Raw genomic sequence first — 56,796 nt, 5'->3', positions numbered from 1 at the left:
GGCGCTGGTGCTGTCCATCCCGGGCGCCATCCTGGCGCTGTTCGTGACCGGCACCGACCTGTCCATGCCGGCCATGATCGGCATGATCATGCTGATGGGCATCGCGACGAAGAACTCCATCCTGCTGGTGGAGTACGCCATCGTCGCGCAGCGCGAGCAGGGCCTGTCGAGGCTGGACGCGCTGCTGGACGCCTGCCACAAGCGCGCGCGGCCCATCGTCATGACGACGCTGGCCATGGGCGCGGGCATGCTGCCCATCGCCTTGGGCTTCGGCACCGACCCGAGCTTCCGCGCGCCGATGGCCATCGTCGTCATCGGCGGGCTGATCACCAGCACCTTCCTGAGCCTGCTGGTGATCCCGGTGCTCTACGAGGTGGTGGACGACACGATCCAGCGCTTCACGCGCAGCAAGGCGAAGGCGCACGACGCAACGGCGTCCGCCTGACGCCCCCCCAGGCACCGCCGCCGGGGCCCGGGCCTTGAACTGCCGTCCTGCGCGACGGCAGTTCTGTTTGCGGACCGCGCGAACCCGCCGCTCAGCCGAGCCGGAACACCGCCACCGACCGCGTCAGCTCATCCGCCTGCTGCTGCAGGCTGGCCGCGGCCGCGGCGGATTCCTCCACCAGCGCGGCATTCTGCTGGGTCATCTGGTCCAGGCCCGCGATGGCCTGGCTGATCTGGCCGATGCCGGTGCTCTGCTCGCCGGTGGCATGGCTGATCTCGGACACGATGCTGCCCACGCGCGCGATGGCGTCGATGATCTCGTGCATCGTCTGCCCGGCGCGCGTGACGAGGGCGGCGCCGTTGTCGACGTTCTCGCCGCTCTGCGTGATGAGTGCCTTGATCTCGCGTGCCGCCTCGGCCGAGCGCTGCGCCAGCGTGCGCACCTCGCCGGCCACCACCGCGAAGCCGCGGCCCTGCTCACCCGCCCGCGCCGCCTCCACGGCCGCGTTCAGCGCCAGGATGTTGGTCTGGAAGGCGATGCCGTCGATGACCGAGATGATGTCGGCGATCTTGGCCGACGAGGCGCTGATGCGGCCCATGGTTTCGACCACCTCGTCCACGACGCTGCCGCCGCGGCGCGCCACGGCGGTCGCGTCGCTGGCCAGTTGCTGGGCCTGGCGCGCCGACTCGGCGTTGTGCGTGACGCTGGCCGTCAGCTGCTCCATCGCCGAAGCCGTCTCCTGCAGGTTGGACGCCGCCTGCTCGGTACGGTTGCTGAGGTCCTGGCTGCCGGTGGCCACCTCGCGCGACGCATTGGCGATGTTGTCGGTGCTCTGGCGTACGCCGTTGACGACCTCGGCGAGCGAGTCCTGCATGCCCTGCACGCCGCGCATCAACGCCGCCGTCTCGTCACTGCCGACGACGCGCACCGGCTGGCTCAGGTCGTGCCCGGCGATGCGTTCGGCCGTCTGCACGGCGGCCGCCAGCGGCGCGAGGATGGACTTGATGTTGACCGCCGTGTAGGCCGCCAGCAGCAGCACCGCCACGATGACCACCGCGATCAGGTTGCGCCGGATGCCGCGCTCATGCTCGTCCAGCCGCGCCACCTGGCTGGCCGAGTGCTTGTCGATGCGCTCGGTCATCTCGGCCAGCGTCTTGTCCATCGCCCGCACGGGCCCCTTGACGGGCTCCATGGCCTGGTTGGCCGCGGCCGTGTCGGCGAACTCGCCCTTGGCCACCCGCTCCAGGATGCTGCCAAAGCCGCTGCGGTAGTCCTGCAGGGACTTCTGCAACTCCCCGGGCATGCGCCGCACATCGTCCGGGACGTCCAGCTTGCCGATGCGCTCCAGGCTGGTCGAGACCTTGTCGAAGGTCTCGTTCCACTCCTTGCGGTAGCGCTCCACGGCCTTGGGATCGGCCAGGTTGATGAGCAGGTCCTTCTCGTAGCGCCGCAGGTTGCCGACGCCAGCGCGGATGCCGGCCAGCTGTGTCAGTGACTCGACGTCGTTGTCCACGTAGTGCACGAACTCCGCCTTGGACTGCGCGAGGCTGCGCAGTCCCTGCAGGCCGACGATCAGCAGGCCCAGCACCGCCAGCGCGGCGAGTGCGAGCAGCCTCGCCTTGATCGTGAAATCGCTCAGCTGCATCGCCACTCCCTCCGCAGAAGATCGTGGCGCGAGACTAGCCGCTGGACGCCTCCGCGCCAAGCCACAAATCCCGCATGGCTTGCTGGAAGGCGTCGCCGACGCGCTGCGGCGCCCGCCACGGCCGCGCCCGCCCGGCCACCCAGACGGACTGCCACGGCGAGCCGTTGCTGCCGAAGACGACGGCGTCGAGCAGGTGCTCGTCCGGCACGCCACACAGCCCATCGGCCTCGCGATTGAGCACCAGTGCGTCGGCGCGGGCGCCGGGCGTCAGACCCCAGGCGGTGAAGCCCGCCGCGCGGGCGCCCCCCTGCACGGCCGCCTCGAACAGCCGCGCCGCGCTGGACGGCTGGCTGCCCGGCAGCGCCGCGATGTTGCGCTGCCGGTACAGCAGCCGCTGGCCGTACTCCAGCCAGCGCAGTTCCTCCACCCAGCCACGCGTGACCTGGCTGTCCGACCCCACCGTCAATGCCACGTTGTGATGCAGCCAGCGAGGCAGGTCCGCGAAGCCGTCGCCCAGATTGGCCTCGGTGCCCGGGCAGATGACGATGCCCGCACCGCTTGCCGCCACGGCCTCGATCTCGGAGCCTTCCGCGTGCGTCGCATGCACCAGCTGCCAGCGCGGGTCCAGGCGGCCATGCTCGGCCAGCCACTGCAGCGGCCGCAGGCCGGTCGTCGTCACGCAGTCCACCACCTCGGCCGTCTGCTCGGCGACGTGGATGTGGATGGGCAGGTCGGCGCCGCCGACGAGGCTCAGCAGCCGCGAGATGTCGGCCGGCGATGCGCCGCGCAGCGAGTGCAGCGCCACGCCGGCGTTCACGCGCGGCAGGCCGGCGGCGTTGACACGCTGGCAGGCGCGCCAGGCCCAGTCGGCATCGGCGGCGAAACGATGCTGGTCGGGGCGCAGGCCCGCCGCGTCGAAGCCGCTGCGCGTGTAGACGACGGGCAGCAGCGTCAGGCCGATGCCGGTGTCCTCGGCCGCGGCGGCCAGCGCCCAGGCCATGTCCAGCTCGTCGTCGAAGTCCTGCCCCTGCGCCGGGTGGTGCAGGTAGTGGAACTCGCAGACCTGCGTGTAGCCGCCACGCAGCAGCTCGGCATAGAGCTGGCTGGCCACGGCGCGCAACTGGTGCGGCGAGATGCGCAGCGCCAGCGCGTACATGCGATCGCGCCAGCTCCAGAAGTCGTCCTCGCCGGCCTCGCGGCGCTCGGCCAGACCCACGAACGCGCGCTGGAAGGCATGGCTGTGCGCATTGACCAGGCTGGGGATGACCGGACCGGCCAGCGACTCGGCCTCCGGCGGCGCGGCGGTGTTAACGCTGATCTCGGACCAGTGCCCCGTCGCGTCCACCGTCAGCAGCACGTCGCGCTGCCAACCGCCATTCACCCAGGCGAGCGGGGCGTGCAGCTTCTTCAGGCCGGGCATGCCAGCATCTCCGTGAGCATCTGTTCGATCAGCGGCGCGACCCGGGCAGCGGCGGCCTCGTCATAGGCCTCCCGCGGGTCCCGCGCCTCGTCCATGTAGCAGCGCTGGCACATCTCCAGTTGCACGGCGTGCACGCCCTCGCCCGGCCGGCCGTAGTGGCGCGTGATGTAGCCGCCCTTGAAGCGGCCGTTGACGACATGGCTGTAACGAGCCTGGCTGGCCAGCAGCGCGCCGAGACGCTGGGTGATGGCCGGCGCGCACGACGCGCCGTCGGCCGTGCCGAGGTTGAGCGCCGGCAGCTGGCCGTCGAACAGCCAGGGCAGCTCGGAGCGGATGCTGTGGCCGTCGAACAGCAGCGCGCGGCCGTGCTCGGCGTGCAGGCGCTGCAGCTCGGCGGCCAGCGCGTCGTGGTACGGCCGCCAGCAGGCCTCGCGGCGCGCGGCGATCTCCAGCGCATCGGGCTCGGCGCCGTCGCGGTACAGCGGCTCGCTGGTGAAGAAATGCGTGGGCACCAGGCCGGTGCCTCCGGACGCGCCGGGGTACAGCGGTTGATCGTCGGGCGGGCGGTTCAGGTCGATGACGTAGCGGCTGTAGCGCGGCACGATGAGGCTGGCGCCCAGCGCCTCGGCAACGGGGCGGTAGAGCCGCTCCAGGTGCCAGTCGGTGTCCTCGCTGGCGAGCGCGCGCGGCACCAGGCGGCCGGCCAGCTCGGGCGGGATGTCGGTGCCCACGTGCGGCAGGCTGATCAGCAGCGGCACGCGGCCGCGCTGCAGATGGAAGACGCTCATGAAACTCCCTGGAACACCCGCTCTGTCAGCGGGTTATGCCCGAAGCATGCGGCCAGCTCGCGCGGGTGTCCAGCATCCCAGACGCAGAAGTCGGCACGCTGCCCGGCCACCAGCTGGCCGCGGTCACGCAGGCCCAGCGCGCGGGCACCGTTCACGGTGAGGCCACGCAGCGCCTCCTCGGGCGTCAGCCGGAACAGCACGCAGGCCATGTTCAGCATCAGCAGCGGCGACAGCGTCGGCGAGCTGCCGGGGTTGTGGTCGGTGGCGAGGGCGATGCGCACGCCGGCCTCGCGCAGCGCCGCGATGGGCGGCAGCTGCGTCTCGCGCAGCGCGTAGAACGCGCCGGGCAGCAGCACGGCCACCGTGCCGGCCTCGGCCATGGCCTGCACGCCGGCGGGGCTGACGAACTCGAGGTGATCGCAGCTCAGCGCGCGGTAGCCGGCGGCGAGCTGCGCACCGCCCTGGTCGCTCAACTGCTCGGCGTGCAGCTTGACGGGCAGACCCAGCGCCTTCGCCGCATCGAACACACGCCGCACCTGCGCCGGGCTGAAGGCGATGTGCTCGCAGAAGGCGTCCACCGCGTCCACCAGGCCTTGCGCGTGCAGCGCGGGCAGCCAGTCGCAGACGGCGGCGATGTAGGCGTCGGCATCGGCGAACTCGGGTGGCAGCGCGTGCGCGGCGAGGTAGGTGGTGCGCACGTCCACGCCGGTCAGCTGGCGCGCGACGCGCAGCATGCGCGCCTCGGTGGCCGCATCCAGCCCGTAACCGGACTTCACCTCCAGCGTCGTCACGCCCTCGCGCGCCAAGGCCAGCGCGCGCTTCGCGGCGCCGGTCAGCAGCTCGGCCTCGGTGGCGGCACGCGTGGCGGCCACCGTCGAGCGGATGCCGCCGCCGGCCTTGGCGATGTCGGCGTAGCTCGCGCCGTGCAGGCGCTGCTCGAACTCGTTCGCGCGGTTGCCGCCGTAGACGAGATGCGTGTGACAGTCCACCAGGCCCGGCGTGACGAGCGCGCCGTGCAGCTCGACAACCTCGTCGGCCGGCGGCGCCTCGGCACTGGGGCCGACCCAGCGCAGTTGGCCGCCGTCCACCAGCAGCGCGCCGTCGTCGATGAGGCCCCAGCCGCTATCGCCGGCCAGCGTGGCCAGCCGCCCCCCTCGCCACAACTTCATTCACCGCTCCAAGTCAGCCACCACGCATGGCTGCCCGTCGCGTCGGGCCCGGTGAACACGCAGCTCTGCGCGGCCGGCGCCTCGCACCAGGCCAGCGTCAGCGGCGCCAGCGGCATCGCGCGGTGGCCGTGCTCCAGCAGCCCCCCCTCCACGGTGAACAGGCCCACCCACGGCGTGCGCGGCAGCAGCACATGGCTGGCCGGCTCCACCTCCAGGTTGCCGCGGCGCTCCATGACGTTGAAGACGTCCGTCTCGCCGCGGATCAGCGCCGCCTCGGGCGCCAGGCCGCCGTCGAAACGCAACGGCTCGTCGCCGATGCTCTGCGGCCAGTCGAACAGCCGCAGCCCTGCGCCGCCAATGACCGCCAGCCAGCGATGCACGCCGGGGAAGGCGGAAAACGGCCCGTCACGGCTCACGCGGGCCACGCTGATGCGCAGCGCCCAGTCGTGCGCGTGCGGCCAGGCGAGCAGCTCGCGCGTCGTGCCGCCCTGGTTCTTCCAGGCCTGCGGCTGCACATCCGCCGCGCTGACCTTGCTCCAACTCATGTTCTCACCCTTGCAATGGGGCTGCGGTGCCACCACCGCCGCCCTTGGCCCTGCTCTGCAGGGAACTGCGCATTCTCCGCAGCTCCCGGCGGCAAAGCTCATGCCGAGAAGCTCCCTTGCAATTGGTAACGTGCCCCGGGGTGGGTCAGTTTCACGGAGGTTACCGCCACGCCGCGGCTGTAGGTGATGCGCTTGACGACCAGGCAGGGGTCGCGCCGGCCGATGCCCAGCAGCTTGGCCTCCACCTCGCCAGGCAGCGCCGCCTCGATCATGTAACGCGCCTCGGACAGCGGCGCCACGTCCAGCAGGTAGTGCGTGGGCGTGACGCGCGTGAAGTCCTGCTGCAGGTAGTCCGGCGCGCAGGCCGGGTTGACGGCGCGCTCCTCGCACTGAATGGGGTGGCCGTTCTCCAGGTGCACGATGAGGCTGAGGAACACCGGCGCGCCGCGCTTCAGGCCCAGCTCGGCGGCCTGCTGCGGCGAGGCCTTGCCGCGCAGCAGCGCGTGCACGCGCGCCTCGTGCTGGCCGCCGCGCTCCAGGATCTCCTCATGCACATCGCGCACGTTCAGCGTGCTGGAGATGCGGTGCAGCTGCGCGACGAAGCTGCCCACGCCCTGCACGCGCTCGATCAGCCCCTCCTGCACCAGCTCGCGCAGCGCGCGGTTCACGGTCATGCGGCTGACCTCGAACTGCGCCACCAGTGCGCCCTCGCTGGGCAGCAGGTCGCCGGCCACCCAGTGGCCGCTGGCGATGCCTTCGCGCAGATGGTTCTTGACCTTGAGGTACTGGGGTTCGGGGCTGGATGCGGTTCTGGGCATGGACCGCATGCTAGTTGACTTGACTTGTATAGACAACTAGAGTCCGCTCCGCTTTCAAGGAGTCCAGATGAACGCCCTGCCCCGCCCCGTCAAGGCCCCCACCGGCACGCAACTCAGCTGCAAGAGCTGGCTGACCGAGGCGGCCTACCGCATGCTGCAGAACAACCTCGACCCCGCCGTGGCCGAGAACCCGGACGCGCTGGTCGTCTACGGCGGCATCGGCAAGGCGGCGCGCAACTGGGACGCGTTCGACGCCATCCTCAAGTCGCTGCGCGAGCTGGGCGACGACGAGACGCTGCTCATCCAGTCCGGCAAGCCGGTCGGTGTGTTCCGCACGCATCCCGATGCGCCGCGCGTCCTGCTGGCGAACTCCAACCTGGTTCCGGCCTGGGCCACGTGGGAGCACTTCCACGAGCTGGACCGCAAGGGCCTGATGATGTACGGCCAGATGACGGCCGGCAGCTGGATCTACATCGGCAGCCAGGGCATCGTGCAGGGCACCTACGAGACCTTCGCGGAGGCCGCGCGCCAGCACTACGGCGGCGTGGCCAAGGGCCGCTGGATCCTGACGGCCGGCCTGGGCGGCATGGGTGGCGCGCAGCCGCTGGCCGCCACGTTCGCGGGCTTCTGCTCGCTGAACATCGAGTGCCAGCAGAGCCGCATCGACTTCCGCCTCAAGACCCGCTATGTCGACGAGCAGGCCACCGACCTGGACGACGCGCTGGCCCGCATCGCGAAGTACACGGCCGCCGGCGAGGCCAAGTCCATCGCGCTGCTGGGCAACGCGGCGGAGGTGCTGCCGGAGCTGGTGAAGCGTGGCGTGAAACCCGACCTGGTGACCGACCAGACCAGCGCCCACGACCTCATCCACGGCTACTGCCCGCCGGGCTGGAGCGTCGAGCAGTGGAAGGCCGCGGCCAGCGACCCGGCCCGCCACGCCGAACTGAAGGCCGCCGCCGCCGCCGGCTGCGCCACTCACGTGACGGCCATGCTGGCCTTCAAGGCGCAAGGCATCCCGACGGTGGACTACGGCAACAACATCCGCCAGGTCGCCAAGGACCAGGGCGTCACCAACGCGTTCGACTTCCCCGGTTTCGTGCCGGCCTATGTGCGGCCGCTGTTCTGCGAGGGCAAGGGGCCGTTCCGCTGGGTGGCGCTGTCGGGCGACCCCGAGGACATCCGCAAGACGGACGCCAAGCTGAAGGAACTGTTCCCCAAGGCGCCGCAGGGCCGCCCCCAAGGCGCCGGCACCCCCTCGGGGGGGCTGGCGCGAAGCGACAGCTCAGGGGGCACAAAGGACTACGCGGCGCTGCACCGCTGGCTGGACATGGCCGCCGAGCGCATCGCCTTCCAGGGCCTGCCGGCGCGCATCTGCTGGCTGGGCCTGGGTGAGCGCCACCTCGCCGGCCTGGCCTTCAACGAGATGGTCAGGACCGGCGAGCTGAAGGCGCCCATCGTCATCGGCCGCGACCACCTGGACAGCGGCTCCGTCGCCAGCCCCAACCGCGAGACCGAGGGCATGCAGGACGGCTCGGACGCCGTGTCCGACTGGCCGCTGCTGAACGCACTGCTGAACACCGCCGGCGGCGCGACGTGGGTGAGCCTGCACCACGGCGGCGGCGTGGGCATGGGCTACTCGCAGCACTCGGGCGTCGTCATCGTGGCCGACGGCAGCGACGCCGCCGCGCAGCGCCTGTCGCGCGTGCTGTGGAACGACCCGGCCACTGGCGTCATGCGCCATGCCGACGCCGGCTACCCGTCCGCCGCGGACTGCGCCCGCAAGAACGAACTGAACCTCCCTTCGCTATGAAACTCATCCCCGGACACCTGACCCTCGCCCAGCTCGCCGACATCGCCGCCGGCCGCGCCGAGCTGCAGCTCGACGACTGGACGGCCGTCGACCAGAGCGCCGCGCTCGTCGCCGCGGCGGCCGCGGGCGATGCGCCGGTCTACGGCGTCAACACGGGCTTCGGCAAGCTGGCCAGCACGCGCATCGCCAAGGACCAGCTCGCCGCGCTGCAGCTCAACCTCATCCGCAGTCACGCGGTCGGCGTCGGCGCGCCGATGAGCCCCGAGGTCGTGCGGCTGATGCTGGCCACCAAGGCCGGCAGCCTGGCGCGCGGCTTCTCGGGCGTGCGCCGCGTCGTCGTGCAGTCGCTGCTGGACGCGTTCAACGCCGGCTTCATCCCGTACGTGCCCGAGAAGGGCTCGGTCGGCGCCAGCGGCGACCTGGCCCCGCTGGCCCACCTGACGCTGGCACTGATGGGCGAAGGCGAGGCGCTGGTGAAGGGCCAGCGCGTGTCGGCCCGCGACGAGCTGGCCCGCCTGGGCCTCGCGCCGCTGACGCTGGCCGCCAAGGAAGGCCTGGCCCTCATCAACGGCACGCAGGCCAGCACCGCGCTGGCGCTGCATGCACTGATCCGTTTCGAGGACCTGTTCGCGACGGCGCTGGCCAGCGGCGCGATGACGCTGGACGCCGCCCGCGGCAGCGACGGCCCGTTCGACGCGCGCATCCACGCGGTGCGCGGCCAGCCCGGGCAGATGGAGGTTGCGGCGGTGTACCGCGCGCTGGCCGCCGGCAGCGCCATCCGCGCCAGCCACCGCGAGGGCGACGAGCGCGTGCAGGACCCGTACTGCCTGCGCTGCCAGCCGCAGGTCATGGGCGCCTGCCTGGACCAGGCCCGCCACGCGGCGCAGGTGCTGGTGCGCGAAGCCAATGCGGTGACCGACAACCCGCTGGTGTTCGACGACAGCATGATCAGCGGCGGCAACTTCCACGCCGAGCCGGTGGCCTTCGCGGCGGACAACCTGGCGCTGGCCATCGCCGAGGTGGGCGCCATCGCCGAGCGCCGCATCGCGATGCTGATCGACCCCGGCATCTCGCGCCTGCCGCCGTTCCTGACGGCCGACGCCGGCCTGCACAGCGGCTTCATGATCGCCCACGTGACGGCCGCGGCACTGGCCAGCGAGAACAAGAGCCTGGCCCACCCGGCCAGCGTCGACAGCCTGCCCACCAGCGCCAACCAGGAAGACCACGTCTCCATGGCCACGTTCGCCGCGCGCCGCCTGCACGCGATGCTGGACAACACGGCCCACATCGTCGCCATCGAGATGCTGGCGGCCGCGCAGGGCATCGACTTCCTGCGCCCGCTGCGCAGCTCGGCGCCAGTGGAGGCGCTGCACCAGCGCCTGCGCGCCGACTGCGCCAGCATGCCGGCCGACCATTACCTCGCGCCCGACATCGAGCGCGCGACGGCGCTGGTGCAGGCCGGCGCGCTGGCCGCCCCCGGCGCACCGGCATTCGGCGGCTGAGAGCGGCGGCCGGCCGGCCCATCGCCGGCCTCACCATCAGCGTGGCCGCCGGCGCGCGAGCTGCTGCGGCGCCGCGCGCCCGACGCAGGCGCGCTGGAGCCGCCAATGCCGCCAGGCACGCCGGCGCCGCCCCATGACGGATGGCAGGCCACGCCGCGTCGCCTACGCTCGCGCGATGCGCTCACTCGCCTCTGCCCTGCTCTTGGCCGCCCTCGGCAGCGGTGCCGTAGCCGACACCACGCTGGTGTTCGACGTGGACCTCCGCGACGAGATCGCCGCCGGCCGCTTCGACCCGGCCCGTGACCGCCTGGGCCTGCGTGGCGCCGCGGCGCCGCTGTCATGGGACCGGCCGCTGCTGGCCTCGCCGGGCCCGGTGCCGGGCCGCTACGCGCTGCGGCTGACGCTGCCGGACGACGCCACGGGTGGTCAGCCGCTGGCCTACAAGTTCCGCATCGAGCGCGGGCCCGGTCAGCCCAACGATGCCGGCTGGGAGCCGGGCCGCAACCACGCGCTGCTGCTGACCGGCGGCGAGCTGCGCGTGGCCCGCGCCTTCGGCGCCGCGCCGGCGGACGTGCCGCCATCGCGCACGGGCCGCATCGAGCGGCTGGGCGTCGTCGCCTCGGCCCACGTGCAGCCGCGCGACGTGCAGGTCTGGCTGCCGCCGGGCTATGAACGCGACACCAACACCCGCTACCCGGTGCTGTACCTGCATGACGGCCAGAACGTCTTCGACGCACAGGCCGCCGGCGCCGAGTGGCAGGTGGACGAAGCCGCACAGCGCGGCATCGGCGAGGGCCGGTTGCGGCCCTTCATCGTTGTCGCCGTGGCCAGCACCGCGTCGCGCACGCTGGACTACACACCATCGGCCATGCAGGTGCCCGCCGAGCGGCTGGGCCGCGCCGCGGGCGAGCGCCAGGGCGGCGGCCTGCCGGCCTACGCGCGCTTCCTCGTCGAGGAACTCAAGCCGGCCATCGACGCGCGTTTCCGCACCCGCCCCGGCGCGGTGGACACGGCCGTGGGCGGGTCGTCCTTCGGCGGGCTGGCGTCGCTGTGGCTGGCGCTGCACCATGCCGACACCTTCGGCGCCGCGCTGGTCGTCTCGCCATCCGTCTGGTGGGACGACCGCTTCGTGCTGCGCGACGCGGCGGCTGCCGCACCGCCCAGCCGGCCGCGGCTGTGGGTGGACATGGGCGGCCAGGAGGGCGAACAGGCCGTGGTGCTGGCGCGCGAGCTGGCGCAGCGCCTGCGCGAGCGCGGCTGGACGGGCGAGCGGCTGCGCTTCGTCGAAGACCCGCGCGGCAGCCACGACGAAGCCAGCTGGGCGAGGCGCGTGCCGGCGATGCTGGACTTCCTGTACGGCCGCCCTCAGTAGCGGCCGGCGGCGCCGGCGATGCGCAGGAAGACGTAGGCGAACCACACCACCACCGCGCGGTGCAGCATTGCCCGCAGGCCCTTGCCCGCGCGCTCGCCGACACGGCTGGACGCCTGCAGCGCCGCCTCGATCTCGCCCGACAGGCGCGCCGCGAAATCGCTGTCGAGCACCACGACGTTGGCCTCCAGGTTGACCAGCAGCGACAGCGGGTCGATGTTGGAGCTGCCCACCGTGGCCCAGTGCCCGTCGACGACGGCGACCTTGGCATGCAGGAAGGCCGGCGTGTACTCGTAGATCTCGACGCCGTGGCGCAGCAGGTCGGCGTACAGCGCCTCGGCGGCCCAGCCGGCCAGCTGGTAGTCCAGCTTGCCCTGCAGCAGCAGGCGCACGCGCACGCCGCGGTCCGCCGCGCTGCGCAGCGCCTGGCGGATGCGTTGGCCCGGGTAGAAGTAGGGGCAGACGATGTCCACGCTGCGTCGCGCGTTGCGGATCGCGTCGGCGTACGCGTGTTCGATGGTGCGGCGCCGGCGCAGGTTGTCACGCAGCACGAAGGCCGCACACACCGGCGCCAGCCGCGGCACGGCCTCGGGCAGGCGCTGCGGGCCGCGCCACAGCTGCGTCAGCCACAGGCCGAAGCGGCGGCGCAGCGGCACGTAGTCCAGCAGCGCGTCGTCGAAGTCGCGCCCCAGCCAAGCCCGCGACCAGATGGAGCGCACGCTCTGCGCCACCTCGTCCACCAGCCCGCCGCTCACGTGCACCGCGAAGTCCAGCCGCGGCAGGTCGGCGGCGCCATGGCGCAGGTCGATGCGGTCGTCGATGACATTGATGCCGCCGACGAAGGCATGCTCGTTGTCGACGACGCACAGCTTCTGGTGCAGCCGCCGCAGCTGGCCGCGCTGGAACCAGCGCCACCAGCGGTCCATGGGCCGGAACACGGCGAAGGCGACGCCGCTGCCGGCGAAGCGCTGGCGCAGCGAGGCCAGGCTGCCGTTGCTGCCGAAGCCGTCCACCACCAGCCGCACGCGCACGCCGCGGCGGTCGGCGGCCAGCAGCGTGTCGGCCAGCGCCATCGCCGTCGCGTCGTCGTGAAAGATGTAGGTGGCCAGCCAGACCTCGTTGCGCGCCTGGCGGATGGCGGCCTCCATGCGCGGGAACAGCTGGTCGCCGCCGCGCAGCAGCTCCACCTCGTTGCCACCGACGAAGCCGGTGTCGGCAGCCCGCTGCCGGCGCCGCCGCAGCGCGCCCAGCCCCATCATTCGGGGACCAGCTCGACCACCAGCGGCAGGTGGTCCGACATGCGGGCCCAGCTCGGGCCGCGCGGCACCTGCACGCCCGTGCAGCGCAGCCCGCGCGTGTAGACCCGGTCCAGCGCGAACACCGGCAGCCGGGACGGGAAGGTCGCCGCACGCGCGCGGCCCGTGGGCGTGGCCGCGCGGCGCAGGCCGTGCGCGCGCATGGCCGTGTCCAGCCGCTCGCCCCAGTCGTTGAAGTCGCCGGCCACCAGCACCGGCGCGCCTTCGGGCACATGGTCGCGCACGAACACGGCCAGCCGCTCGACCTGGCGCACGCGGCTGGCATGGATGAGCCCGAAGTGCGCGACGACGACGTGCACGACGCCGCCCTGCCAGTGCACCGGCACATGCAGCAGGCCGCGCTGCTCGAAGGCATGGTCGGACACGTCGTGATGCCCCACGTCGCCGATGGGCCAGCGCGACAGCAGCGCGTTGCCATGCTCGCCGTACTTCGTCGTCGCGTTGGTGCGGTAGGCCACCTCGTAGCCCTCGGGCGCCAGGAACTCGGCCTGGCCCTTCTCCGGCCAGCCGAACCAGGTGCGGTCGAAATAGGCCGCCTCGCGGTGGTGGAACAGCCGCACCTCCTGCAGGCAGACGAGGTCGGCGTCCAGCGCCTCCACGCCCATCTGCAGGTTGTGGATCTCCAGCCGCTTGGCGGGCCCCAGGCCGCGCACGCCCTTGTGGATGTTGTAGGTGGCGACGCGAAGCACGTCGCCCGGGGCATGCGGGGAGAGGCGGGTGGGACTCATGGCGTGGACAGGGCAGCAAAACGCGGGAGCTGCAGCACGGCCTCGGCGTTGGACGGCGAGAAGCAGCGGTCGGCCGCTTCGTGCCACGGCAGCCATTGCCAGGCGAGGTGCTCGCGCGGCGCCAGTGTCGGCGTCAGCGGCGCCGGCAGCTGTAGGCCGAAAACGTGTTCGGTATTGCGCGTGACGCCCGGCGCGTAGCGGTGCCGCCAGTGCGGGTAGATCTCGTAGACGTTGGCCAGCTGCCAGTCGCGCAGCTCGCCTCCCAGCGCGGCGATGTCGAAGCCCGTCTCTTCCATCACTTCGCGCCGCGCGGTCTCGGCCAGCGGTTCGTCGGGTGCGTCCTTGGAGCCGGTGACGCTCTGCCAGTAACCGGGGTGGTCGGCGCGCTCGATGAGCAGCACCTGCAGGTCCGGCGTGTGGATGACGACGAGGACCGATTCGGGAATCTTGAAAGGCTTGGCCGACTGCATGCTTCCAGCATAGCCGCGGCCCGCATCCCTCCGGGCCGAGCGCCGGGCCGCCCCAAGCCGGCCCGTCGGGCGATGTGCTTGCGGCTCGACGCCGCAAGCATCGCCGTCCCCACGGGGGACCGTCCAGGCCCGCCCGCGTTCAGCAGGGCGAGCCTGGACGAGGGGCCAGCTGGTTCAGCCGCCCTGCGCCTTGCGCTTGACCTCGGGCGGCAGCTCCTTGGCCTGCAGCGCACGCACCTGCACGACCAGCTGGTTGTGCGCGTCCAGGAAGGCGGCGGCGATGACCTTGCCCTCGTTGGAATTGCTCCAGCCCGCACCCGCGGCGCCGCCCAGCTTGCCCACCATCGCGCCGCCCACGCCCAGGTCGGCCACCTCCACCGAGCCGGTGGCCGCGGCGATCTGCTCGGTGGTCTCGTTGTCGGTCAGCAGCAGCGCGGCCTGCGCCTGCTTCATCTTGACGTGCTCGGCCGCGCCGACGAGCTTGTTCAGGTAGGGAATGGCCTGCAGGATGCTGCCGACCTGGCGACCGGCGTCCTGCTCGCTGAAGGTGAGGCTGGGCGTCAGGCTGTACTGCGCCTCGTAGCCCTTGCCCTTGGTCACCGTGTTGCCGTCCTTGCGCAGAATGCCGGCGTCCTTCAGCTCCTGCTCGCGCACGGTGGCCTTCAGGCCCGCCGCGCGGTCGACGACGCGGAAGCACCCGCTCTGCTGCGCCAGCAGCCGCACCAGCGGCACGGGGCTGGACGGCAGCTGGTAGCTGCTGGAATAGCTGTAGCCGTTGGGGTTCTCCACCAGCGCCATCGTCGCCACCGGCGCGTCGCACTTGATGAGTTCACGGGCCGCGTTGTGCGCGCCGGCCGCACCGGCCGAACCGGTGATGACCGAGCCGCCCTCGCCCAGCGACGTAGACGACTTGCCGCAGGCGGCCAGCAGCAGGGCGACGACAGGAAGGGCGAGCAGGGGGCGGACGTTCATGTGGCGGTACGTTGCAGGAAACGAGCGGCGAGTCTGCCTGCGTCGGCGCCCCCGCCCGCCCCTAGAACATGTGACGCGCGCCGGCGCCCTCCCCCGTCCGCGGGGCTGCTCACTTGGCGTACAGCACCATCTGCGTGCAGCGGAACAGCGCCATCGTCTTGCCGCTGTCCTTGTGGGTGACGGTGGCGTCCCAGACCTGCGTCGTGCGGCCCAGGTGCACGGCCCGGGCGACGCAGGCCACGGTGCCCTCGCGCGCGGTGCCGAGGTGGTTGGACTTGAGCTCCACGGTCGTGAAGCCCACGGCGCCTTCGGGCAGGTTGGCCAAGCAGCCATAGCCGGCGCAGGTGTCAGCCAGCGTGACGACGCTGCCGGCGTGCAGGAAGCCGTTGGGCGCCATCAGCTCGGTGCGCACCGGCAGCTCGGCGTGCACCTCGGCACCGTCGACGTGGGTGATGACGATGCCGAGATAGCCCGGCAGATGATGGGCGCCGGCCTGGTTGAACTGGGCGCTGTCGGGCATGGGGTCTCCTGTGATGCGCCGGGCATCGTAGTGACAACGAAAAAGGCCGGCATTGCGGCCGGCCTTGTCGGGTGCGGATGCCCGATCAGCTGCGCGTCAGCGTGGCCTTGAGCATGCTGTCCAGCAAGTCCAGCGACTCGGCGTAGTGCGCGCGCGTCTCGACCGACAGGCCCGGTTTGATCGACGCGCTGCGCAGGTCACGCGCCAGCTGCGTGGCGTGCCAGCGGGCCAGCGAGAACGCGTCCGCGTAGACCGTCGCGCCGTTGGTGGAGCGGTTCAGCTGCGCCTGCAGGCGGCGCAGGTATTCGCGCTGAAGGCTGCGGCGCATGCGGTCCACTTCGGCGCCGGTCTTCAGCTCGCTGAAGATGGCGCCCTGCAGCGTGCCGTACACCTCGCTGAGCGACACGGCGCCCTTGCGCTGCGCCTCGGGCAGCAGGCTGCCCTGCTCGATGAGGCGGCGCGCGGTGGCGGCCGACATCAGGCGGTCCAGCACGCGGCCCTGCAGCGCGGCCACGGCGTCGGGGATGGACAGCGGCTGGCCGCGCTCGGCCCACTCGTTGTAGTCCAGCGGCTGCGCGGCGATGAATTCCGGGCTGAACCTGAACGAGTTGCTGGACAGCAGGCCGGCCGAAATGAAGCGCAGCGCCTCGCGCTGCTGGGCGCTGTCCACCGGCTTGAACGCCGCCACCGGCGTGACGCCCGGGACCACGCGCTCGGCCTGCATGCCGCCCACGTACTTGCTGACGTTGTGCGCGGCCATGCCGAGCTGGCGGAAGGCCTCGGCCACCGAGCGGCGGGCGCGGAAGGGCTCTTCGCCGGCCTGCGGCTTGCGGGCCTGCACGCGGTCCCACAGCTCCTGGCTGAGCTTCAGGCGCTTCTTGGCGTAGGCCAGCGGGTCGTCGCCCAGGTCGCGCTGGTTGCTGCGCGGGTCGAAGCCGTCGAACAGGCCGCCGACGCCCTGGTCGAAGTCGTCGCCGTAGGCCAGCTGCGGCTCGGTCGAGCGCGCCGCGATGCGGGCCAGCTCGGCGGCCTCCTGCTCGGCCGGGATCTGCTTGTAGGCGTACTCGATGGCCCAGTAGTCGTAGGCGCCCAGCGTCGTGTTGGTGAGGCTGGCCTTGGGCTCGCCCTTGAGCGGCAGATTGTAGGCGTTGTAGTCCATCACCGAGTTGGAGATGCCGTTGGCCTCGGTGTAGGCCTTGTCCTTGAGCTGCGCCTGCGTGACCGTCGTGGACGAGCGGAAGTTGTGCTTCAGCCCGAGGGTGTGGCCCACCTCGTGCATGACGACGTCCTTCATGACGGCCTGCGCCAGCGCCTCGGCCTCGGGGCCGTCGAGGTCCATGCCGTCGCGCAGCGCCAGCAGGTCCAGCGCGAAGCCGAACTCGCTGGCCTGGTCGGCCATGTAGGTGCAGAACTGGTCGGCCAGCACCTGGCCGCCGCGCGGGCCGGTCCAGCCGGCGTGGTCATGCGCATGGCTGCCGGCGGGCACGTCGTCGGTCGCGAAGCGGCGCGAGCCGCGGCCGAACACGTCGCTCATGCCGATGTCGGCATCCAGGATCTCACCGGTGCGCGGGTCCTTGTGGCTGGGGCCGATGGCGAAGCCCACGTCGGAGCCGGTGAACCAGCGGATGGACGCGTGCGTGGCGTCCATGTTGTCCCAGTCGGCGTCATCAGGCTGCTGCCTGGCCTGAATGGCGTCCTTGAAGCCGATCTTTTCGAAGGCCTTGTTCCACTCCAGGATGCCGGCCTTGACCGCCTCGCGGTACTTGGCCGGGATGTTCTTGTCCATCCAGTAGACGATGGGCTGCACCGGCTCGGACAGCGCGGCCGCCGGGTCCTTCTTCTCCAGGCGCCAGCGGGTCACCATGTGTACGCGCGGGTTGGCCTTCAGGTCGTCGCCGAGGTTGCTGTAGCTCTCCATGAAGTGACCCAGTCGCGGGTCGGCATGGCGGATGGCGGCCGGCTGCTCGGGCAGTGCGCGCAGGTTGTAGACGAAGCTGAAGAACATCGAGCGCGGGTCCGGCGTGGCCTGCGGCGGCGTGGGCACGGCCACCGGTGCGGGCGTCAGCGGCGGTGCCGGGATGCGCGGCGTGGCGAAGTGCACGCGGCTGGTCAGCGTGGAGATCTGCGCGTCGGCGCGGGTGGCCTCGATGTGGGAGTTGGCGCGGTCCGGCGCGAACGGCAGGCGGTAGGCCATCTCCAGCCGCGTGGAGTAGCCGGGGATGTCGCCCAGGAACAGGCCGCTGGCATCCACCAGCACGGACTTGCGGTCGGGGTGCTCGGCGCTGGCCGCGGGGCCCGACGTGATGAGGCTGGGCGAGAACGCCTGCTCCAGTGCCAGCTGGGTGCCGCCCTTGTCGGCGCGGAACTTGGTGTTCAGCGCGATGAGCTGGACGTGGTTGCCGATGCGGCGCCACTCGGCAATCTCCTCGCCGATCATCTGGCTGGCGTACAGGCCGCGCTCGCCGACGGAGTTGGCGACATTGACGCTGAACAGGAAAGGCTTGTTGAAGGCTTCCTTCGGGATCTCGATCCAGACCTTCTCGTCCTTGCGCCAGATGGGGAACAGACCCGGCTGCTCCTTGGCGCCCTTGATGATTTCAGCGAAGGGCTTGGGCGCCGTGGGGTCGACGGGCGGCCGGGCGGGCGCGGCCGTCGCGGGGCCGGAGGCTGCGGTGGCCGCAGGGGCCGGCGGGGTCTGGGCCTGGGCCAGGGCGGCCAGCGCGAGTAGCGCGGCGCTGGCCAGGACGGAACGCGACATCGGGGTCATGAGTTGTGTCCGAAGGAAACGAAAAGCCGGTCACTTTAAGCCCGGCGACACTCGCGTCAATCCGATGCCGTCCCCGTCGCGGGGCTGCAAAAGTTCACGCAAAAACTTCCGTCATGACGCTCACGCATCTGCTTTATTTGCACGGCTTCCGCTCGTCGCCCGGCTCGGCGAAGGCGCTGCGCATGGCGCAGTGGGCCGCCACGCAGCCCGGGCTGACGTTCGCCTGCCCGCAGCTGCCGCCGTCGCCGCTGGCGGCGATGGACCTCGTCGCCCAACTCATCGCCGGCTGGCCCGCACAGGGAGCCGCCGTCATCGGCAGCTCGCTGGGCGGGTTCTATGCCACCTCGCTGGCTGAGCAGCGCGCGCACCGCGGCTGGCGCGTGGCCGTGCTGAACCCGGCCGTGAACCCGGCCCGCGACCTGGCCAAGTACATCGGCGAGCAGACCGCCTGGCACGACCCGACGCTGAAGTTCGATTTCACCGCGCAGCACGTGGCAGAGCTGGCGGCCCTCACGCCACCGGCCCGGCTCACCACGCCCAGCCGCTACTACGCGCTGCTGGCCAAGGGCGACGAGCTGCTGGACTGGCGCGAGATGCTGGCCCGCTACGCGGGCTGTGACGGCGAGGTGCTGGAGGGCAGCGACCACGGCCTGACCGACTTCGAGGCCCATCTGCCCGGTCTGCTGGAGCACCTCACCCGCTGAGGGAGAATCCGCCGCCTATGTTTGCGCTGTTTGATGACGCCGGGAAGTTCCTCGCCGGCCGGGTGATGTCGGAGGCCGATGCCTCGCTGCAGGTCGAGCTGGACTCGGGCAAGCGGGTCAAGGTCAAGTCCGCCAATGTGCTGCTCAAGTTCGACAAGCCGGCCCCCGCCGAGCTGCTGGCCGACGCGCGCGCGCTGGCCGACGACATCGACCTGGACCTGGCCTGGGAATTCGCGCCCGAAGGCGAGTTCGGCTTTGCCGATCTTGCGCGGGACTACTTCGACGCCAAGGCCGGCGTCGTGCAGCAGGCGGCCGCGCTGTTCCGCCTGTTCGAGGCGCCGCACTACTTCCGCCGCGCCGGCAAGGGCCAGTTCAAGAAAGCCCCCGAGGAGACGGTGAAGGCCGCGCTGCTGGGCATAGAGCGCAAGCGCCAGCAGGCGCTGCAGATCGAGGCCTGGGCGCAGGAACTGGTGGCCGGCACCTGCCCCGCACCCATCCAGGAGCAAATCTACAAGATCCTGTTCAAGCCCGACAAGAACGGCCCCGAGTACAAGGCCGTCGTCGAGGCCAGCAAGCTCGCGCACAAGGCGCCGCTGGACCTGCTGCAGGGCGCCGGCGCCATCACCAGCCCCTACCAGTTCCACTGGAAGCGCTTCCTGTTCGAGAACTTCCCCAAGGGCGTGGGTTTCCCGCAGCTCACGGCGCCGGAGATCAAGGACGAGCTGGCGCTGTCGCCCGCACGCGCCTTCTCCATCGACGACTCGCAGACGACGGAGATCGACGATGCGCTGTCGGTGCAGGGCCTGGGCACGGGCACCGTCACGTTCGGCGTGCACATCGCCGCACCCGGCCTGGCCATCACGCCGGACTCGGCCGTCGACAAAGTCGCCCGCGAGCGCCTGTCCACCGTCTACATGCCGGGCTGGAAGATCACGATGCTGCCCGACGACGTCGTGCAGGCCTACACGCTGATCGAGGGCCGCGACTGCCCGGCCGTGTCCATCTACTTCACGATGGACGAGGCGAGCTTCGAGATCAAGAGCCGCGAGACCAAGCTGGAGCGCGTGCACATCGCGTCCAACCTGCGACATGACAAGCTGGACGGCATCGTCACCGACGCCTCGCTGTCGGGCGACGCGCCCGCCGACTACGCCTTCGCGCCCGAGCTGGCCTTCTGCTGGCGCCTGGCCAAGCACCTGAAGGCGCAGCGCGAGGCGGTGCGCGGCAAGCCGGAGAACTTCAACCGGCCGGACTACAACTTCCGCCTGGCCGGCGAGCGCATGGAGCCGCCCAACGGCAGCGAGTCGGTGGAGATCAGCGTGCGCGCCCGCGGCAGCTCGCTGGACCTGATCGTGGCCGAGGCCATGATCCTGGCCAACTCCGCCTGGGGCGGCTGGCTGGCCGAGCTGGGGCTGCCCGGCATCTACCGCAGCCAGGCCAGCCTGGCGCCCGGCATCAAGGTGCGCATGGGCGTGAAGGCACTGCCGCATGCCGGCATGGGCGTCGCGCAGTACACCTGGGCCACGTCGCCGCTGCGCCGCTACGTGGACCTGGTCAACCAGTGGCAGATCATTGCCTGCGCGCGGCACGGCCGCACGGCCGCACTGGCCGCGCCGTTCAAGCCCAAGGATGCGCAGCTGTTCTCCATCATCTCGGGGTTCGAGTCGGCCTACGCCGCCTACAACGGCTTCCAGAACGGCATCGAGCGCTTCTGGACGCTGCGCTGGCTGCAGCAGAACGGCACCACGGAGCTGACCGCCACCGTCATGAAGGAAGGCCTGGTGCGCGCCGACGACCTGCCGCTGGTGTTCAAGGCGCTGGGCTGCGAGCCGCTGCCGCGGGGCAGCCACGTGAAGGTGCGCATCACCGGGCTGGACGAGATGACGCTGGACGTGCATGCCACGCTGGTCGAGCGGCTGGATGAACAGCAGGCCGCCGCCGACGACGCGGAAGGCGAGGATGACGACCTCGAAGCCGCCGCTGCTCCCATCGCGCTGGCCATCGACCTGAACGACGGCGGCGGCGAGGCCGAGCCGGCGGCCCAAGCCTGATGCGCCGGTTCAGCACGCTGCAGATCGCACTGGCCGCGTCGCTCGGCGTGCACGGCGTGCTGCTGGCCTGGCGCGTGGGCTCGCCGGACTCCTTCAACCGCGTGTTCCAGGACACGCCGCTGGAGGTGGTGCTGGTCAACACGCGCTCCAACGAACTGCCCACCAAGGCCGCCGTGCTGGCCCAGGCCAACCTCGCGGGGGGCGGCAATGCGGAGACGGGCCGCGCCACGTCGCCGCTGCCGCCAGCGCGCCACAGCGAGGTGGGCGACGCGGCCGAGGCCCAGAGCTCGCAGATCGCGCAGCTGCAGCAACAGCAGCAGCAACTGCTGACGCAGGTGCGCCGCGAGCTGGCGCTGCTGCCACCGCCCGACCCGCGGCGCGAGAAGACCGATGCGGCCGAGCGCGCCCAGGCCGAAAAGCGCCGCCAGTTGGTGGAGCTGCTCGCCGAAATCGAGAAGCGCGTCAACGTGGAAAGCGCGCGGCCGCGCAAGCGCTACGTGAGCCCGGCCGCCCGCGAGGTGGTCTACGCGCAGTACTACGACGGCCTGCGCCGTCGCATCGAGGAGCGCGGCACCCGCGACTTCCCCGTGTACCGCGGCAGGAAGCTCTACGGCGAGCTCATCATGAACATCCATGTGGACTTCAAGGGCCGCGTCATCGAGACCGAGATCGTCTCGCCCAGTGGCAACGCGACGCTGGACCGCCGCGCCGTCGCCATCGTGCAGGCGGCCTCGCCCTTCGGCAACTTCAGCCAGGAGATGCGCAAGGGCGCCGAGGTGCTGGTCATCACGTCACGCTTCAAGTTCACGCGCGATGCGGAACTGGAGACTTCTTTGGCAGGGCAGCAATGAGCTCCGCACGGCTGCCCGAGGGCGCTCAACTCCCGCTTGGCGGGAGTCAGCCCGGACTTGAAATGCCTGGGCATTTCAAGCCGGGCGGACGCCTTGCCGATCCGTCGGCAAGGCAAGCGCGAAGCGCGAAGGACGCAATATGAAAGACAGGTATGCGGTGGTCGGCAACCCGGTCGAGCACAGCCGCTCGCCCGCCATCCACGCGATGTTCGCGCAGCAGACGGGCCAGTCGCTCGTCTATGAACGCCTGCTGGCGCCACTGGACGGCTTCGAAGCCACGCTGCGCACCTTTGTCGCCGCCGGCGCCAAGGGTTGCAACATCACCGTGCCGTTCAAGTTCGACGCGTTCGCGCTGGCGGCGACGCGCACCGAGCGCGCGCAACTGGGCGGCGCCGTCAACACGCTGCGTTTCGACGCCGACGGCTGGGTGGGCGACAACACCGACGGCGCCGGCCTCGTCAACGACCTGCAGAAGAACGCCGGCCGACCGCTTGCCGGCCTGCAGGTGCTGCTGGTGGGCGCCGGCGGTGCCAGCGCCGGCGCGCTGGGCGCGCTGATCCATGCCGGGCCAGCGCGCATCACCGTCGTCAACCGCACGCTGGACAAGGCCGAGGCGCTGGTGGCCGGCCATGCCCACCTTGGCCAGGCCTTGCATGTGGGGCTTGCCGCCGCCACGCTGGCCGACGCGCCGGCCGCGCAGGACATCGTCATCAACGCCACCAGCACCAGCCTGGCGGGTGCAGCCTCGCCGGTGGACGCCCGCGTGCTCAAGCCCGGCAGCCTGGCGCTGGACATGATGTACGGCCCCAAGGCGCAGGGCTTCCTGGACTGGGCGGCCGCGCATGGCGCCGAGCCGCGCGACGGCCTGGGCATGCTGGTGGAGCAGGCGGCCGAGGCCTTCCTCTTCTGGCGCGGCGTGCGGCCCGACACGGCGCCGGTGCTGAAGGCCGTCCGCCAGGCCATCGAGGCCGCGCCGTGATGCGCCACCTCGGCCGGCTGCTCGCCGTGCTGGCGCTGGGCGTGCTGTGCCTGCAGCTGTGGTTTGCAGGCCGCATCGCGCTGATGAACGTCATCGCGCCGCAGTCCACCAGCTTCCAGCGCAGCGAGGCGCTGCGGTTGCTGAAGGACAAGCAGCAGGTGCCGTGGGCGCAGTCGTGGGTGGACGATGCCCAACTGCCCCGCACGCTCAAGCGCGCCGTCATCGCCAGCGAGGACGACAGTTTCGCGCAGCACGGCGGCGTCGACTGGGATGCGCTGAAAGGCGCCTGGAAGAAGAACGAGAAGGCCCAGGCCCGCGTGGAAGCCCGCGGCAAGGGGGTGGCCAAGGTCATCGGCGGCTCGACGATCACGCAGCAGTTGGCCAAGAACCTGTTTCTCTCTGGCGAGCGCACGCTGCTGCGCAAGGGCCAGGAGCTGGTGCTGACGCTGATGCTGGAAGCGCTGCTGAGCAAGCAGCGCATCCTGGAGATCTACCTGAACAGCGTCGAATGGGGCGAAGGCCTGTTCGGCGCGCAGGCCGCGGCGTGGCACTACTTCCGCATGGACGTGTCGCGGCTCGGCGCCTTCGAGGCCGCGCGGCTGGCCGTCATGCTGCCGGCGCCCAAGCGCTTCGAGCGCCAGCCGGGCTCGGCGTACGTCATCAACCGGGCCGGCCTCATCGTCGGCCGCATGAACAGCGCGCAATTGCCATGAGCGAGGACTTCTCCGCCGAGATTGCCGCTGCGGCCGCCCGCCTCATCGTCGACGAGGGCATGGACTGGGGCCCGGCCAAGCAGCGCGCGGCCCGTGACCTCGGCGCACCGCGCGCCGCGCTGCCCGGCAACGACGTGGTTGAAGACGCCGTGCGCGAGCACATCGCCATCTTCCACGCCGAGACCCAGCCCGGCGAGCTGCGTGCGCTGCGCGAGCTGGCCGCCGTCTGGATGGCGCGGCTGGCCGACTTCCGCCCGCACCTGACCGGCGCCGTGTGGCGCGGCACCGCGACGAGGCTGTCCAACATTCACCTGCAGCTGTACTGCGACGACAGCAAGGCCGCCGAGATCGCGCTGCTGAACCGCGGCGTGGACTTCGACGTGGCCGAGACGACGGCCAACCGGCGTCAGGTGGACATGCTCGTCCTCGACACCCCCTGCCCCGCGCTGAACGAACGGGTGACCTTGTGCCTGACGGTGCTGGATTTCGATGACCTGCGCGGTGCGCTCAAGCCCGACGCCCGCGGGCTGACCGAGCGCGGCGACCTGGCCGCGCTGCAAAAACTGCTGGAAGAGGACCCCTCATGAGCCCCCTCACCCGCCGGCTGGTGCTGGCCGGCGCCGGCGTCGGCGCTGCGGCGCTGGGCGCCGGCTTCGCCTGGCGCAAGCTGAACCCGCCCGTTGCATCACCCGTCGCCCAGGCCTTCTGGGCACGCCGCTTCGCCGGGCTGGACGGCGCCGAGCTGCCCGTCGCCGGCTGGCGCGGCAGGCCGCTGCTGCTGAACTTCTGGGCCACCTGGTGCCCGCCCTGCGTCAAGGAACTGCCAGAGATCAACCAGTTCTACGGCGAGGCCCGGGCCAAGGGCTGGCAGGTGCTGGGCCTGGCCATCGACCAGGCCGAGCCGGTCAAGGCCTTCCTGAAGAAGACGCCGCTGGACTTCCCCATCGCGCTGGGCGGGCCGGACGGCCTGTCGCTGGTGCGCGAACTCGGCAACCCGGCGGGCGGCCTGCCCTTCTCCGTCGTCTTCGACGAGGCCGGCGAGATCCGCTGGCGCCGCCTGGGCGTCACCACGCTGCAGGATCTGCGCGCGCTGGCCGCATCCTGAGAAAAACCCCTATCCCACGCGGAAACCGGCCCCAAAACGCGTAAAGTTCGCCCTTCCTCAATTTAGTGGCGGCTCTCTAGACCCTCGGGGCCCGGGCGACGCCACGTGTTTGATGCAAATTCTTGTCCTGCATGGGCCCAACCTCAACCTGCTCGGCACCCGCGAGCCCGAGGTCTACGGCTCGCAGACCCTGCCCCAGATCGACGCTGAACTGAGCGCGATCGCCGCCGATGCCGGCGCCAGCCTGACGAGCTTCCAGAGCAACCATGAAGGTGCGCTGGTGGACCGCATCCAGGCCGCGCGCAGCGACGGCACGCGCTTCATCGTCATCAACCCGGCCGCCTACACGCACACCAGCGTCGCCATCCGCGACGCGCTGGCCGGCGTGGCGCTGCCCTTCATCGAAGTCCACCTGTCGAACATCCACCGCCGCGAGCCCTTCCGCCATCACAGCTATCTGAGCGACCTGGCGGTGGGCGTCATCTGCGGCCTGGGTGCCAACGGCTACCGCCTGGCCGTGCGCCACGCCCTTCAATCGTTGGGAGCCGCCGGCGCCTGATCCCGGGCACCGGCTCTCCTTGTCATCCCCCAAAACAACAACATCGCCTGGAGCCATGATGGACCTGCGCAAGCTCAAAACCCTGATCGACCTGGTCTCGGAATCGAACATCTCCGAACTGGAAATCACCGAGGCCGACGGCAAGGTCCGCATCGTCAAGACCGACCCGGCCGCCGCCGTGCCCGTGCAGCCGGTCTACGCTGCGGCACCCGTCGCTGCGCCGGTCGTCACAGCAGCCGCCGCGCCCGCAGCCCCCGTGGCCGCCGCCGCACCGGCCGCAGCCCCGGTCGAGACGGGCCACGTCGTCAAGTCGCCCATGGTCGGCACGTTCTACCGCGCGTCCAGCCCGAACGCCAAGCCGTTCGCCGATGTCGGCCAGACGGTCAAGGAAGGCGAGGCCATCTGCATCATCGAAGCGATGAAGATCATGAACGAGATCGAGGCCGACAAGAGCGGCACGATCACCAAGGTCCTGTGTGAGAACGGCCAGGCGGTCGAGTTCGGACAGCCGCTGTTCGTGATCGAGTGACAAGGACTTCCTGATGTTTAAGAAGGTCCTGATTGCGAATCGGGGGGAAATCGCCCTCCGCATTCAACGAGCGTGCCGTGAACTGGGCATCAAGTCCGTCGTCGTCTACTCCGAGGCCGACCGCGACGCCAAGTACGTGCGCCTGGCCGACGAGGCGGTCTGCATCGGCCCGGCACCGTCGGCCCAGAGCTACCTCAGCATGCCGGCCATCATCGCGACGGCCGAAGTCACCGACGCCGAGGCCATCCACCCCGGCTACGGCTTCCTGTCCGAGAACGCCGACTTCGCCGAGCGCGTCGAGCGCAGCGGCTTCACCTTCATCGGCCCGACGCCCGAGTCCATCCGCCTGATGGGCGACAAGGTCTCGGCCAAACAGGCCATGATCCGCGCCGGCGTGCCGTGCGTGCCGGGCTCGGAGGGCGCACTGCCCGAAGACCCGAAAGAGATCATCCGCATCGCCCGCTCGGTGGGATACCCGGTCATCATCAAGGCGGCCGGCGGCGGTGGCGGGCGCGGCATGCGCGTCGTCCACACCGAGGCGGCGCTGGTGCACGCCGTGCAGACCACGCGCGCCGAGGCTGGCGCGGCCTTCGGCAACCCCGAGGTCTACATGGAGAAGTTCCTGGAGAACCCACGCCATGTGGAGATCCAGGTGCTGGCCGACACGTTCAAGAACGCCGTCTGGCTGGGCGAGCGCGACTGCTCCATGCAGCGCCGCCACCAGAAGATCATCGAGGAAGCGCCGGCACCCGGCATTCCCCGCCGCATCATCGAGAAGGTGGGTGACCGCTGCGCCGCCGCCTGCAAGAAGATGGGCTACCGCGGTGCGGGCACCTTCGAGTTCCTGTACGAGAACGGCGAGTTCTACTTCATCGAGATGAACACGCGCGTGCAGGTGGAGCACCCGGTGACGGAACTGGTCACCGGCATCGACATCGTGCAGCAGCAGATCAGGATCGCCGCCGGCGAGAAGCTGCCGTTCACGCAGCGCCAGATCGAGATGCGCGGCCACGCCATCGAGTGCCGCATCAACGCGGAAGACCCGATCAAGTTCACGCCCTCGCCCGGCCGCATCACGATGTGGCACGCCCCCGGCGGCCCCGGCGTGCGTGTGGACTCGCATGCGTACACGAACTACTTCGTGCCGCCGAACTACGACAGCATGATCGGCAAGATCATCGTCCACGGCGACACCCGCGAGCAGGCCCTGGCCCGCATGCGCATCGCGCTGAGCGAGACGGTGGTGGAAGGCATCCAGACCAACATCCCGCTGCACCGCGAGCTGATGGCGGACGCGAAGTTCATCGAAGGCGGCACCAGCATCCACTACCTCGAAGGCTGGATGGCGGCGCACAAGCGCTGACGGCGACGCCAGCACGCCGAGCCGCATGCTGAACCTCCGCGACGACCAGATGCAACGCCTCGGCGAGGCGGGGTTCAGCCGTCGGCTGGCCGAGTCGCTGGCCCGGCATGACACCGACTTCGCGGCCATGGCGGCCGACGCTCAGCAGGCGTTCGTCGCCGCGGCCATCGCGCAGGCGAGGCAGGTGGGCTTTCGCACCGAACAGGGCATCGCCGGCTATGCGCTCGGCGCGCTGTGGCTGGGTGTGGGCTTTGAGCAGGCCCAGCCGCTGCTGTTGCGGGTGCTGCAAGGGCCCCTGCCCGAGGTGCGGCGCGTGCACGCGCTGGGCGAGTGGGTGCATGACCAGTTGGGCCCGGCGGCCACCCCGGCGTCGGGCGAGGCCGCGCTGCGGCGCAGCTTCGAGCTGACGCAGCCCTGGGGCCTGCAAGGCGGCCAGCGATGACGGACATCATTGCCGGGCTGACCGCCGGCTGGCTGGCCAAACGACAGGCGAAGTCGCTGTCCGAAGCCCGCGCCAAGCAGCTCGCCGCGAACCCGGAGCTGCCGCAGAAGGAGTACCAGCAGGCCCGCGAGGCCATGCTGGGCAAGGACTTCGGCACCCAGCCCGCCGGCGAGGCCTGCCAGCCCTGCATGGCCGCCGACAAGGCAGCCCGCCGTGCGCAACGGCTGGAACTGGTCGACAAGGGCGTGAACGCCTGCCCCGAGCACGCGCCCGCCGCCGCGCGGCTGCGCGAGGACATGGACCAAGTGGAGCACGCGCGAGTAGCCAAGGCGGTCTACCTGAAGTACGACGCCGATGCGCCGGCGGACCTGAAGCGACCACCGCCGGGGTTTCTGGATCCATCAAAGGACGAGCTAGATGCCCTCCTGGGCCCTAGTAGCCAAGATCAAGAGCTCGGACATCACCTGCTAGCACCCAAGGGGACCGAGTTCAGGGCGGCGCTCTACAAAAAGGACCCGCTGGTCTGGGGTGAGAACCCGCAGCCGCCCTATGACCTTGTGTTCCGAGGATCGACGCTCGCCAAGGAAGACTGGGACAACAACTTCGCACAGAACGCGAACAAGGAGTCGAGCTACTACGAAAGGGCGGTGCGCCTGGGCAACCGTCTGGCCGACCGCGGACAGACGAGCAATGTGCACGTCGTCGGCCACTCGCTGGGCGGCGGCATGGCGGCCGCAGCACAGGGCGGCTCAGGCGCTACCGCCACCACGTTCAATGCCGCCGGCCTCAATCCCAAGACCGTGGCCCGCTATTCGCAGACCGGCCTGGACCGCCTTGCCGCCGACGCCGACAAGATCGCGGCCTACCGGGTCGAGGGCGAAGTGTTGACTAAGACGCAGGAGAGCGGAATCACGCAGTTCTTCTCTCACGCGGCGCCCGGCCAGCGCCAGAACGTGCCTGTCGCCGATGAGAGCACCAGCGCCGATGACCGCCATGGCATGAACGAGATGATCGCCGCCATCGAGAAGCGCAAGGAGGCAGACGAGGCCGCCCTGAAAGCATGTCTCGCAGACAAGGGATAGCGCATGCCGGATACGGCCTCCTATCACCACCACTATCGGCCCACACGCAGACATGCGTTGGCCAGCGCACTAGGAGCAGTGACCATGGGTCTCTTCGAGCTGTTCGGCATGGGCGCCGCAGGCGCCAGCCTCCCGGATGCGCGCGCCCCCCAGTTGGCGCCGCCGGAAGCCTTCTTCCAGGGCGCGGCCCTGGATCTTCTGCGCGCGGCACTGGCCTCGAACGAAGCCAGCATGAAGCAGGCCATTGCGCAGGGCGCCGACCCCAGCGCGCACGGCCCCGCCGCTAAGTCGCGCAACGTTCCGCAGTTGACGCTGCTGCACTACGCCATCGGCGTTCGCAATGCCAAAGCAGCGGCGCTGCTGCTGGCGTGCGGCGCCGATCCGCTGCAGGAGCCCCGGAAGGAGGATGGTGACGCCTTTCTGTTTGCGGTCATTCGGCGTGACGCCGAGATGCTCACGGCCTTGCTGCGCCACTTCCCGCTCGACCGCATGCCAGCCGCTCGTAAAGCGGCGCTGGCGTTTCAGAGCCTGGATTTCAAGGCGCGCGAGTGCCTCCAAGTGCTGTTCGACCACGGCATGCCTGTCGGCATCCTGGACTCGGCGGGGCACAACCTCTTCATGTACGCGCTGGAGGGAGAAGACTTCGACACCGCCGAATGGCTGCTCGCCGAGGTCAAGGTTCCGATTTCAGGGGTGATGGACAACGCAGGCATCACGCCCGCCAACATGGTGCAGCGCGCGCTCGCCGAGGTCTTCAAGCCTGGCTCGTCGACCTATCGTCGCTACGAGAAGTTCAAGCGCATCATGGAAGAGCGCGGCATCGTCTTCCCCGTCGAGTCTTCCGCCGAATGGCGAGCCCGCATGAAGGCGCAGCCTCCCGCGGGTCCGGCTCGTTGAGCATCAGGCCAAGCAGGCATAAGGCGGGGCGAGCGGTGAAGCGCCGATCAACAAGTGCGACATGCGCACGCAGGCGCAACCTGGTGGGCGCACTAGGAGTTCTGAGCATGGGCCTCTTTGAGCTTTTCGGCATGGGTGCGGCGAACGCCGACACCCCGGACGCGCGCGCGCCAAAGCTGGCGCGCCCCGAAGCCTTTTTCCAGGGCCCCGCACTGGACCTGTTGCGCGCCGCGCTGGCCGACGACGAGGCCGGTGCCCGCCGCGCCGTGGCGCAGGGCGCCAACCCGAATGCGCAAGGCCCGGCGGCAACGTCCAAGAGCGTGCCGCAGCTCACGCTGATCCACTACGCCGCGGGCGTGCGCAACCCACGCGCGATGGCCATCCTGCTTGCGGCGGGCGCAGACCCGTTGTTCAAACCCCGCGATGACGACGGTGACGCCTTCCTCTTCGCGGTGGTGCGCCACGATGCGCAGATGCTCGATGCCCTGCTGCAGCTGTACCCGCTGGCCCGCATCCCGCCCAAGCGCCAGTCGCAGCTGGCGTTCTATTGCCTCAGCTTCAACGCACGGAACTGCCTGCAGATCCTGTTCGACCACGGCCTGCCACTCGACGTCAGGGACTCGGCCGGGTACAGCCTGTTCATGCGCGCCTTGAATCAAGAAGATCTTGACACCGCGGAATGGCTGCTTGCGGAGAAGCAGGTGCCCGTCCAGGACGTCATGTCCAGCGGCGGTGGCTTCACCGTTACCCCGGCCAACATGGTCCAGCGCGCGCTCACCGAAGTCTTCAAGCCGGGCTCGCCGCCTTATCGTCGCTACGAGAAGTTCAAGCGAATCATGGAGCAGCGCGGCATCGTCTTTCCCGTCGAGTCTGCCGCCGAATGGCGCGCCCGCATGAAGGCGCAAGCGGCCAGTGGGCCGGCAAAGTAAGAAGCACACCCGCATGCTGCGCAGCCTGGCTGCACAGAGCTGACCGATGCCCGCCGTCCTTCATCACCATCGCGCTGGGCGCAGGCTCGCACTGGCCCGCGCACTGGGAGCTGTGAGCATGGGCCTCTTCGAGTTTCTTGGCATGGGCGCGGCAATAGCCGACACGCCAGACGCGCGCGCGCCAAAGCTGGCGCGCCCCGAAGCCTTCTTTCAGGGCACCGCACTCGACCTGCTGCGCGCCGCGCTGGCCGGCGACGAGGCCGGTGCCCGCCGCGCCGTGGCGCAGGGCGCCAACCCGAACGCGCATGGCCCGGCGGCATCGTCCAAGAACGTGCCGCAGCTCACGCTGATCCGCTACGCCACGGGCGTGCGCAATCCACGCGCGATGGCCATCCTGCTCGCGGTGGGCGCAGACCCGTTGTTCAAACCTCGCGATGGCGACGGCGATGCCTTCCTCTTCGCCGTGGTGCGCCACGATGCGCAGATGCTCGATGCCTTGCTGCAGTTGTACCCGCTGGCCCGCATCCCGCCCAAGAGCCAGTCGGAACTAGCGTTCGATGCACTCAGCTTCAAGGCACGGGACTGTCTGCAGATCCTGTTCGACCACGGCCTGCCACTCGACGTCAGGGACCCGAACGGGTATAGCCTGTTCATGCGCGCCTTGAATCAAGAAGATCTTGACACCGCGGAATGGCTGCTCGCGGAGAAGCAGGTGCCCATCCAGGACGTCATGTCCCGCAGCGGCGGCGTCACCCCGGCCAACATGGTGCAACGCGGCCTCACCGAGTCGTTCAAACCCGGCTCGCCGGCCTACCAGCGCTACGACAAGCTCCAGCGAATCATGGAGCAGCGCGGCATCGTCTTCCCCGTCGAGTCTTCCGCGGCATGGCGCGCCCGCATGAAGGCCAGCGCAGCCAGCGGGCCGGCCGGCGGAGGCCTGAGTTGCCATGAAGACACGCAGACGCGTCGGGCGCGGCTGCGTCGACAATGTGCCCCATGAATGCCATGAGTCATCTGTTTGAACTTGCACTGGTCTGCCGCGAGGCGGATGTCGAGATCGTCAGCGACGCGCTGATGGAGATCGACGCGCTGGCGGTCTCCGTCGAAGACGCCGACGCGGACACCGACGCCGAGCAGGCCCTGTTCGGCGAACCCGGCATGCCGGCCCCCAAGGCCGGCTGGGAGCGCTCGGTCGTGAAGGCCTTGTTCCCCACCGAGCCCGAGGCCACGGAGGCGGCGACGCTGCTGCTGGCCCAGGATTGGGCCAGCGAGGTCCACGTGCAGGCCATCCAGGCCGTGCCCGAGCAGGACTGGGTGCGCATCACGCAAAGCCAGTTCGCGCCGGTCGAGATCACGCCCGAGTTCTGGATCGTGCCGAGCTGGCACGAGGCCCCGCCGCAGGCGCGCCGCGTCATGCGGCTGGACCCGGGCCTGGCCTTCGGCACCGGCACGCACCCGACCACCCGCATGTGCCTGCGCTGGATCGCGACACAAGCCCAGCCGTGGCCCCGCGTACTGGACTACGGCTGCGGCTCGGGCATCCTCGCCATCGGCGCGGCGCTGCACGGCGCCCAGGCCATCGACGCGGTGGACATCGACCCGGCCGCGGTCACGTCGTCGCGCGACAACGCCGCCGCCAACGGCGTCACGCTGAACGTCGGCCTGCCGGAGCTCGCCTCCGGCGAGTACCCGCTGGTCATCGCCAACATCCTGGCCATGCCGCTGAAACTGCTGGCCCCGCTGCTGTGCGCGCATGTCGCGCCGGGCGGCCACCTCATCCTCGCCGGCATCCTGAGCCGGCAGGCCGAGGAACTAAAGGCCGCCTACGCGCCCTGGCTGGCACTCAGCGTCACTGACGAGCAAGAGGGCTGGATCCTGATGACGGCCAGCCGACCGGCATGAGCCTCGCGACGCGTTGCACCGCCTGCGGCACGATCTTCAGGATCGTGGAAGACCAGCTGCGCGTGTCCGATGGCTGGGTGCGTTGCGGCCGCTGCGCCGAGATCTTCGACGCACGGGAGCTGCTGTTCGACATCGAGCAGGAGGCGCCCCCGCCCTGGCCTGCGGCTTTCACGCCGGCGCCGGTCATGGAGCCCCCTCCTCCACCGCCGCCGCCACCACCACCGCCCCCTCCTCCCCCCCCGCCGCCCGAGCCGGTCTGGATGCCGCCGCCGGAGCCGGAGCCCCCGGCGGACGCGCTGCCCACCGGCTGGCCCAGCGATGCCGGGCGGCAGGAGCCGCGCTGGGTGGAAGCCAGCACGCCGCCTGCCGAGCCGCCGCTTCCGCCACCCACCTTCGAGCCGCCGCCGATGACGGCCGAGCCGACGGCACCGCCCGCCGTCGTGCCCGAGTTCATGCGCCGTGCGGAAAGCAGCGCGCGCTGGAACCGGCCCGCCGTGCGTATCGCGCTGACGCTGGTGTCTGCCCTGCTGGCCGCGTTGCTGGCCCTGCAGGTGACGCTGCACTTCCGCGATGCGCTCGCCGCCGTGCACCCGCCGCTGCGCGCGGGACTGCTCGGGCTCTGCAGCGTGTTCGGTTGCGAGGTGAAGCCATGGCGGCGCATCGACGCACTCAGCATCGAATCGACGTCGCTGAATCCGGTCGGCAGTGGCGGCTACAAGCTCAACATGTCGCTGCGCAACAAGACAGGCGTGGACGTCGCACCACCGTGGCTGGAGCTCAGCCTCACCGACGCCAACGGCGCCCCCTTCGCACGCCGCGTCATCGCCCCCGACGCGCTGACGCCGCAGTTGGTCCGGGTGGGCGCGGAGTCGGAGCAGGCGCTGTCTTTCAGCTTCAGCACCGGCAGCCAGCGCGTCAGCGGCTACAGCGTCATCGCGTTCTATCCCTAGCGTGTCGCCCGCACGGGCGGCGGGGCAACCCGCCCGCCACGGATGGCAGGAGCAATAAAAAACCCGGCACCGCGTGAGCGGGCCGGGTTTTGCGTGAGAAGGAACAGGCCGTCAGACGGCCCGTTCAACCCAACGCTCAGGGCTTGTTGCCGGTGGGGAAAGGCCACGCGGCTTGCGGGCTCAGCGCCGTCTTGGCGGCGGGAGCGGGCGCAGCAGCGGCAGGCTTGGCCGCAGGGGCAGGCTTGGCGGCAGCCTTCTTCGGAGCAGCAGCCTTCTTGGCAGCGGGCTTCGCAGCAGGCTTGGCGGCCGGCTTGGCAGCAGCCTTCTTGGGGGCGGCGACCTTCTTGGCCGGCGTGGCAGCAGCCTTCTTGGCGGGCGCAGCCTTCTTGGCCGGCGTTGCAGCGGCCTTCTTGGCGGGCGCGGCCTTCTTGGCCGGAGCGGCCTTCTTGGCGGGTGCTGCCTTCTTGGCCGGAGCGGCCTTCTTGGCGGGCGCTGCCTTCTTGGCCGGAGCGGCCTTCTTGGCGGGCGCTGCCTTCTTGGCCGGAGCGGCCTTCTTGGCGGGCGCTGCCTTCTTGGCCGGAGCGGCCTTCTTCGCCGGGGTCGCGGCGGCCTTCTTGGCCGGAGCAGCCTTCTTCGCCGGGGTCGCGGCGGCCTTCTTGGCCGGAGCAGCCTTCTTCGCCGGGGTCGCGGCGGCCTTCTTCGCCGGGGCGGCCTTCTTGGCCGGAGCGGCCTTCTTTGCAGTTGCCATGGTTTTCTCCTTGATCAAGTGGAAAAGTCACCGTTCTGTGCGGACCGGTCCGTCCAGATACGGCTATTCACCGTCCGAGAGTCGCTCAGGAGGAACGCCTCGGTACGGTGAATGGGATCGCCATGCAGCCCCGCCACCTCAAGGGTGCTGATGCGGGTTTCGCTCGGTGACTGCATTGGCCAGGTCTTGATCGGGTTGCGGCTGGGGTCAGTCCCAGCTCAGGGCCCCGCCCGATTGGTACTCGATGACGCGGGTCTCGAAGAAGTTGCGTTCCTTCTTCAAGTCGATCATCTCGGACATCCACGGGAAGGGGTTCTCTTCGTTCGGGAACAGGGCTTCGAGGCCGATCTGCACCGCACGACGATTCGCGATGAAGCGCAGATAGCCCTTGAACATCGACGCATTGAGGCCCAGCACGCCGCGCGGCATGGTGTCCTCGGCGTAGCGGTACTCCAGCTCGACGGCCTTCAGGAACAGCGCCTTGATCTCGGCCTTGAACTCGGCCGTCCACAGATGCGGGTTCTCGAGCTTGATCTGGTTGATCAGGTCGATGCCGAAGTTGCAGTGCATGGACTCGTCGCGCAGGATGTACTGGTACTGCTCGGCGGCACCCGTCATCTTGTTCTGGCGGCCCATCGCCAGGATCTGCGTGAAGCCGACGTAGAAGAACATGCCTTCCATCAGGCAGGCGAAGACGATCAGCGACTTCAGCAGCGTCTGGTCAGCCTCGGGCGTGCCGGTGTGGAAGTCCGGCTTCATGATCGCCTCGATGAAGGGGATCAGGAACTCGTCCTTGTCACGGATCGACTTCACCTCGTTGTAGGCGTTGAAGATCTCGCTCTCGTCCAGGCCCAGCGACTCGACGATGTACTGGTAGGCGTGCGTGTGGATCGCTTCTTCAAACGCCTGGCGCAGCAGGAACTGACGAGCCTCGGGCGCCGTGATGTGGCGGTAGGTGCCCAGCACGATGTTGTTGGCGGCCAGCGAGTCGGCGGTGACGAAGAAGCCGAGGTTGCGCTTGATGATGCGGCGCTCGTCTTCGGTCAGGCCGTTGGGATCCTTCCAGAGCGCGATGTCGCGGCTCATGTTCACTTCCTGCGGCATCCAGTGGTTGGCGCAGGTGGCGAGGTATTTCTCCCACGCCCACTTGTACTTGAACGGCACCAGCTGATTGACGTCGGTCTGGCCGTTGATGATGCGCTTGTCGGCGGCCTTCACGCGACGCGCAGTCGTGGACTCACCGGACAGCTGGGGGGCGGGGATGGAGACGCTGGCAGCTCCGTTTGCAGACGCCGATGCAGGCGTCGCCGAAGCGTTGGCCGCGAGGGGCTTCGCGGTGGGGGTATCAGTGGACTTCAGGTCTTCGTCCCAATCCAGCATGGTGTCTTTCCTATCACTTCGAATTATCGGCAGTGCTGGTGCAAATCAACAAGGACCGGCAACTGCTATTTGCATCAATCACGCAAACTTTGTTGCGCGTGGGCATCGAAAACAGGCGGCCTGAACTTGTCTATACAAGTTCAGGCCGCTGCTCCAATTACTGACAGGCCTCGCAGCCGACGTCGTCGATGGCCGTGAACTGCACGTTGGTGGCAGGCAGTTCAGGCTCGACGGCGGCGACCGGGGCCGCCGGCGCCGCCACCACAGCCGCCGCACCTGACGAGACGGCATTGAGCTGGCCCGAGCGCGTGACCGTGCTCTTCTCGGCCTGCGTTGCGCTGATGGTGCGCAGGTAGTAGGTCGTCTTCAAGCCGCGCTGCCAAGCGAGCTTGTAGGTCTCGTCCAGCTTCTTGCCCGAGGCGCCGGCCATGTAGATGTTCAGACTCTGCGCCTGGTCGATCCACTTCTGGCGGCGTGCGCCGGCTTCGATCAGCCACGAGGTGTCGACCTCGAAGGCCGTCGCGTACAGCGCCTTGATGTCCTCGGGCACGCGGTCGATGCGGCGCAGTGAGCCGTCGAAGTGCTTGAGGTCCATGACCATCACGTCGTCCCACAGGCCCAGCGCCTTCAGGTCACGCACGAGCGACTCATTGATGACGGTGAACTCGCCCGACAGGTTGGACTTGACCGACAGGTTGCCGAAGCAGGGCTCGATGGACGCGTCGACGCCGATGATGTTGGAGATGGTGGCCGTCGGTGCGATGGCAACGCAGTTGCTGTTGCGCATGCCGTGGGCGGCGATGCGGCCGCGCAGCGCATCCCAGTCCAGCGTCGTCGAGCGGTCAACGTCCACATAGCCGCCGCGGGCCTCGGCCAGCAGGTCCAGCGAGTCGATGGGCAGGATGCCGCGGTCCCACAGCGAGCCCTTGTACGAGGAATAGCGGCCGCGCTCCTCGGCCAGCTCGGTGGACGCCCAGTAGGCGTGGTAGCAGACAGCTTCCATCGAACGATCAGCGAACTCGACCGCGGCGTCGGACGCGTACGGCGTGCGCAGCGCGTACAGCGCATCCTGGAAGCCCATGATGCCCAGGCCCACCGGACGGTGGCGCAGGTTGGAGTCGCGGGCCTTCTTGACGGCGTAGTAGTTGATGTCGATGACGTTGTCGAGCATGCGCATCGCCGTGCGCACGGTCTTCTTCAGCTTGGCCTGGTCGATGGCGCCGTCCTTCAGGTGCTGCGCCAGGTTCACGGAGCCGAGGTTGCAGACGGCGATCTCGCTGTCGTTGGTGTTCAGCGTGATCTCGGTGCACAGGTTGGACGAGTGCACGACGCCGACGTGCTGCTGCGGGCTGCGCACGTTGCAGGCGTCCTTGAACGTGATCCAGGGGTGGCCCGTCTCGAACAGCATCGACAGCATCTTGCGCCACAGGTCCTTGGCCGGCATGCGCTTGAACAGCTTGAGCTCGCCGCTGTCGGCCTTGCGCTCGTAGCCCACGTAGGCCTCCTCGAAGGCCTTGCCGAACTTGTCGTGCAGGTCCGGGCAGGTGGAGGGGCTGAACAGCGTCCAGTCACCGCCTTCGATGACGCGCTTCATGAACAGGTCGGGAATCCAGTTCGCCGTGTTCATGTCGTGGGTGCGGCGGCGGTCGTCGCCGGTGTTCTTGCGCAGGTCCAGAAACTCTTCGATGTCCAGGTGCCACGTTTCCAGGTAGGCGCAGACGGCGCCCTTGCGCTTGCCCCCCTGGTTCACGGCAACGGCCGTGTCGTTGACCACCTTCAGGAACGGCACGACGCCTTGCGACTTGCCGTTGGTGCCCTTGATGTGCGAGCCGAGCGCGCGCACCGGCGTCCAGTCATTGCCCAGGCCGCCGGCGAACTTGCTCAGCAGTGCGTTCTCCTTCAGCGCCTCGTAGATGCCGTCGAGGTCGTCGGAAACAGTCGTCAGGTAGCAGCTCGACAGCTGCGAGCGGCGCGTGCCGCTGTTGAACAGCGTCGGCGTGCTGGACATGAAGTCGAAGCTGGAAAGCACTTCATAGAACTCGATGGCACGGGCCTCGCGATCGATCTCGTTCAGCGCCAGGCCCATGGCCACGCGCATGAAGAAAGCCTGCGGCATCTCGATGCGCACGTCGTCCACGTGCAGGAAGTAGCGGTCGTACAGCGTCTGCAGGCCCAGGTAGTCGAACTGCAGGTCGCGCTCGGCCTTCAGGGCCGCGCCCAGACGGGCCAGGTCGTACTGCCCCAGCTTCTCGTCCAGCAGCTCGGCAGCGATGCCCTTCTTGATATAGCCGGGAAAATACTCGGCGTAGCGAGCCTGCATCTGGGCCTGCGTCACTTCGCCGCCGACGATCTCGCGGCGGATCGTGTGCAGCAGCAGGCGGGCGGTGGCACGGCTGTAGCCGGGGTCCTTCTCGATCAGCGTGCGGGCGGCCAGGATGGCGGCCTTGTAGACCTCGTCGATGGCGACGCCGTCGTACAGGTTGCGCTGCGTCTCGGCGAGCACCGGCTCGGGCTTGACGTCCGCGCCCAGGTTCTCGCAGGCCGACGTGATCAGCGACTTCAGCGCGGCCAGGTCCAGCGGGCGACGCTCGCCGCCGTCCACCACCATCAGCGCCGGCTCGGCGGCGCGGGCGGCTTCACCCTGGGCCGCACGCTCCTGGGCGCGGCGCTCGCGATACAGCACGTACGCGCGGGCCACGTCGTGCTGGCCGCTGCGCATCAGGCCCAGCTCGACCTGGTCCTGCACGTCCTCGATGTGGAAGGTGCCGCCACTCGGGCGGGAACGCAGCAGCGCGCGCACGACGTTCTGGGTCAGCTGTTCCACCGTCTCGCGCACGCTGGCCGAGGCCGCACCGCTGGTGCCGTGGACGGCCAGGAAGGCCTTCATCAGCGCGACGGCGATCTTGCTCGGCTCAAAGGAGACCACGGCGCCGTTGCGACGAATGATCTGGTAAGCCTGGTAGCTGGACAGCACGGGAGCGCTGGGGGCTTGCGCGTCGGACCCAAACGCACCCGGTGAACCCGAGGAAAGCGTGGCAGCGGGGGCGGCCTGGCCCGAGGCGGCTTCATGCAGCATGAGGAGATCCTTTTATCGAGAAATGACAGGCAAAAGCGCGGCACAGACCCGGTGCAGGGTCGACGCATCGCGCGTTGCTGGAGTGGTGGTGTTTCGGCCCCGCCGGTCCATTGCCAGACCGGCGTTCCGGCTGGTTCCTCGGGTGGGTTGCCGCGATGGCGAGGCCACTGCAGACAGCAATTCCGAGGTGATGGTCATGGGGTCGACTGGGTCAGCAGGATATCACGAAGGAACACTATATCTATGGCCCCGGGACCCCTCAAGCACTACCCCTAGTGTCAAACCCGGGTCGCAATCCCCACCCCAAAAACCCACGACACGCGCCGTTGCCCGATCAGATCGGGCCTCGCGAGGCGAGACCCGCATCGGCATTGGGCTGGCGGCCCGAAGCGGCCCGCAAAGCCGCGCCGTTGCTGGGTTTGCCGCTGGGCCGTCACGCGCGGCGCGCGCCATGCGGCGGATTCAAGCAGGGCAAATCCCGACAGGCGATTCGCTCAGTTGTCATCGGCCGAGATGGCCAGCCGCGCCATGCGGTAACGAATCTGGCGCAAGGACAGGCCCAGGCTGGCGGCTGCGGCGGTGCGGTTGAAGCGGTGCTGCTCCAGCGCCCGCAGCAGGATGGCGCGCTCCACCTCGTCGAGGTAGATGGCCAGATCGCTCGGCAGTTGCTCCGGCAGCAGCAACCCCTCGGCCATCGGCTCCGCCGCGCGAGCCGTCTCCAGCGCAGCGAACTGCGACTCGCTGCGGCCCTCGTCCAGCAGCGTGTCGGGCAACCCCAGATCGACGCTGTCTATCCACTCACCGCCCGCCAGCGCGAGCGCGCGGTGCAGCAGGTTCTCCAGCTCGCGCACATTGCCGGGAAAGGCGTAGCGCGACAGCGTCTGCAACGCACCGCTCGTGAGACGCGGCGTGGGTGACACGCCGGCGTCCTGTGCGATGCGCGCCAGCACGCGGCTGCTGATGAGGCCCAGATCCTCCAGCCGCTCGCGCAGGGGGGGCACGCGGATCTGGATGACGTTGAGCCGGTAGAACAAATCCTGCCGGAAGCGGCCCGCCGCCACCTCGGCGGACAGGTCCTTGTGCGTCGCGCTGAGGATGCGCACGTTGACCGGCGACTCCACCGTCGCCCCCACGGGCCGCACCGAGCGCTCCTGGATGACCCGCAGCAGTTTGCTCTGCATCGCCAGCGGCAGGTCGCCGATCTCGTCCAGGAACAGCGTGCCGCCGTCGGCCGCCTGGAAGAAGCCTTCGCGGTCTTCGTTGGCACCGGTGAAAGCGCCCTTGCGGTAGCCGAAGAACTCGGCCTCCAGCAGGTTCTCGGGGATGGCGCCGCAGTTGACGGCCACGAAGCGCTGGTCCGCGCGCGTGCCGTGGTCATGGATGGCGCGCGCCACCAGCTCCTTGCCGGTGCCGGACTCGCCCTGCACCAGCACCGGCGCCATGCTGCGCCCCACCTTGTCGATGAGCGCACGCACGGCGCGGATGGCGGGCGACTCGCCCACCAGCCGCAGCGCCGTCGCCGGCCCCGCGGACTCCGACGCCGCCACGGGCTCGGTGGCCTTCGCGGCGGCCGGCTGGCGTCCCAGCGCCGAGCCCACGACGAGGCGGAACTGGCGCAGGTCCACCGGCTTGGTCAGGTAGTCGAACGCTCCGGCCTTCAGCGCCTCGACGGCGTTCTCGGCGGACCCGAAGGCCGTGATGACGATGGCCTTCTCCGGCCGGCCGGCCTGCTCCAGCCAGCGCAGCACCGCCAGGCCCGAGCCGTCGGGCAGCCGCATGTCGGTGATGACGGCGCTGTAGGTGGCGGCCTGCAGGTGGGCCAGCGCGTCGGCCACGGAACCCGCACTGTCGATCTCGTAGCCCTCGCGCAGCAGCGTCAGCTCGTAGAGCGTGCGCAGGTCGGGCTCGTCGTCGACGACGAGCAGGCGCGCGGTGGGGGCGTTGGTCATGCGGAAGGTGTGCGCAGGCGCACGCTGAATTCGTTGGCCGCGGCGTCGGCGGCGCGGCGGAAGTCGATGCGACCGCCATGGCGCTCGCACAGCTCGCGACAAATATAGAGGCCCAGGCCGGAGCCGCGGCTGCGTGTCGAGAAGAAGGGCTCGAACAGATGCCGCTCCACCTCGGGCGGCACCGGCGCACCGGCGCTGCGCACCACCAGCTCCAGGCCGTCGTCGTCGGCGCTGAGCAGAACGCGGATGCTGCCAGGCCCGTCATCGGCGTGGCGCAACGCGTTGTCCAGCAGGTTCACCAGTACGCGGCGCAGGTGTTCAGCGTCGAACAGCCCCACCAGGCCGGGCGCCTCGATCTGCAGCTGGAAGCGGCCCACCACGTCGGCGGCGCCTGCGTCCAGCCCGTTGACGACCACCCAGTCCACGCAGGTCTCATGCACCAGCTCGCTGATGTCCAGCGCCTGCGTATCGGGCTGCACGCCGGGCGCCACCTCGGTCACGTCGTCCACCAGCCGCTTGAGACGCTGCACGTTGGACGCCACCATGCGCGTCAGCGGCTCGGCGCGCATGCCGGCCACGTCCTCGGCGATCAGCGCATTGGCCTGGGCGATGGCCGCCAGCGGGTTGCGGATCTCGTGTGCGATGCCGGCCGACACGCGGCCCATCGCGGCCAGCTTCTCCTGGCGCGTGCGGGCCAGCAGCTCGCGGTTGTCCTCGACGAACAGCACGCACAATTCCTCGCTGCCCTCACGCTGGCGCGTGAAGCGCAGCCGCAGGCGCAGGCTGCGCATCACGCCGCTGTCCAGCGGCAGCGCCACGTCCAGCTCGGCGCCGCGGCCGGCGGCGTGCGCCTGTTCCAGCGCCTGCACCAGCGGCAGCCAGTCAGGCCGGCCGCGCAGCTGCCAGCTCAGCTCGCCGCTGGCCGCGCCCAGCAGCGTGCGCGCCGCCGGGTTCATCGCGCGCACGCGGCCGCGCCGGTCCACCACCAGCACGCCTTCCTGCATCTCGTCGATAACCAGGCGGTTCAGCAGCTCCTGCTGACGGGCCAGCGCCAGGCTGCCGCGCGCGGCCCGTTCCTCGCGCGCCAGCCGCGCGCTCAGTTCGCCAGCCAGCAGGCTGACGGCGAACAGGCCGCCCCCCACCAGACCGGCCTGCGTCGTCTTCAGGCCCACGTCCACGCCCAGCAGCATGGACCAGCCCGCCGCGGCCAGCAGCCCCAGCGCCGCCATCGCGGCCGTGGCCAGCGCAAGCCGGCGCGGGCACAACACGGCGGCCATCAGCACGGGCAGCACAAACAGCGCGCCGTAGTTCACGCCGCTGGGGTCCAGCGCATGCAGCACGCCGAACAGCACCAGGTCCAGCCCGATGCCGGCCCACCAATGCGGGCTGCTGATACGGGCCAGGCTGCGCGCGCTGGCGCCATGGCGCAACTGCGGCACCAGCCACAGCAGCAACGCCGCGGTGGCATAGGCGGCGCTCAACGCGAGCGTGGACGACGCGGGGGGTGTGAACAGCGCGGCGGCGATCAGCTGGGCCACGATGAGCGCCAGGCCCAACGCGGCCCGCGCCGACAGGAAGGCGCGGTACAGCCGGTCGAAGGACGCACTGCCCTCGGCCGGCTCGACCGGCGGCGACTCGACGAACCAGCTGCCGTCCGCCACGGGCTCAGCGGGCCTCGAAGCTCGATCGGTGCGCCGCGCTGCAGAACACGCCGCCCTTGCCGGGCAGCGCCTCGTCGGCGGGCAGGTGCATGCCGCATTCGGCGCAACGCAGCATCGCGCGGGGTCGGGCGGGCGGAGCGGGACGATCATCGCGGGCCTCGGGCTCACGCGGGCGGCCGCGCCGGGCGCCCAACATGAAGAACGCGAGCGCCAGCAACAACAGCAGCAGCAGGTACTTCAAGCCACGCCTCCGCCACGCTGCAGGATGACCTCCAGCACGAATCGCGACCCGGCATAGGACAGCAGCAGCAGCGCAGCGCCGGCATACAGCCAGCGCGTGGCGCGCCGGCCTCGCCAGCCGTAGACGCGCCGCCCCACCAGCAGGCCCGTCAGCACCAGCCAGCCCAGCACGGCCAGCAGGTTCTTGTGGTCCCACTTCCAGGCGGGCGTGAACCACCAACCCAGCACGATGGCCAGCGACAGCACACCCACGCCGGCAGCGACGAAGTTGAAGGTCAGCCGTTCCAGCTGCAGCAGCGGCAGGCCGCCGGGCGTGGGCTGCTTGTGGCGCAGGCGGGCCTCGGCGCGGTTCATCAGCGCGGCATGCAGCACGGCAACGCCGAACAGGCCGTAGGACACCAGCCCCAGCACCCAGTGCAGCGGCGCCCAGGGTGACGCGGCCAGCGGGCGGCTCTCGCCGGGAAAGGCCCAGGCCAGCAGCACGGCCGCCGCCGCCAGCCAGGCCAGCACACGGCGCACGCTGTGCAGCGGCAGGAAGCGACTCTCCACCAGATAGACCGTCAGCACCAGCCAGGTCGTCATGGACAGCGCGGGCGCAAAGCCGAAGCGCGCCCCCGGCGTCTGCAGGCCGAAGCCGCTGATATCGATGAACAACGCGACGAACTGGGCCGTCCAGGCCAGCGCCATGGGCGGCACCGAGCGGCGCGGCGGGCTCAGCGCAGCGTCCGCGTCGGCCGGCCCCAGGCGCAGCAGGCCCACCCAGGCATAGCCCAGCAGCGCCAGCCCGCTGGCGATGGCCAGCGCGACGCCTGGCCCGATGGCGGCGTCTCCCAGGGGAGCGGGCGATAAACTCATGGCCGCAGTGTACTTTTGGGCTGCAGCCGTTCTGGCCATCCCAGCCCCTCCCTCCCCACCATGGCATCCACCCTCACCGACCGCCTGAGTCGCCTCGTCAAGACGATGCGCGGCCAGGCCCGCATCACCGAAAGCAACGTGCAGGACATGCTGCGCGAGGTGCGCATGGCGCTGCTGGAGGCCGACGTGGCCCTGCCGGTGGTGCGTGACTTCATCGCCCGCGTGAAGGAGAAGGCGCTGGGCCAGGAGGTCGTCGGCTCGCTGAACCCCGGCCAGGTGCTGGTGTCCGTCGTCCACAAGGAACTCGCCGCGACGATGGGCGAAGGCGTGGCGGACATCAACCTCGCCGCCCAGCCGCCCGCCGTCATCCTGATGGCCGGCCTGCAGGGCGCCGGCAAGACGACGACCACCGCCAAGCTCACCAAGCACCTGATCGAGAAGCGCAAGAAGAAGGTGTTGACGGTCTCCGCCGACGTCTACCGCCCTGCCGCCATCGAGCAGCTGAAGACGGTGACCAAGCAGGCTGGCGGCGAATGGTTCCCGTCCGCGCCGGACCAGAAGCCGCGCGACATCGCGCTGGCCGCGCTGGACCACGCCAAGCGCCACTACTTCGACGTGCTGCTGGTGGACACCGCCGGCCGCCTGGCCATCGACGAAGCCTTGATGGCCGAGATCAAGGACTTGCACGCGACGGTCAACCCGGTGGAGACGCTGTTCGTCGTCGACGCCATGCAGGGCCAGGACGCGGTCAACACCGCCAAGGCGTTCAAGGACGCGCTGCCGCTGACCGGCGTCATCCTGACCAAGCTGGACGGCGACTCGCGCGGCGGCGCGGCGCTGTCGGTGCGGCAGATCACCGGTGCGCCGATCAAGTTCGCCGGCGTGTCCGAGAAGATCGACGGGCTGGAGGTCTTCGACGCCGACCGCCACGCCGGCCGCGTGCTGGGCATGGGCGACATCGTGGCGCTGGTGGAGCAGGTCACGCAGAGTGTGGACCTCGCCTCGGCCCAGGCCATGGCCGAGAAACTCAAGAGCGGCAGCGGCTTCGACCTGAACGACTTCCTGCAGCAGATCGCGCAGATGAAGAAGATGGGCGGCCTGGGCGGCCTGATGGACAAGCTGCCGCAGAACATGATGGGCAACAAGCAGCCCGGCCAGGCCGACATGGACCGCGCCGAGCGCGACATGAAGCGCATGGAAGGCATCCTGCGCGCGATGACCGCCAAGGAACGCGCCCAGCCCGCGCTGCTGATGGACGGCAAGAGCAAGGCCAGCCGCAAGCGCCGCATCGCCACGGGCGCCGGCGTGCAGATCCAGGATGTCAACCGCCTGCTGAACCAGTTCGACCAGATGCAGCAGATGATGAAGAAGATGAAGGGCGGCGGCCTGATGAAGATGATGAAGAAGATGGGCGGCATGAAAGGCCTGCCCGGCATGGGCGGCTGATCCGCCAAGCCACCACGAGAAAAGGCCCCGCGGGGCCTTTTCGTTTTTCAGCTCGCGACGACTTACTTCTTCTCGGCCGCGGCCTTCAGACCAGGCAGGAAGTCGGCGCCGTGCGCAATCTGCGCCGTCGACTGCCGCACCGTCTCGCCCAGCGGCTCGACACGGCCACCCAGGCAGTTGCCCAGGAAGTTCTCGGCAATCGCGTTGAAGCCGATGCGGTTGTTGGGCTTGGCGAAGCCGTGGCCCTCGTCCGGGTACAGCACGTAGGTGACCGGGATGTTCTTGGCCTGCATGGCCTGGACGATCTGGTCGCTCTCGGCCTGCTTGACGCGCGGGTCGTTGGCGCCCTGGCCGATCAGCAGCGGCTTCACGATCTGGTCGGCCTTGTATAGCGGCGACGCGGCACGCAGGATGGCCTTGCCCTCGTCGGTCGTCGGGTCGCCCATGCGGCTGTACATCTGCTTCTTGCCGGCTTCCCAGTACGGCGGGATGGTGCCCAGCAGAGTCTCCAGGTTGGAGGGGCCCACGATGTCCACCGCGCAGGCGAACGTCGTCGGCGTGAACGTCAGCCCGGCCAGCGCCGCGTAGCCGCCGTAGCTGCCACCCATGATGGCCACCTTGTCGGCACTGGTGACGCCCTGCTTGACGGCCCAGTTCACGGCGTCGATCAGGTCGTCGTGCATGGCCAGGCCCCACTGCTTGTTGCCGGCGTTCAGGAACTTCTTGCCGAAGCCGGTGGAGGCGCGGTAGTTGACCGACAGCACCGCGTAGCCGCGGTTGGCCAGCCACTGGTGAGTGCCGTTGTAGCCGTGGCCGTCGCGCGCCCACGGGCCGCCGTGCACCAGCAGCACCATCGGCACGGCCTGCTCGGGCTTGCCGTCGCCGTTCTTGTCGGCACCCTGCGGCAGCGTCAGGTAGCTGGGCAGCGTCAGGCCGTCGCGAGCCTTGATCTCGACCGGGTGCATGGGCACCAGCGGCGCGTTCTGCAGCTCGGGCCGGGCCACGTACAGCGGCGACAGCTTCCTGGCCTTGCGGTCGTACAGATAGGTGGCAGCCACCTTGGAGACAGGGTCGATGCCGACGATCCACTTGTCGTCCGCCCGGGTGCGGCTGCTGACATACACCTCGCCCTTGCCGAGCTGCTTCTGCAGCCAGTCGAAGTCGGCCTTCAGGCCCTTGTCGATGAACTGCCACTCGGTGGTCAGGTACTCCACCGCATAGGCCTGCACCTCGCCGGTGACCGTGTTGCGCAGCGTGGCGCCGAGGTCCGCGCGGGCGTCCTGCGCGATCAGCTTGCGTTCGCCGGTGGCGACGTCCTCGGCGAACACGGCCGTGGTGTCGCGGTCACGCGAGTCGCGCCAGTACAGCGTCTTGCCGTCGGCGGTGTAGCCGATGGGGCCGGTGGCGTTGTCTTCCAGGCTGGTGCTGAGGAAGGGCTTGTCCGCCACCACGGCGTCCTTGACCTGGAAGTAATCCATGCCGCCCGCCGCGTTGGGGCGGGCGCCCAGGCGCACGTTCAGGTCGTCGTCGGTCTCGACGCCGGCCAGGCCATCGCCCTTCATGACCAGCTTCAGCTCGCCGGTCTTCAGATTCAGCAGGTAGGCGTCGTGCCAGCGCGGGTCGCGGTTGTTGATGCCCACCAGCACCTCGTCCAGCCGCTTGCGCGAACCGCCCAGCATGCGAACGCGCACCTTGTCGAAGGGGGTGTAGTCACGCTGCGCGCCGGTCTTCACGTCGACGCCGTAGAGGCGGAAATTCTCGTCGCCGGCGTTGTCCTTCACGAACAGCAGCTGCTCGCTGTTGCCAGACCAGAAATGGCCGGGGATGGGGCGGTCCGTGGAGTTGGTGACGGCCCTGGCGGCCTCGGGCTTGTCTGCCGGCGCCACCCACACGTTCATGACGCCATTGACCGGCGCCATCCACGACAGCCACTGGCCGTCGGGGCTGAGCTGCGCGCCGGACTTGACCGGGTTGCCGAACAGCGCCGCGCGCGGGATCAACGGCGTGTCGCCCACCGTGAGGGTGGCCTTGCGGGCGTCGGCGGCGTGCGCGCCCAGCGGCAGCGCGGCGGCGAGCGCCAGGGTCAGCGGAAGCAGGAGCGGGGAACGGGACATGCGGGCCTCGGTCGAATGGGAAAGACCGGGAGCATAGGCAGTCCGACGGCCCATGCCATCGGTCAGGATCAGACCGCCCCGCGGCCAGCCCTTAAGGGTTGCTGCTGAGAGCGACACAAGCGCACACACTTGCCCCCAAGTTCAAGGGACAAGTGCCCGTGGTCAAGACCCGGCGCCGTCGCTAGCGTGCAGCCATGCTCAACATCCACCTCCCCCGCGCCATGGGCGCGCTGCTCAACCGGCTCACCGGCCAGGACGGCAGCGTCATCAGCAACGACATCAGCGACACCGTCATGCGCTGGCCGCCCACGCCGGCCCGGGTGCTGGGCAGCGCGGAGCGGCATGCGCACAAGTGCATCGCGCGGGTGCTGGCGCTGGAGCATCCCAAGGGTTTCCTGCTGGCGCAGGTGCCACTGCACAAGCTGGTGCGCGTGCCCAAGCAGAACTCCTACCGCGAATGGCTGTCGCGCACGGGGCTGCTGACCGTGGACTTCGCGCTGTGCGACGAGCATGGCGTGGTGCGCTCGGTCGTGCTGATGCCGCTGCCCGATGAGCAACTGCGGCCGCTGCGCAAGCGCGAGCGGCTGCTGCGTGTGCTGCAGGCGACCGACCTGGCGGTGGCCGAGTGGGACCGCGAGTGGCAGACCGAGGACGACGCCCAGCGGCTGCGCGGCAAGCTGTTCCCGCAGATGCGCGGCGCCGGCTACTACGCCGACACCCCGCACGCACACTGAAGCCCCTCGTCCAAGGAGTCCCTTGGACGGTCCCCCGAGGGGACGGCGATGCGAGCGGCATTGAGCCGCCCGCACATCGCCAGACGCGGGCCGGCTTGGGGGTGGAGTCGGACACAAGCAGTCCCTGCGGACTGCTTGTGCCTACGGAACGCCCTGGGTCTCTGGCCCAAGGCAGGCCCGGCGCTCGGCCCGCTGGAATTACTCCAGCAGCGCCCGCGCAAACTCGCGCGCGCTGAAGGTCTCGAGGTCTTCCAGCTTCTCGCCCACGCCGATGAAATAGACCGGCACCGGCCGCTCGCGCGCGATGGCGGCCAGCACGCCGCCCTTGGCGGTGCCGTCCAGCTTGGTGACCACCAGGCCCGTCAGCCCCAAAGCCTCGTCGAAGGCCTTGACCTGGTTCAACGCGTTCTGGCCGGTGTTGCCGTCCACCACCAGCAGCACCTCGTGCGGCGCGTCGGCCTGGGCCTTGGTGATGACGCGCTTGATCTTCTTCAGCTCCTCCATCAGGTGCAGCTGCGTGGGCAGTCTGCCGGCGGTATCGGCGATGACGACATCGGCGCCGCGGGCGCGGCCGGCGTTGACGGCATCGAACGACACGGCCGCCGGGTCACCGCCCTCCTGGCTGATGATCTCCACCTGGGCCCGGTCGGCCCACACGCCCAGCTGCTCACGCGCCGCGGCGCGGAAGGTATCGGCCGCGGCCAGCAGCACCTTCTGGTTGGAGTCGGCGAGGTGGCGGGTCAGCTTGCCGATGCTGGTGGTCTTGCCGGCGCCGTTGACGCCGACGACCATCATGACGGTGGGCGTGTAGCGCCCAACTTCCAGGCCCTTCTCCAGCGGCTTCAGCAGCTCGGCCAGCGCGTCGACCAGCAGGCCGCGCACGGCCTGCGGGTCGGTAGCACGGGCCTCCTTCACGCGGCGCTTCAGGTCGTCCAGCAGGAACTGCGTGGCCTTGACGCCGGCATCCGCCAGCAGCAGCGCCTCCTCCAGTTCCTCGTAGAGCTGCTCGTCGATCTTGGTGCCGGTGAAGACGCCGGCAATGCTGCCGCCCGTCTTGCGCAGGCCGGCGCGCAGTCGCTCCATCCAGCTCTGGCGCGGGGCGGCGGCGGGTTCGGGTGCCGGCACGGGTGGCGGCGGGGCGACGACCTTCGGCGCTGGCGCCACCACCGGGGGCAGCACCACCGGCCGGGATGCGGCAGGCTGCGATGCGGCTGGCGGGTTCACGGGCGCGGCGACTGGCACCGGCGCCGGCGAAGCCACCGGCACTGGCGCAGGCAGCACCACGGGTGCAGCAGCAACAGCCGGCGCGACCTCGGGTGCGGCGGGCGGCTCGGCCGGCGTGCTGGCCTTCTTGGTGACCCAGCCCTCGGGCAGCAGCGTGGGCGCTTCGGCGGGCGCAGGGGCTGGCGCCGACTTCTTGAAGAAACTGAACATATGACCGGCATTTTCGCCTGTCGCCGTGACGGCGGCCTTGCGGCCGCTTCTCGCATGCGCTTGATTTTTTGCCGCCAGGGAACCGGGTGACACTGGCCGAGGCTCCCCGCACTCCCGGTCCGCTCATGCCCGCTGCCTTCGCTAGTTCGCCCCGCTATGCCCTCCGGCTGGTCTCGCTGGCCTCGCTGTTGATGTGCGCCGCCGCGCAGGCGCAGGACCTGCCGGGCCAGCAGCCGCCCACGACAGTCACCGCGCAGGCCGGCGCGCTGGCCGCCGTGAAGAAGAGCGAGCGCACCTTCCTGATGTCCGCCTTCATGGCGACGTCGCAGAACAAGCTGAGCCTGTTCACCTCCGCCGACGGCATCAACTTCACGTCGCTGGGCTCGGAGGTCTACACGCCGCCCAAGGGGCTGCTGCGCGACCCGTCCATCCTCCGCGCGGCCGACGGTCTCTACTACGTCGCCTACACGACCGACTGGAACGGCTCGACCTTCGGCATCGCCAAGTCCGCCGACCTGAGGACGTGGACGCATGTGGCCGACGTGCCGGTCAGGCTGCCAGGCAGTGATCAAAAAATTAGCAACGTCTGGGCGCCCGAATGGTTCCGCGACAGCGACGGCAGCCTGCGACTCATCGTCAGCCTGTCCAAGAGCGGCACGCAGGGCCCGTTCGCGGCCTACTCGGTGAAGGCGCTGGACGCGGGCTTCACGACCTTCGGCGATCCGGTGCCGATGAAGGGGCTGGAGAACAACTTCATCGACACCTTCGTCATCCAGCACGAAGGCCAGTACGTCGCGTTCACGAAGAACGAGACGACCAAGTTCATCGAGCGGGCCACCGCACCATCGCTGGACGGCCCGTGGACGCTGGACAGGACCGGCGACTGGGCCGGCTGGGGCGGCTGGACGGAAGGCCCGGCGCTGGCGCCCATCAAGAACGCCGACGGCAAGCCCGGCTGGCGCATCTACTTCGACGACTACACGACCAAGCGCTACTGGTATTCCGACAGCTTCGACGGCCTGCAGACGTGGACGGCCAGGAAGGAACTGGGCGGCGTCTCGGGCACGGTGCGGCACTTCACCGTGATCTCGGAAGAGACCGCGCAGCTGGAGCGCGCGACCGCCCCCAAGGACAAGCCGAAGAAGATCACCTGGGACCGCCACTCGCTCATCATCGACGGCAAGCGCGAGATGATCTTCGCCGGCGAGATGCACCCCTTCCGCCTGCCCTCGCCCAGCCTGTGGCGCGACGTGCTGCAGAAGATGAAGGCCTCGGGCCTGAACGCGGTGTCGTTCTATTTCGCCTGGGGCTACCACTCGGCCAAGCCGGGACACTACGACTTCACCGGCATCCGCAACGTCGAGCGCGTCATCGAGATGGCCAAGGAGGAGGGCCTCTATGTCATCGCGCGCATGGGGCCCTACGTGAACGGCGAGCTGACCGCCGGCGGCTTCCCCGGCTGGCTGCTGCGCCAGCGCGCCGAGGCGCGCACCGATGCGGCCGAGTACCAGGCCGCGGCGGACGAGTGGATGACGCAGATCAACGCCATCATCGCCCGCCACCAGCTCACCAACGGCGGCGGCACCGTCATCGCCTACCAGCTGGAGAACGAGCTGTTCTCGGTGCAGCCCAAGAACATCCGCCACATGCAGCGCCTGGCGGACAAGGCGCGGGCCGACGGCATCACCGTGCCACTGTTCCACAATGCCGCGTCGCGCCTGCCGGACTGGACGCCGAAGAACTCCACCGCGCCGTTCGCCAACCCCGGCCCGACCGACATCTACGCCTTCGATGGCTACCCGGGCGGCGTCTGCAGCGTGGACGCACAACCCGGCACGCCCGCGCCGGCGCCGGACTGGGGCATCTACGGCAAGAACTTCCCCAAGGTCGGGTCGCTGGCCTCGCCCAACACGCCGGGCTTCGTCGCCGAGATCGGCGCCGGATGGTTCGACTACTGGGGCTCCAACGGCACCTACGAGTGCACGGCCAAACGCCAGGGGCCGGGCTACCAGCGCGTGTTCTACGGCAGCAGCCTCATCAACTCGCTGACCATCCATTCCATCTACATGGCCTTCGGCGGCACCAGCTGGGGCTGGCTGCCGGGGCCCATCGTCTACACCAGCTACGACTACGGCGCCCCCATCAGCGAGGCCCGCGTGATGCGCGACAAGGCGCTGGTGCTCAAGCAGATGGGCGGCTTCGCGCAGGCCGCCACGCCCGTGCTCGCGCAGATGGACAAGGGCGAGCCGCTGGACAGCGGCAACGCCAAGGTGCGGCTGTATCACAACGTCAACCCGGCGCTGGGCAGCCACGTGCTGCTGGCGCAGCACAACCACCTGGACGGCACGGCGGCCTTCGGCTTCAAGCTGCAGACCAAGGACGGCAGCTACCAGGTGCCGCAGGCCGGCAAGCTCACGCTGACCGGGCAGGACGCCAAGCTGCTGCTGGCCAGCTACGCGCTGGAGCGCCAGCACCTCGTCTACAGCACCAGCGAGCTGCAGGCGCAACTGCAGCAGGGCGCGCGCGACGTGGCGCTGCTCTACGGCCGCGCCGGCGACGACGGCGAGACCGTGCTGCGCTTCGCGGCCAAGCCCAGCGTGAAGTTCCTGAGCGGCCAGGGCCAGGTGAGCTGGGACGCGAAGCGCGGCGACCTGCGGTTGAACTACGCCCACACCGGCCTCATCGAAGTGCTGATCAGCGGCGGTGGCCGCGCGCCCCTGCTGCTGCTGATTGCCGACGAAAAGACCGGCCAGCAGTTCTGGCGCCTGCAGGCCGGCGGCCAGGCGGTGCTGGTGCGCAGCCCGGCGCTCGTGCGCACCGCGGCGCTCAGCGGCCGAGCACTGCAACTGAGCGGCGACACGACCGCCGCGAGCACGCTGCGCGCCTGGGTGCCCGACGGCATCACGTCGCTGAGCTTCAACGGCCAGCCCGTCGCGGCGAGCGCGCAGGACTTCAGCCTCACCGCCCGCAGCGCCCTGCCCGGCCCCGAGGCTGTTCGGCTCCCCGACCTGACCACGCTCGCCTGGACGCGCCGCTTCGACTCCCTCGAAGCCGACCCCAAGTTCGACGACAGCGCCTGGCGCAACACCGATGCGCCCGTGTCGGCCGCCAACGTCTACACCGCCGCCGACAAGGGCCAGCCGGTGCTGGCGATGAGCGACTACGGCTTCCACCACGGCGACGTCTGGTACCGAGGCCGCTTCAAGACCAGCGACGCCAAGCCGCTGCAGCTGGAGCTCTTCTTCGGCGGCGGCGGCGCCGGCCTGATCCAGGTCTGGGTGGACGGCAAGTTCATCGGCCAGCAGGAGCACGACACCGGCCGGCCCTTCCCCGAGACCACCGACACCTTCCGCCAGACGCTGCAAGGCCTGCCCGCCGGCGAGCACGTCATCGCCGTCGTCGTGCGCAACAACTCGCACAACTGGGACCTGTTCGCCGACGACGCGCACAAGGAGGCGCGCGGCCTGATCTCGGCGTCGCTGACGCCGCGCGGCGGCCCGCGCTTCGGCGTGCCCATCGCCTGGAAGATCCAGGGCAACAAGGGCGGCGAGGACATTGCCGACCTGGTGCGGGGCCCGCTGAACAACGGCGGCCTGTTCGGTGAGCGCATGGGCTGGCACCTGCCCGTGGACCCGGCCAAGCCTCAGCCCGGCTGGGACGCGACGACGCCGCAGGCCGCACCACCCGCACCGGGCACCTACTGGATGCGCACGACCTTCAAGCTCGACCTGCCGGCCGGCCACGACGTGCAGCTGGGCCTGGCCTTCGGCGACACGACGAAGCCACGCTCCGAGGTCGAGAACCGCGCGCTGATCTTCGTCAACGGCTGGAACCTGGGCCAGTTCATCGCCCACATCGGCCCGCAGCGCACCTTCGTGCTGCCGCCCGGCATCCTCAACCCCAACGGCGACAACACGCTGACGCTGGCTGTCACCACCGACGGCCAGCCGGACAACGCGCTGGAAGCCGTGCGCCTAGTGCCGCTGGCCGTCGCGCGCGGCGGCGTGCCGCTGGAACCCGTGCCCCAACCCCGCAACCTGCAGCGATGAACCTCCCCGTGACCCGATTGACCCTGCTCGCCGCCGGCATCGCGCTGGCGCTCGTGGCGGGCACCGTGCTGGCACAACGCCAGGTGCAGACGCTGGACAGCGGCTGGCGCTTCCAGAAGAGCGATGCCGGCGCGGCCATGCAGCCGGCCTTCGACGACAGCGGCTGGCAGGCCGTGCGCGTGCCGCACGACTGGAGCCAGCACGAGCCCTTCCGCGCCGAGTACGGCAGCGGCAACGGCTATGCGGCCGGCGGCGTCGCCTGGTATCGCCGCAGCTTCACCGTGGGGCCGGAGCAGAAGGGCCGCGTCGCCCGCATCACGTTCGACGGCGTCTACGACCACGCACAGGTGTGGATCAACGGCCACTACGTCGGCGGCCGGCCCTACGGCTACAGCAGCTTCGAGTTCGAGCTGACGCGCCACCTGAAGACCGATGGCAGCCCCAACGTGCTGGCCGTGCGCGTGGACCATTCGCGGCAGATGGACTCGCGCTACTTCACCGGCTCCGGCATCTACCGCGACGCGCGGCTGAGCTTCACCGACGCGCTGCACATCGCGCCCTGGGGCAGCTATGTGACGACGCCCACCGTCAGCGCGACCAAGGCCGCCGTGAAGGCGCAGGCCGAGCTGATCAACGCGGCGACGAGCCCGCGCGCCTTCACGCTGCGCACCGAGCTGCTGGCGCCGGACGGCCGCGTCGTCGCCACGCGCGACACGCAGGCCCGGCTCGCCGCCGGCGAGCGCCGCACGCTGACGCAGGCGCTCGCCGTGAACCAGCCGCAGCGCTGGTCGCTGGACACGCCGCATCTCTACACGCTGCGCCAGACCGTGCGGGTCGACGGCAAGCTGGTCGACCAGACCGACACGCCGTTCGGCATCCGCACGTTCCGCTTCGACGCCGACACCGGCTTCACGCTGAACGGCCAGTCGCTCAAGCTCAAGGGCGTGTGCCTGCACCACGACGCGGGCAACCTCGGCGCGGCCGTGCCCGTCTCGGTGCTGGAGCGGCGGCTGCAGCAGCTGAAGGACATCGGCGTCAACGCCATCCGCACCAGCCACAACCCGCCGGCGCCCGAGCTGCTGGACCTGGCCGACCGCATGGGCTTCCTCGTGCAGGCCGAGGCCTTCGACGAGTTCACGCCGACGAAGAACAAGTGGATCGCCGGCTGGAACGTCGGCGTGCCGGGCCGCCAGGGCTACGGCGAGGAATTCGTGCAGTGGGGCGTGCGCGATGTGGAGGACATGGTGCGGCGCGACCGCAACCATCCGAGCATCGTCATGTGGAGCGTGGGCAACGAGGTGGACTACCCCAACGACCCGTTCTCACACCCGGTGCTGGGCGCCAAGTACCGCCCCACCGCGCCGCCGGCCAGCGACCTGGTGCGTTGGGGCCGGCCGTTGGTGGAGGCCGTGCGCCGCATGGACCCGACGCGGCCCGTCACCGCCGCGATGGCGTCCGTCGAGATGAGTGACGCCGTCGGCTTCGGCAACCTGTTCGACGTGGCCGGCTACAACTACCAGGAAGCCCGCTACGCGGCCGACCACGCGAAGTTCACCAAGCGCGTCATCTACGGCAGCGAGAACCGCCACGACTACCGTGCCTGGGCCATCGTGCGCGACACGCCCTACATCTCGGCGCAGTTCCTGTGGACCGGCTTCGACTACCTCGGTGAAGCCCACCAATGGCCGCAGCGCGGCGCGGACTTCGGCCTCTTTGACCTGGCCGGCTTCATGAAGCCGCGCGGCGCCTTCCGCGCAAGCCTCTGGAGCGACAAGCCCGTCGTCTACCTCGCAGCAGCCACCGCATCGGCCACGCAGATCGCGTCGCAATCGGGCCAGGGCACGCCGCTGCTGGACCAGCAGAAGCGCGCCAAGGTGGCCGAGCACTGGAACTGGCCGGCGGGCGAGTCCATCGTCGTGTCGGCCTACGCCAACACGCCCGAGGTGCAGCTGTGGCTGAACGGCAAGCTCGTCGGCACGCAGAAGGCCGCCGACGCGGTGGAAGGCATCCTGAGCTGGACGCTGCCCTACCAGCCCGGCGAGCTGAAGGCCGTGGGCCTGAAGGACGGCCAGCCGGTCGCCGAGTTCGCGCTGCACACGGCCGGTGCCGCCGCGCGCATCGAGCTGCAGCGCGTGGCCTTGGGCAAGGATGGCGTCGAGCAGGTGGCCTTCTTCGTCGTCGATGCGCAGGGCCACCGCGTGCCCGGCGCGGCGAACAGGCTGCGCTTCGACGCGCAAGGCCTGGAGATCCTCGGTATCGGCAACGGCAACCTGGCCGACGTGGACGATCCGCGCGATGCCGAGCACGCCGTCCACGAGGGCCGCGGCCTGGCCATCCTGCGCCGCACCGACTCCAATCAACCACCCGCGCGCCTGCGCGTCACCGCTCCCGGCCTCGCCGCCGCCGAGCTGTCTTTCTGAGCAGTACCCGAGACAAGACCATGTCCAACCAGATCCTCAAGCCCGTCGACTCCTCCAAGATCCACCCGCTGCTGGCCCACCACACGGCCCACCTCGGCGCGGACCGCGACGACATCCGCGGCGCCATCGACCGCCTGATCCACAACCTGATCAACATCGAGGACAAGGACGGCAAGTTCCTGCTGCGCCTGGACGACGGCCGCGTGCTGGACACCAAGGGCTGGAACGGCTTCGAGTGGACGCACGGCGTGGGCCTGTACGGCGTCTACAAGGTCTGGGAGCTGACCGGCGACCCCAAGGCCTGGGACATCATGACGAGCTGGTTCGAGGCGCGCTTCAAGGAAGGCATGCCCAGCCGCAACATCAACACGGTGGCGCCCTTCCTGACGCTGGCCTACCTGTTCGACCGCACGGGTGACCGCCGCTTCCTGCCCTACATCGACCGCTGGGCCGAGTGGGTCTACAACGAGCTGCCCCGCACCGAGGAAGGCGGCTTCCAGCACATCGTCTACAACAGCGTCAACCACCAGCAGCTGTGGGACGACACGCTGATGATGTCGGTGCTGCCGCTGGCCAAGTTCGGGCTCTTGTTGGGCCGCCCGCACTACGTCGAGGAAGCCAAGCGCCAGTTCCTCGTCCACATCAAGTACCTGTCGGATCGCAAAACCGGCCTGTGGTTCCACGGCTGGACGTTCGACGGCCGCCACAACTTTGCCAACGCGCTGTGGGCGCGCGGCAACTCGTGGGTCACCATCGTCATCCCCGAGTTCCTGGAGCTGCTGAACCTGCCGGAAGGCGACGCCTTCCGACAGCACCTGGTGTCCACGCTGGAGGCGCAGGTCAAGGCGTTGGCGCAATTCCAGTCGCCGTCGGGCTTGTGGCCAACTTTGTTGGATGACCCGACTTCGTATGACGAGGCTGCAGCTTCGGCGGGGTTTGCCTACGGCATCCTGAAGGCCGTTCGCAAGGGCTACATCTCCAAGGACTACGAGGCCTTCGGCGTGAAGGCTGCGCTGGCGGTGAGGCGGCACATCAACGACGCGGGCGAGCTGACGCAGGTGAGCTTCGGCACGCCGGTGTTCAACACGCTGCAGGAATACAAGGACATCCCGCTGACGTCGATGCCGTTCGGGCAGGCGATGGCGCTGCTGGCGATGGGCGAGTTGCTGGTTCGCTTCATCTGAGGTTGTCTGTGCGTTGCTTCGGGGTGGTGGCCAGGCCCGTGCCGGGAGTTCGCCCCGGCGGGCGACCTACTTTCTTGTGCGGACAAGAAAGTAGGCAAAGAAACCGCCCCTGCAAAACCGGCCCTGCGGGCTGCCTTGCGATGCTCGGAACCCAGGGCCGCGGCGA

Annotated in this window: 47 protein-coding genes (1 of these 47 only partly in view); 26 read left to right on the top strand and 21 right to left on the bottom strand. The window is 69.9% G+C overall.

The window, feature by feature from the left end; all coding sequences use genetic code 11:
• Positions 1 to 445, top strand: the final stretch of a protein-coding gene (locus tag ACG04Q_RS13215) for an efflux RND transporter permease subunit (protein ID WP_394511399.1). The gene continues 2,642 nt to the left of window position 1, outside the view; only the last 445 of its 3,087 coding nucleotides appear in the window; its start codon lies beyond the left edge, outside the window; the stop codon is at positions 443 to 445.
• Between the two features lie 91 nt (positions 446 to 536).
• Here ACG04Q_RS13215 and ACG04Q_RS13210 read toward each other — a convergent pair whose 3' ends face one another.
• The 6 genes from ACG04Q_RS13210 to hutC form a co-directional block, all read right to left on the bottom strand.
• On the bottom strand, positions 537 to 2,090 hold the full coding sequence (locus ACG04Q_RS13210; RefSeq protein ID WP_394511398.1) for a methyl-accepting chemotaxis protein: 1,554 nt from the start codon (positions 2,088 to 2,090) through the stop codon (positions 537 to 539).
• A gap of 34 nt (positions 2,091 to 2,124) precedes the next feature.
• A complete protein-coding gene (gene hutF / locus ACG04Q_RS13205; RefSeq protein ID WP_394511397.1) occupies positions 2,125 to 3,510 on the bottom strand; it encodes a formimidoylglutamate deiminase in 1,386 nt (461 codons plus the stop codon).
• Positions 3,498 to 4,298, bottom strand: coding sequence for an N-formylglutamate deformylase (gene hutG / locus ACG04Q_RS13200; RefSeq protein ID WP_394511396.1), 801 nt, complete (start codon positions 4,296 to 4,298; stop codon positions 3,498 to 3,500). The genes hutF and hutG overlap by 13 nt, the downstream gene beginning before the upstream one ends.
• Positions 4,295 to 5,467 (bottom strand): imidazolonepropionase, encoded by a 1,173-nt coding sequence (gene hutI / locus ACG04Q_RS13195; RefSeq protein WP_394511395.1) that lies wholly within the window; start codon positions 5,465 to 5,467, stop codon positions 4,295 to 4,297. The genes hutG and hutI overlap by 4 nt, the downstream gene beginning before the upstream one ends.
• The gene (locus ACG04Q_RS13190; RefSeq protein ID WP_394511394.1) at positions 5,464 to 6,012 is read right to left on the bottom strand and encodes a HutD/Ves family protein; all 549 of its coding nucleotides are present in this window, start codon (positions 6,010 to 6,012) and stop codon (positions 5,464 to 5,466) included. Before ACG04Q_RS13190 ends, hutI begins: the two co-directional genes overlap by 4 nt.
• Before the next feature lie 98 nt (positions 6,013 to 6,110).
• Positions 6,111 to 6,830: a histidine utilization repressor gene (gene hutC / locus ACG04Q_RS13185; RefSeq protein WP_394511393.1), complete on the bottom strand. Its 720-nt coding sequence runs from the start codon at positions 6,828 to 6,830 to the stop codon at positions 6,111 to 6,113.
• Between the two features lie 67 nt (positions 6,831 to 6,897).
• Between hutC and hutU the strand changes: the two genes are divergently transcribed.
• From hutU to ACG04Q_RS13170, 3 genes are all read left to right on the top strand, one after another.
• Complete coding sequence (gene hutU / locus ACG04Q_RS13180; protein ID WP_394511392.1) at positions 6,898 to 8,640, top strand: urocanate hydratase; 1,743 nt, start codon at positions 6,898 to 6,900, stop codon at positions 8,638 to 8,640.
• Entirely contained in the window at positions 8,637 to 10,142 is a 1,506-nt protein-coding gene (hutH, locus tag ACG04Q_RS13175; protein WP_394511391.1) for a histidine ammonia-lyase, read from the top strand. The genes hutU and hutH overlap by 4 nt, the downstream gene beginning before the upstream one ends.
• Positions 10,143 to 10,317: 175 nt before the next feature.
• Complete coding sequence (locus tag ACG04Q_RS13170) at positions 10,318 to 11,514, top strand: alpha/beta hydrolase (RefSeq protein ID WP_394511390.1); 1,197 nt, start codon at positions 10,318 to 10,320, stop codon at positions 11,512 to 11,514.
• Here ACG04Q_RS13170 and clsB read toward each other — a convergent pair.
• The 6 genes from clsB to ACG04Q_RS13140 form a co-directional block, all read right to left on the bottom strand.
• Positions 11,508 to 12,770, bottom strand: a complete 1,263-nt coding sequence (gene clsB, locus ACG04Q_RS13165) for a cardiolipin synthase ClsB (RefSeq protein ID WP_394511389.1) — start codon at positions 12,768 to 12,770, stop codon at positions 11,508 to 11,510. The genes ACG04Q_RS13170 and clsB overlap by 7 nt on opposite strands.
• Positions 12,767 to 13,555 (bottom strand): endonuclease/exonuclease/phosphatase family protein, encoded by a 789-nt coding sequence (locus ACG04Q_RS13160; protein WP_394511388.1) that lies wholly within the window; start codon positions 13,553 to 13,555, stop codon positions 12,767 to 12,769. The genes clsB and ACG04Q_RS13160 overlap by 4 nt, the downstream gene beginning before the upstream one ends.
• Positions 13,552 to 14,025 (bottom strand): dihydroneopterin triphosphate diphosphatase, encoded by a 474-nt coding sequence (gene nudB, locus ACG04Q_RS13155; protein WP_394511387.1) that lies wholly within the window; start codon positions 14,023 to 14,025, stop codon positions 13,552 to 13,554. Before nudB ends, ACG04Q_RS13160 begins: the two co-directional genes overlap by 4 nt.
• Before the next feature lie 174 nt (positions 14,026 to 14,199).
• Positions 14,200 to 14,997 (bottom strand): CsgG/HfaB family protein, encoded by a 798-nt coding sequence (locus ACG04Q_RS13150; protein ID WP_394511386.1) that lies wholly within the window; start codon positions 14,995 to 14,997, stop codon positions 14,200 to 14,202.
• 109 nt (positions 14,998 to 15,106) lie between these two features.
• On the bottom strand, positions 15,107 to 15,517 hold the full coding sequence (locus ACG04Q_RS13145) for a PaaI family thioesterase (RefSeq protein WP_394511385.1): 411 nt from the start codon (positions 15,515 to 15,517) through the stop codon (positions 15,107 to 15,109).
• A gap of 85 nt (positions 15,518 to 15,602) precedes the next feature.
• The gene (locus ACG04Q_RS13140; RefSeq protein WP_394511384.1) at positions 15,603 to 18,275 is read right to left on the bottom strand and encodes a zinc-dependent metalloprotease; all 2,673 of its coding nucleotides are present in this window, start codon (positions 18,273 to 18,275) and stop codon (positions 15,603 to 15,605) included.
• Between the two features lie 122 nt (positions 18,276 to 18,397).
• Between ACG04Q_RS13140 and ACG04Q_RS13135 the strand changes: the two genes are divergently transcribed.
• From ACG04Q_RS13135 to ACG04Q_RS13055, 17 genes are all read left to right on the top strand, one after another.
• On the top strand, positions 18,398 to 18,988 hold the full coding sequence (locus ACG04Q_RS13135) for a YqiA/YcfP family alpha/beta fold hydrolase (RefSeq protein WP_394511383.1): 591 nt from the start codon (positions 18,398 to 18,400) through the stop codon (positions 18,986 to 18,988).
• A gap of 17 nt (positions 18,989 to 19,005) precedes the next feature.
• Positions 19,006 to 21,039 carry a ribonuclease catalytic domain-containing protein gene (locus ACG04Q_RS13130; RefSeq protein ID WP_394511382.1) on the top strand — a complete coding sequence of 678 codons (2,034 nt, stop codon included), beginning with the start codon at positions 19,006 to 19,008 and terminating at the stop codon, positions 21,037 to 21,039.
• On the top strand, positions 21,039 to 21,890 hold the full coding sequence (locus tag ACG04Q_RS13125) for an energy transducer TonB family protein (RefSeq protein WP_394511381.1): 852 nt from the start codon (positions 21,039 to 21,041) through the stop codon (positions 21,888 to 21,890). The genes ACG04Q_RS13130 and ACG04Q_RS13125 overlap by 1 nt, the downstream gene beginning before the upstream one ends.
• A 139-nt stretch (positions 21,891 to 22,029) precedes the next feature.
• The gene (aroE, locus tag ACG04Q_RS13120; RefSeq protein WP_394511380.1) at positions 22,030 to 22,869 is read left to right on the top strand and encodes a shikimate dehydrogenase; all 840 of its coding nucleotides are present in this window, start codon (positions 22,030 to 22,032) and stop codon (positions 22,867 to 22,869) included.
• A complete protein-coding gene (gene mtgA, locus ACG04Q_RS13115; protein WP_394511734.1) occupies positions 22,869 to 23,582 on the top strand; it encodes a monofunctional biosynthetic peptidoglycan transglycosylase in 714 nt (237 codons plus the stop codon). The genes aroE and mtgA overlap by 1 nt, the downstream gene beginning before the upstream one ends.
• Positions 23,579 to 24,169, top strand: a complete 591-nt coding sequence (locus ACG04Q_RS13110; protein WP_394511379.1) for a hypothetical protein — start codon at positions 23,579 to 23,581, stop codon at positions 24,167 to 24,169. Before mtgA ends, ACG04Q_RS13110 begins: the two co-directional genes overlap by 4 nt.
• Positions 24,166 to 24,687: a TlpA family protein disulfide reductase gene (locus ACG04Q_RS13105; RefSeq protein ID WP_394511378.1), complete on the top strand. Its 522-nt coding sequence runs from the start codon at positions 24,166 to 24,168 to the stop codon at positions 24,685 to 24,687. Before ACG04Q_RS13110 ends, ACG04Q_RS13105 begins: the two co-directional genes overlap by 4 nt.
• Before the next feature lie 109 nt (positions 24,688 to 24,796).
• Positions 24,797 to 25,246, top strand: a complete 450-nt coding sequence (aroQ, locus tag ACG04Q_RS13100; protein ID WP_394511377.1) for a type II 3-dehydroquinate dehydratase — start codon at positions 24,797 to 24,799, stop codon at positions 25,244 to 25,246.
• Positions 25,247 to 25,304: 58 nt separating this feature from the next.
• The gene (accB, locus tag ACG04Q_RS13095) at positions 25,305 to 25,775 is read left to right on the top strand and encodes an acetyl-CoA carboxylase biotin carboxyl carrier protein (protein ID WP_394511376.1); all 471 of its coding nucleotides are present in this window, start codon (positions 25,305 to 25,307) and stop codon (positions 25,773 to 25,775) included.
• Between the two features lie 13 nt (positions 25,776 to 25,788).
• The gene (accC, locus tag ACG04Q_RS13090; RefSeq protein WP_394511375.1) at positions 25,789 to 27,138 is read left to right on the top strand and encodes an acetyl-CoA carboxylase biotin carboxylase subunit; all 1,350 of its coding nucleotides are present in this window, start codon (positions 25,789 to 25,791) and stop codon (positions 27,136 to 27,138) included.
• Between the two features lie 25 nt (positions 27,139 to 27,163).
• Entirely contained in the window at positions 27,164 to 27,580 is a 417-nt protein-coding gene (locus tag ACG04Q_RS13085; protein WP_394511374.1) for a hypothetical protein, read from the top strand.
• A complete protein-coding gene (locus ACG04Q_RS13080) occupies positions 27,577 to 28,662 on the top strand; it encodes a Tle-like phospholipase domain-containing protein (RefSeq protein ID WP_394511373.1) in 1,086 nt (361 codons plus the stop codon). The genes ACG04Q_RS13085 and ACG04Q_RS13080 overlap by 4 nt, the downstream gene beginning before the upstream one ends.
• Before the next feature lie 84 nt (positions 28,663 to 28,746).
• The gene (locus ACG04Q_RS13075; RefSeq protein ID WP_394511372.1) at positions 28,747 to 29,559 is read left to right on the top strand and encodes a hypothetical protein; all 813 of its coding nucleotides are present in this window, start codon (positions 28,747 to 28,749) and stop codon (positions 29,557 to 29,559) included.
• A 107-nt stretch (positions 29,560 to 29,666) separates the two neighbouring features.
• Positions 29,667 to 30,488 (top strand): hypothetical protein, encoded by an 822-nt coding sequence (locus tag ACG04Q_RS13070; protein ID WP_394511371.1) that lies wholly within the window; start codon positions 29,667 to 29,669, stop codon positions 30,486 to 30,488.
• A 118-nt stretch (positions 30,489 to 30,606) separates the two neighbouring features.
• Positions 30,607 to 31,488, top strand: a complete 882-nt coding sequence (locus tag ACG04Q_RS13065; RefSeq protein ID WP_394511370.1) for a hypothetical protein — start codon at positions 30,607 to 30,609, stop codon at positions 31,486 to 31,488.
• A gap of 14 nt (positions 31,489 to 31,502) precedes the next feature.
• Positions 31,503 to 32,390 (top strand): 50S ribosomal protein L11 methyltransferase, encoded by an 888-nt coding sequence (gene prmA, locus ACG04Q_RS13060; RefSeq protein ID WP_394511733.1) that lies wholly within the window; start codon positions 31,503 to 31,505, stop codon positions 32,388 to 32,390.
• Positions 32,387 to 33,340, top strand: coding sequence for a zinc-ribbon and DUF3426 domain-containing protein (locus ACG04Q_RS13055; protein ID WP_394511369.1), 954 nt, complete (start codon positions 32,387 to 32,389; stop codon positions 33,338 to 33,340). Before prmA ends, ACG04Q_RS13055 begins: the two co-directional genes overlap by 4 nt.
• A gap of 136 nt (positions 33,341 to 33,476) precedes the next feature.
• Here ACG04Q_RS13055 and ACG04Q_RS13050 read toward each other — a convergent pair whose 3' ends face one another.
• The 7 genes from ACG04Q_RS13050 to ACG04Q_RS13020 form a co-directional block, all read right to left on the bottom strand.
• Positions 33,477 to 34,088, bottom strand: coding sequence for a histone (locus ACG04Q_RS13050; RefSeq protein WP_394511368.1), 612 nt, complete (start codon positions 34,086 to 34,088; stop codon positions 33,477 to 33,479).
• 207 nt (positions 34,089 to 34,295) lie between these two features.
• Complete coding sequence (locus ACG04Q_RS13045; protein WP_394511367.1) at positions 34,296 to 35,468, bottom strand: ribonucleotide-diphosphate reductase subunit beta; 1,173 nt, start codon at positions 35,466 to 35,468, stop codon at positions 34,296 to 34,298.
• Between the two features lie 157 nt (positions 35,469 to 35,625).
• The gene (locus tag ACG04Q_RS13040; RefSeq protein ID WP_394511366.1) at positions 35,626 to 38,544 is read right to left on the bottom strand and encodes a ribonucleoside-diphosphate reductase subunit alpha; all 2,919 of its coding nucleotides are present in this window, start codon (positions 38,542 to 38,544) and stop codon (positions 35,626 to 35,628) included.
• Between the two features lie 494 nt (positions 38,545 to 39,038).
• Entirely contained in the window at positions 39,039 to 40,493 is a 1,455-nt protein-coding gene (locus ACG04Q_RS13035; protein ID WP_394511365.1) for a sigma-54-dependent transcriptional regulator, read from the bottom strand.
• Positions 40,490 to 42,154 carry a sensor histidine kinase gene (locus ACG04Q_RS13030; RefSeq protein WP_394511364.1) on the bottom strand — a complete coding sequence of 555 codons (1,665 nt, stop codon included), beginning with the start codon at positions 42,152 to 42,154 and terminating at the stop codon, positions 40,490 to 40,492. The genes ACG04Q_RS13035 and ACG04Q_RS13030 overlap by 4 nt, the downstream gene beginning before the upstream one ends.
• Positions 42,155 to 42,158: 4 nt before the next feature.
• A complete protein-coding gene (locus ACG04Q_RS13025) occupies positions 42,159 to 42,395 on the bottom strand; it encodes a PP0621 family protein (protein WP_394511363.1) in 237 nt (78 codons plus the stop codon).
• The gene (locus tag ACG04Q_RS13020) at positions 42,392 to 43,249 is read right to left on the bottom strand and encodes a cytochrome C assembly family protein (RefSeq protein WP_394511362.1); all 858 of its coding nucleotides are present in this window, start codon (positions 43,247 to 43,249) and stop codon (positions 42,392 to 42,394) included. The genes ACG04Q_RS13025 and ACG04Q_RS13020 overlap by 4 nt, the downstream gene beginning before the upstream one ends.
• A 60-nt stretch (positions 43,250 to 43,309) precedes the next feature.
• Here ACG04Q_RS13020 and ffh point away from each other — a divergent pair, with 60 nt between their 5' ends.
• Complete coding sequence (ffh, locus tag ACG04Q_RS13015; protein WP_394511361.1) at positions 43,310 to 44,695, top strand: signal recognition particle protein; 1,386 nt, start codon at positions 43,310 to 43,312, stop codon at positions 44,693 to 44,695.
• A 62-nt stretch (positions 44,696 to 44,757) separates the two neighbouring features.
• Here ffh and ACG04Q_RS13010 read toward each other — a convergent pair whose 3' ends face one another.
• Positions 44,758 to 46,809: a S9 family peptidase gene (locus tag ACG04Q_RS13010; protein WP_394511360.1), complete on the bottom strand. Its 2,052-nt coding sequence runs from the start codon at positions 46,807 to 46,809 to the stop codon at positions 44,758 to 44,760.
• 194 nt (positions 46,810 to 47,003) lie between these two features.
• Here ACG04Q_RS13010 and ACG04Q_RS13005 point away from each other — a divergent pair, with 194 nt between their 5' ends.
• The gene (locus ACG04Q_RS13005; protein ID WP_394511359.1) at positions 47,004 to 47,543 is read left to right on the top strand and encodes a hypothetical protein; all 540 of its coding nucleotides are present in this window, start codon (positions 47,004 to 47,006) and stop codon (positions 47,541 to 47,543) included.
• Between the two features lie 198 nt (positions 47,544 to 47,741).
• Here ACG04Q_RS13005 and ftsY read toward each other — a convergent pair whose 3' ends face one another.
• Entirely contained in the window at positions 47,742 to 48,977 is a 1,236-nt protein-coding gene (ftsY, locus tag ACG04Q_RS13000; RefSeq protein WP_394511358.1) for a signal recognition particle-docking protein FtsY, read from the bottom strand.
• 125 nt (positions 48,978 to 49,102) lie between these two features.
• Here ftsY and ACG04Q_RS12995 point away from each other — a divergent pair, with 125 nt between their 5' ends.
• From ACG04Q_RS12995 to bglB, 3 genes are read left to right on the top strand one after another with little or no spacing between them, the layout of a single operon-like run.
• Entirely contained in the window at positions 49,103 to 53,026 is a 3,924-nt protein-coding gene (locus tag ACG04Q_RS12995) for a beta-galactosidase (protein ID WP_394511357.1), read from the top strand.
• Positions 53,027 to 53,034: 8 nt separating this feature from the next.
• Positions 53,035 to 55,446: a glycoside hydrolase family 2 TIM barrel-domain containing protein gene (locus ACG04Q_RS12990; protein WP_394511356.1), complete on the top strand. Its 2,412-nt coding sequence runs from the start codon at positions 53,035 to 53,037 to the stop codon at positions 55,444 to 55,446.
• A 20-nt stretch (positions 55,447 to 55,466) separates the two neighbouring features.
• Positions 55,467 to 56,630 carry a beta-galactosidase BglB gene (gene bglB, locus ACG04Q_RS12985; RefSeq protein ID WP_394511355.1) on the top strand — a complete coding sequence of 388 codons (1,164 nt, stop codon included), beginning with the start codon at positions 55,467 to 55,469 and terminating at the stop codon, positions 56,628 to 56,630.
• Positions 56,631 to 56,796 lie beyond the last annotated feature (166 nt).

Source organism: Pelomonas lactea, assembly GCF_043555885.1.
Taxonomy (GTDB): Bacteria; Pseudomonadota; Gammaproteobacteria; order Burkholderiales; family Burkholderiaceae_C; genus Pelomonas; species Pelomonas lactea.
Note: the sequence above shows the minus strand (reverse complement) of the source record. Positions and strands in the feature narration are given on the sequence as shown.

What these genes read in the sequence shown, in the direction of transcription:
- ACG04Q_RS13210 (WP_394511398.1), bottom strand. Translation starts at nt 2,090, where the DNA reads ATGCAGCTGAGCGATTTCACGATCAAGGCGAGGCTGCTCGCACTCGCC.
- hutF (WP_394511397.1), bottom strand. Translation starts at nt 3,510, where the DNA reads ATGCCCGGCCTGAAGAAGCTGCACGCCCCGCTCGCCTGGGTGAATGGC.
- hutG (WP_394511396.1), bottom strand. Translation starts at nt 4,298, where the DNA reads ATGAGCGTCTTCCATCTGCAGCGCGGCCGCGTGCCGCTGCTGATCAGC.
- hutI (WP_394511395.1), bottom strand. Translation starts at nt 5,467, where the DNA reads ATGAAGTTGTGGCGAGGGGGGCGGCTGGCCACGCTGGCCGGCGATAGC.
- ACG04Q_RS13190 (WP_394511394.1), bottom strand. Translation starts at nt 6,012, where the DNA reads ATGAGTTGGAGCAAGGTCAGCGCGGCGGATGTGCAGCCGCAGGCCTGG.
- hutC (WP_394511393.1), bottom strand. Translation starts at nt 6,830, where the DNA reads ATGCCCAGAACCGCATCCAGCCCCGAACCCCAGTACCTCAAGGTCAAG.
- hutU (WP_394511392.1), top strand. Translation starts at nt 6,898, where the DNA reads ATGAACGCCCTGCCCCGCCCCGTCAAGGCCCCCACCGGCACGCAACTC.
- hutH (WP_394511391.1), top strand. Translation starts at nt 8,637, where the DNA reads ATGAAACTCATCCCCGGACACCTGACCCTCGCCCAGCTCGCCGACATC.
- ACG04Q_RS13170 (WP_394511390.1), top strand. Translation starts at nt 10,318, where the DNA reads ATGCGCTCACTCGCCTCTGCCCTGCTCTTGGCCGCCCTCGGCAGCGGT.
- clsB (WP_394511389.1), bottom strand. Translation starts at nt 12,770, where the DNA reads ATGATGGGGCTGGGCGCGCTGCGGCGGCGCCGGCAGCGGGCTGCCGAC.
- ACG04Q_RS13160 (WP_394511388.1), bottom strand. Translation starts at nt 13,555, where the DNA reads ATGAGTCCCACCCGCCTCTCCCCGCATGCCCCGGGCGACGTGCTTCGC.
- nudB (WP_394511387.1), bottom strand. Translation starts at nt 14,025, where the DNA reads ATGCAGTCGGCCAAGCCTTTCAAGATTCCCGAATCGGTCCTCGTCGTC.
- ACG04Q_RS13150 (WP_394511386.1), bottom strand. Translation starts at nt 14,997, where the DNA reads ATGAACGTCCGCCCCCTGCTCGCCCTTCCTGTCGTCGCCCTGCTGCTG.
- ACG04Q_RS13145 (WP_394511385.1), bottom strand. Translation starts at nt 15,517, where the DNA reads ATGCCCGACAGCGCCCAGTTCAACCAGGCCGGCGCCCATCATCTGCCG.
- ACG04Q_RS13140 (WP_394511384.1), bottom strand. Translation starts at nt 18,275, where the DNA reads ATGTCGCGTTCCGTCCTGGCCAGCGCCGCGCTACTCGCGCTGGCCGCC.
- ACG04Q_RS13135 (WP_394511383.1), top strand. Translation starts at nt 18,398, where the DNA reads ATGACGCTCACGCATCTGCTTTATTTGCACGGCTTCCGCTCGTCGCCC.
- ACG04Q_RS13130 (WP_394511382.1), top strand. Translation starts at nt 19,006, where the DNA reads ATGTTTGCGCTGTTTGATGACGCCGGGAAGTTCCTCGCCGGCCGGGTG.
- ACG04Q_RS13125 (WP_394511381.1), top strand. Translation starts at nt 21,039, where the DNA reads ATGCGCCGGTTCAGCACGCTGCAGATCGCACTGGCCGCGTCGCTCGGC.
- aroE (WP_394511380.1), top strand. Translation starts at nt 22,030, where the DNA reads ATGAAAGACAGGTATGCGGTGGTCGGCAACCCGGTCGAGCACAGCCGC.
- mtgA (WP_394511734.1), top strand. Translation starts at nt 22,869, where the DNA reads ATGCGCCACCTCGGCCGGCTGCTCGCCGTGCTGGCGCTGGGCGTGCTG.
- ACG04Q_RS13110 (WP_394511379.1), top strand. Translation starts at nt 23,579, where the DNA reads ATGAGCGAGGACTTCTCCGCCGAGATTGCCGCTGCGGCCGCCCGCCTC.
- ACG04Q_RS13105 (WP_394511378.1), top strand. Translation starts at nt 24,166, where the DNA reads ATGAGCCCCCTCACCCGCCGGCTGGTGCTGGCCGGCGCCGGCGTCGGC.
- accB (WP_394511376.1), top strand. Translation starts at nt 25,305, where the DNA reads ATGGACCTGCGCAAGCTCAAAACCCTGATCGACCTGGTCTCGGAATCG.
- accC (WP_394511375.1), top strand. Translation starts at nt 25,789, where the DNA reads ATGTTTAAGAAGGTCCTGATTGCGAATCGGGGGGAAATCGCCCTCCGC.
- ACG04Q_RS13085 (WP_394511374.1), top strand. Translation starts at nt 27,164, where the DNA reads ATGCTGAACCTCCGCGACGACCAGATGCAACGCCTCGGCGAGGCGGGG.
- ACG04Q_RS13080 (WP_394511373.1), top strand. Translation starts at nt 27,577, where the DNA reads ATGACGGACATCATTGCCGGGCTGACCGCCGGCTGGCTGGCCAAACGA.
- ACG04Q_RS13075 (WP_394511372.1), top strand. Translation starts at nt 28,747, where the DNA reads ATGGGTCTCTTCGAGCTGTTCGGCATGGGCGCCGCAGGCGCCAGCCTC.
- ACG04Q_RS13070 (WP_394511371.1), top strand. Translation starts at nt 29,667, where the DNA reads ATGGGCCTCTTTGAGCTTTTCGGCATGGGTGCGGCGAACGCCGACACC.
- ACG04Q_RS13065 (WP_394511370.1), top strand. Translation starts at nt 30,607, where the DNA reads ATGGGCCTCTTCGAGTTTCTTGGCATGGGCGCGGCAATAGCCGACACG.
- ACG04Q_RS13055 (WP_394511369.1), top strand. Translation starts at nt 32,387, where the DNA reads ATGAGCCTCGCGACGCGTTGCACCGCCTGCGGCACGATCTTCAGGATC.
- ACG04Q_RS13050 (WP_394511368.1), bottom strand. Translation starts at nt 34,088, where the DNA reads ATGGCAACTGCAAAGAAGGCCGCTCCGGCCAAGAAGGCCGCCCCGGCG.
- ACG04Q_RS13045 (WP_394511367.1), bottom strand. Translation starts at nt 35,468, where the DNA reads ATGCTGGATTGGGACGAAGACCTGAAGTCCACTGATACCCCCACCGCG.
- ACG04Q_RS13040 (WP_394511366.1), bottom strand. Translation starts at nt 38,544, where the DNA reads ATGCTGCATGAAGCCGCCTCGGGCCAGGCCGCCCCCGCTGCCACGCTT.
- ACG04Q_RS13035 (WP_394511365.1), bottom strand. Translation starts at nt 40,493, where the DNA reads ATGACCAACGCCCCCACCGCGCGCCTGCTCGTCGTCGACGACGAGCCC.
- ACG04Q_RS13020 (WP_394511362.1), bottom strand. Translation starts at nt 43,249, where the DNA reads ATGAGTTTATCGCCCGCTCCCCTGGGAGACGCCGCCATCGGGCCAGGC.
- ffh (WP_394511361.1), top strand. Translation starts at nt 43,310, where the DNA reads ATGGCATCCACCCTCACCGACCGCCTGAGTCGCCTCGTCAAGACGATG.
- ACG04Q_RS13010 (WP_394511360.1), bottom strand. Translation starts at nt 46,809, where the DNA reads ATGTCCCGTTCCCCGCTCCTGCTTCCGCTGACCCTGGCGCTCGCCGCC.
- ACG04Q_RS13005 (WP_394511359.1), top strand. Translation starts at nt 47,004, where the DNA reads ATGCTCAACATCCACCTCCCCCGCGCCATGGGCGCGCTGCTCAACCGG.
- ftsY (WP_394511358.1), bottom strand. Translation starts at nt 48,977, where the DNA reads ATGTTCAGTTTCTTCAAGAAGTCGGCGCCAGCCCCTGCGCCCGCCGAA.
- ACG04Q_RS12995 (WP_394511357.1), top strand. Translation starts at nt 49,103, where the DNA reads ATGCCCGCTGCCTTCGCTAGTTCGCCCCGCTATGCCCTCCGGCTGGTC.
- bglB (WP_394511355.1), top strand. Translation starts at nt 55,467, where the DNA reads ATGTCCAACCAGATCCTCAAGCCCGTCGACTCCTCCAAGATCCACCCG.